At 65.2% G+C, this 56,980-nt stretch carries 52 protein-coding genes and 1 pseudogene (2 of these 53 cut by a window edge); 27 read left to right on the top strand and 26 right to left on the bottom strand.

Annotated elements, in window-relative coordinates:
• Positions 1-829: the 3' portion of a PRC and DUF2382 domain-containing protein gene (locus QF047_RS14815; protein ID WP_307278492.1), read on the top strand. 62 nt of this gene lie to the left of the window's left edge; only the last 829 of its 891 coding nucleotides appear in the window; its start codon lies beyond the left edge, outside the window; the stop codon is at positions 827-829.
• A gap of 268 nt (positions 830-1,097) precedes the next feature.
• Here the strand turns inward: QF047_RS14815 and QF047_RS14810 are convergent, their stop codons facing one another.
• Positions 1,098-1,559, bottom strand: a complete 462-nt coding sequence (locus QF047_RS14810) for a DUF4383 domain-containing protein (RefSeq protein WP_306638568.1) — start codon at positions 1,557-1,559, stop codon at positions 1,098-1,100.
• 149 nt (positions 1,560-1,708) lie between these two features.
• Between QF047_RS14810 and QF047_RS14805 the strand changes: the two genes are divergently transcribed.
• Entirely contained in the window at positions 1,709-3,022 is a 1,314-nt protein-coding gene (locus QF047_RS14805; protein ID WP_307278485.1) for a DUF6350 family protein, read from the top strand.
• 10 nt (positions 3,023-3,032) lie between these two features.
• Here the strand turns inward: QF047_RS14805 and QF047_RS14800 are convergent, their stop codons facing one another.
• Positions 3,033-3,464, bottom strand: a complete 432-nt coding sequence (locus QF047_RS14800; RefSeq protein ID WP_307278482.1) for a hypothetical protein — start codon at positions 3,462-3,464, stop codon at positions 3,033-3,035.
• 39 nt (positions 3,465-3,503) lie between these two features.
• Between QF047_RS14800 and purN the strand changes: the two genes are divergently transcribed.
• Both purN and QF047_RS14790 read left to right on the top strand, forming a co-directional pair.
• The gene (gene purN, locus QF047_RS14795) at positions 3,504-4,088 is read left to right on the top strand and encodes a phosphoribosylglycinamide formyltransferase (protein WP_307278479.1); all 585 of its coding nucleotides are present in this window, start codon (positions 3,504-3,506) and stop codon (positions 4,086-4,088) included.
• Positions 4,089-4,227: 139 nt separating this feature from the next.
• Positions 4,228-5,163, top strand: coding sequence for an endonuclease domain-containing protein (locus QF047_RS14790; protein ID WP_307278475.1), 936 nt, complete (start codon positions 4,228-4,230; stop codon positions 5,161-5,163).
• An 83-nt stretch (positions 5,164-5,246) separates the two neighbouring features.
• Here QF047_RS14790 and QF047_RS14785 read toward each other — a convergent pair whose 3' ends face one another.
• Positions 5,247-6,599, bottom strand: a complete 1,353-nt coding sequence (locus QF047_RS14785; RefSeq protein ID WP_307278472.1) for an MFS transporter — start codon at positions 6,597-6,599, stop codon at positions 5,247-5,249.
• 141 nt (positions 6,600-6,740) lie between these two features.
• Here QF047_RS14785 and purH point away from each other — a divergent pair, with 141 nt between their 5' ends.
• On the top strand, positions 6,741-8,441 hold the full coding sequence (purH, locus tag QF047_RS14780; protein ID WP_307278469.1) for a bifunctional phosphoribosylaminoimidazolecarboxamide formyltransferase/IMP cyclohydrolase: 1,701 nt from the start codon (positions 6,741-6,743) through the stop codon (positions 8,439-8,441).
• A gap of 147 nt (positions 8,442-8,588) precedes the next feature.
• Here purH and QF047_RS14775 read toward each other — a convergent pair whose 3' ends face one another.
• Positions 8,589-8,762, bottom strand: coding sequence for a hypothetical protein (locus tag QF047_RS14775; protein WP_307278466.1), 174 nt, complete (start codon positions 8,760-8,762; stop codon positions 8,589-8,591).
• Entirely contained in the window at positions 8,746-9,726 is a 981-nt protein-coding gene (locus QF047_RS14770; RefSeq protein ID WP_307278463.1) for a serine protease, read from the bottom strand. Before QF047_RS14770 ends, QF047_RS14775 begins: the two co-directional genes overlap by 17 nt.
• Positions 9,727-10,335: 609 nt before the next feature.
• Between QF047_RS14770 and QF047_RS14765 the strand changes: the two genes are divergently transcribed.
• Positions 10,336-12,555, top strand: a complete 2,220-nt coding sequence (locus tag QF047_RS14765) for an NADP-dependent isocitrate dehydrogenase (protein ID WP_307278458.1) — start codon at positions 10,336-10,338, stop codon at positions 12,553-12,555.
• Between the two features lie 162 nt (positions 12,556-12,717).
• Here the strand turns inward: QF047_RS14765 and QF047_RS14760 are convergent, their stop codons facing one another.
• The 11 genes from QF047_RS14760 to QF047_RS14710 all read right to left on the bottom strand — a co-directional run bounded on the left by QF047_RS14760 (position 12,718) and on the right by QF047_RS14710 (position 26,396).
• Complete coding sequence (locus tag QF047_RS14760; protein WP_307278456.1) at positions 12,718-13,227, bottom strand: hypothetical protein; 510 nt, start codon at positions 13,225-13,227, stop codon at positions 12,718-12,720.
• On the bottom strand, positions 13,224-14,447 hold the full coding sequence (locus tag QF047_RS14755; RefSeq protein WP_307278453.1) for a serine/threonine-protein kinase: 1,224 nt from the start codon (positions 14,445-14,447) through the stop codon (positions 13,224-13,226). Before QF047_RS14755 ends, QF047_RS14760 begins: the two co-directional genes overlap by 4 nt.
• A 290-nt stretch (positions 14,448-14,737) precedes the next feature.
• Positions 14,738-16,186 carry a hypothetical protein gene (locus tag QF047_RS14750; protein ID WP_307278450.1) on the bottom strand — a complete coding sequence of 483 codons (1,449 nt, stop codon included), beginning with the start codon at positions 16,184-16,186 and terminating at the stop codon, positions 14,738-14,740.
• A 179-nt stretch (positions 16,187-16,365) separates the two neighbouring features.
• Positions 16,366-17,211: a hypothetical protein gene (locus tag QF047_RS14745; protein ID WP_307278447.1), complete on the bottom strand. Its 846-nt coding sequence runs from the start codon at positions 17,209-17,211 to the stop codon at positions 16,366-16,368.
• A 172-nt stretch (positions 17,212-17,383) separates the two neighbouring features.
• Entirely contained in the window at positions 17,384-18,454 is a 1,071-nt protein-coding gene (locus tag QF047_RS14740; RefSeq protein ID WP_307278444.1) for a Gfo/Idh/MocA family protein, read from the bottom strand.
• Positions 18,455-18,697: 243 nt separating this feature from the next.
• Positions 18,698-19,408, bottom strand: coding sequence for an ABC transporter ATP-binding protein (locus tag QF047_RS14735; RefSeq protein ID WP_307278442.1), 711 nt, complete (start codon positions 19,406-19,408; stop codon positions 18,698-18,700).
• A gap of 2 nt (positions 19,409-19,410) precedes the next feature.
• Entirely contained in the window at positions 19,411-20,859 is a 1,449-nt protein-coding gene (locus tag QF047_RS14730; protein ID WP_307278439.1) for an ABC transporter permease, read from the bottom strand.
• A 182-nt stretch (positions 20,860-21,041) separates the two neighbouring features.
• Positions 21,042-22,142: a sugar-binding protein gene (locus QF047_RS14725; RefSeq protein WP_307278436.1), complete on the bottom strand. Its 1,101-nt coding sequence runs from the start codon at positions 22,140-22,142 to the stop codon at positions 21,042-21,044.
• 46 nt (positions 22,143-22,188) lie between these two features.
• Complete coding sequence (gene mmsB / locus QF047_RS14720) at positions 22,189-23,472, bottom strand: multiple monosaccharide ABC transporter permease (RefSeq protein ID WP_307278433.1); 1,284 nt, start codon at positions 23,470-23,472, stop codon at positions 22,189-22,191.
• A gap of 44 nt (positions 23,473-23,516) precedes the next feature.
• Positions 23,517-25,073 (bottom strand): multiple monosaccharide ABC transporter ATP-binding protein, encoded by a 1,557-nt coding sequence (mmsA, locus tag QF047_RS14715; RefSeq protein ID WP_307278430.1) that lies wholly within the window; start codon positions 25,071-25,073, stop codon positions 23,517-23,519.
• A 132-nt stretch (positions 25,074-25,205) separates the two neighbouring features.
• Entirely contained in the window at positions 25,206-26,396 is a 1,191-nt protein-coding gene (locus QF047_RS14710; RefSeq protein WP_307278427.1) for an ROK family transcriptional regulator, read from the bottom strand.
• 203 nt (positions 26,397-26,599) lie between these two features.
• On the opposite strand from QF047_RS14710, the gene QF047_RS14705 reads away from it, so the two are divergent.
• Entirely contained in the window at positions 26,600-27,394 is a 795-nt protein-coding gene (locus QF047_RS14705) for a nitrilase-related carbon-nitrogen hydrolase (protein WP_307278425.1), read from the top strand.
• On the opposite strand, the gene QF047_RS14700 is transcribed toward QF047_RS14705, so the two are convergent.
• The gene (locus tag QF047_RS14700) at positions 27,373-29,025 is read right to left on the bottom strand and encodes a PucR family transcriptional regulator (protein ID WP_307278421.1); all 1,653 of its coding nucleotides are present in this window, start codon (positions 29,023-29,025) and stop codon (positions 27,373-27,375) included. The genes QF047_RS14705 and QF047_RS14700 overlap by 22 nt on opposite strands.
• 109 nt (positions 29,026-29,134) lie before the next feature.
• Between QF047_RS14700 and QF047_RS14695 the strand changes: the two genes are divergently transcribed.
• Both QF047_RS14695 and QF047_RS14690 read left to right on the top strand, forming a co-directional pair.
• Positions 29,135-30,673 (top strand): amino acid permease, encoded by a 1,539-nt coding sequence (locus QF047_RS14695; protein WP_307278418.1) that lies wholly within the window; start codon positions 29,135-29,137, stop codon positions 30,671-30,673.
• Positions 30,670-32,409, top strand: a complete 1,740-nt coding sequence (locus QF047_RS14690; RefSeq protein WP_307278415.1) for an NAD(P)/FAD-dependent oxidoreductase — start codon at positions 30,670-30,672, stop codon at positions 32,407-32,409. The genes QF047_RS14695 and QF047_RS14690 overlap by 4 nt, the downstream gene beginning before the upstream one ends.
• 299 nt (positions 32,410-32,708) lie before the next feature.
• On the opposite strand, the gene QF047_RS14685 is transcribed toward QF047_RS14690, so the two are convergent.
• From QF047_RS14685 to purU, 4 genes are all read right to left on the bottom strand, one after another.
• Entirely contained in the window at positions 32,709-33,815 is a 1,107-nt protein-coding gene (locus QF047_RS14685; protein WP_307278412.1) for an IS110 family transposase, read from the bottom strand.
• A 281-nt stretch (positions 33,816-34,096) separates the two neighbouring features.
• The gene (locus QF047_RS14680; protein ID WP_307278409.1) at positions 34,097-34,615 is read right to left on the bottom strand and encodes a gamma carbonic anhydrase family protein; all 519 of its coding nucleotides are present in this window, start codon (positions 34,613-34,615) and stop codon (positions 34,097-34,099) included.
• Positions 34,616-34,700: 85 nt separating this feature from the next.
• The gene (locus QF047_RS14675; protein ID WP_307278406.1) at positions 34,701-35,378 is read right to left on the bottom strand and encodes a class I SAM-dependent methyltransferase; all 678 of its coding nucleotides are present in this window, start codon (positions 35,376-35,378) and stop codon (positions 34,701-34,703) included.
• Between the two features lie 69 nt (positions 35,379-35,447).
• On the bottom strand, positions 35,448-36,308 hold the full coding sequence (gene purU, locus QF047_RS14670) for a formyltetrahydrofolate deformylase (protein ID WP_307278403.1): 861 nt from the start codon (positions 36,306-36,308) through the stop codon (positions 35,448-35,450).
• A gap of 272 nt (positions 36,309-36,580) precedes the next feature.
• Here purU and glyA point away from each other — a divergent pair, with 272 nt between their 5' ends.
• The 13 genes from glyA (at position 36,581) to QF047_RS14605 (ending at position 48,412) form a co-directional block, all read left to right on the top strand.
• Positions 36,581-37,879, top strand: a complete 1,299-nt coding sequence (gene glyA, locus QF047_RS14665; protein ID WP_306638602.1) for a serine hydroxymethyltransferase — start codon at positions 36,581-36,583, stop codon at positions 37,877-37,879.
• 3 nt (positions 37,880-37,882) lie between these two features.
• Positions 37,883-38,785 carry a bifunctional methylenetetrahydrofolate dehydrogenase/methenyltetrahydrofolate cyclohydrolase gene (locus tag QF047_RS14660; RefSeq protein WP_307278399.1) on the top strand — a complete coding sequence of 301 codons (903 nt, stop codon included), beginning with the start codon at positions 37,883-37,885 and terminating at the stop codon, positions 38,783-38,785.
• Positions 38,786-38,900: 115 nt separating this feature from the next.
• The gene (locus QF047_RS14655) at positions 38,901-40,067 is read left to right on the top strand and encodes a sensor histidine kinase (RefSeq protein WP_307278396.1); all 1,167 of its coding nucleotides are present in this window, start codon (positions 38,901-38,903) and stop codon (positions 40,065-40,067) included.
• Positions 40,064-40,732, top strand: coding sequence for a response regulator transcription factor (locus QF047_RS14650; protein WP_307278393.1), 669 nt, complete (start codon positions 40,064-40,066; stop codon positions 40,730-40,732). Before QF047_RS14655 ends, QF047_RS14650 begins: the two co-directional genes overlap by 4 nt.
• Before the next feature lie 134 nt (positions 40,733-40,866).
• Positions 40,867-41,169, top strand: coding sequence for an SHOCT domain-containing protein (locus QF047_RS14645; protein WP_307278390.1), 303 nt, complete (start codon positions 40,867-40,869; stop codon positions 41,167-41,169).
• 191 nt (positions 41,170-41,360) lie between these two features.
• On the top strand, positions 41,361-42,290 hold the full coding sequence (locus QF047_RS14640) for an ABC transporter ATP-binding protein (protein ID WP_307281975.1): 930 nt from the start codon (positions 41,361-41,363) through the stop codon (positions 42,288-42,290).
• Between the two features lie 28 nt (positions 42,291-42,318).
• A complete protein-coding gene (locus QF047_RS14635) occupies positions 42,319-43,164 on the top strand; it encodes an ABC transporter permease (protein ID WP_307281972.1) in 846 nt (281 codons plus the stop codon).
• On the top strand, positions 43,161-43,994 hold the full coding sequence (locus tag QF047_RS14630) for an ABC transporter permease (RefSeq protein WP_307278387.1): 834 nt from the start codon (positions 43,161-43,163) through the stop codon (positions 43,992-43,994). Before QF047_RS14635 ends, QF047_RS14630 begins: the two co-directional genes overlap by 4 nt.
• A gap of 140 nt (positions 43,995-44,134) precedes the next feature.
• The gene (locus QF047_RS14625) at positions 44,135-44,692 is read left to right on the top strand and encodes a hypothetical protein (protein ID WP_306638614.1); all 558 of its coding nucleotides are present in this window, start codon (positions 44,135-44,137) and stop codon (positions 44,690-44,692) included.
• A gap of 10 nt (positions 44,693-44,702) precedes the next feature.
• Entirely contained in the window at positions 44,703-45,536 is an 834-nt protein-coding gene (locus tag QF047_RS14620) for an exodeoxyribonuclease III (RefSeq protein WP_307278381.1), read from the top strand.
• Between the two features lie 21 nt (positions 45,537-45,557).
• Entirely contained in the window at positions 45,558-46,601 is a 1,044-nt protein-coding gene (gene trpS, locus QF047_RS14615; protein WP_307278378.1) for a tryptophan--tRNA ligase, read from the top strand.
• Between the two features lie 4 nt (positions 46,602-46,605).
• On the top strand, positions 46,606-47,307 hold the full coding sequence (locus QF047_RS14610) for a 2'-5' RNA ligase family protein (RefSeq protein WP_307278373.1): 702 nt from the start codon (positions 46,606-46,608) through the stop codon (positions 47,305-47,307).
• 58 nt (positions 47,308-47,365) lie between these two features.
• The gene (locus tag QF047_RS14605) at positions 47,366-48,412 is read left to right on the top strand and encodes a YihY/virulence factor BrkB family protein (protein ID WP_306638622.1); all 1,047 of its coding nucleotides are present in this window, start codon (positions 47,366-47,368) and stop codon (positions 48,410-48,412) included.
• Positions 48,413-48,439: 27 nt separating this feature from the next.
• On the opposite strand, the gene QF047_RS14600 is transcribed toward QF047_RS14605, so the two are convergent.
• The 5 genes from QF047_RS14600 to sdhC form a co-directional block, all read right to left on the bottom strand.
• Positions 48,440-49,210: a S9 family peptidase gene (locus tag QF047_RS14600; RefSeq protein WP_307278368.1), complete on the bottom strand. Its 771-nt coding sequence runs from the start codon at positions 49,208-49,210 to the stop codon at positions 48,440-48,442.
• A 152-nt stretch (positions 49,211-49,362) separates the two neighbouring features.
• Positions 49,363-50,145 (bottom strand): succinate dehydrogenase iron-sulfur subunit, encoded by a 783-nt coding sequence (locus QF047_RS14595; RefSeq protein WP_306638626.1) that lies wholly within the window; start codon positions 50,143-50,145, stop codon positions 49,363-49,365.
• Between the two features lies 1 nt (position 50,146).
• A complete protein-coding gene (gene sdhA / locus QF047_RS14590; protein ID WP_307278363.1) occupies positions 50,147-51,946 on the bottom strand; it encodes a succinate dehydrogenase flavoprotein subunit in 1,800 nt (599 codons plus the stop codon).
• A gap of 108 nt (positions 51,947-52,054) precedes the next feature.
• Positions 52,055-52,516 (bottom strand): succinate dehydrogenase hydrophobic membrane anchor subunit, encoded by a 462-nt coding sequence (locus tag QF047_RS14585; protein WP_306638628.1) that lies wholly within the window; start codon positions 52,514-52,516, stop codon positions 52,055-52,057.
• Between the two features lie 3 nt (positions 52,517-52,519).
• Positions 52,520-52,900 carry a succinate dehydrogenase, cytochrome b556 subunit gene (sdhC, locus tag QF047_RS14580; protein WP_015936418.1) on the bottom strand — a complete coding sequence of 127 codons (381 nt, stop codon included), beginning with the start codon at positions 52,898-52,900 and terminating at the stop codon, positions 52,520-52,522.
• A 264-nt stretch (positions 52,901-53,164) separates the two neighbouring features.
• Here sdhC and QF047_RS14575 point away from each other — a divergent pair, with 264 nt between their 5' ends.
• The 5 genes and pseudogenes from QF047_RS14575 to QF047_RS14555 form a co-directional block, all read left to right on the top strand.
• Entirely contained in the window at positions 53,165-54,298 is a 1,134-nt protein-coding gene (locus QF047_RS14575) for a mannose-1-phosphate guanylyltransferase (RefSeq protein ID WP_307278358.1), read from the top strand.
• A gap of 73 nt (positions 54,299-54,371) precedes the next feature.
• Positions 54,372-55,573 (top strand): annotated as a pseudogene (locus QF047_RS14570) (amidohydrolase).
• Positions 55,574-55,674: 101 nt separating this feature from the next.
• Positions 55,675-56,109, top strand: a complete 435-nt coding sequence (locus QF047_RS14565) for a MarR family winged helix-turn-helix transcriptional regulator (protein WP_306638631.1) — start codon at positions 55,675-55,677, stop codon at positions 56,107-56,109.
• Between the two features lie 68 nt (positions 56,110-56,177).
• Positions 56,178-56,606 (top strand): organic hydroperoxide resistance protein, encoded by a 429-nt coding sequence (locus tag QF047_RS14560; RefSeq protein WP_306638632.1) that lies wholly within the window; start codon positions 56,178-56,180, stop codon positions 56,604-56,606.
• Positions 56,603-56,980, top strand: partial view of an NADP-dependent oxidoreductase gene (locus QF047_RS14555; RefSeq protein WP_307278351.1) — the start only. It continues 642 nt past the right edge of the window; the window shows 378 of its 1,020 coding nt (coding positions 1-378); the start codon lies at positions 56,603-56,605; its stop codon lies beyond the right edge, outside the window. The genes QF047_RS14560 and QF047_RS14555 overlap by 4 nt, the downstream gene beginning before the upstream one ends.

The raw sequence follows: 56,980 nt of genomic DNA, 5'->3' as shown, positions 1-56,980 counted from the left end.
CAGCGAGAAGATCGGCTCAATCGGGCAGCTCTACGCGGACGACGACACCGGCGAGCCCACCTGGGTTACCGTCAAGACCGGTCTCTTCGGCACCTCACAGTCTTTTGTTCCCGTAGAGGGCGCGCACGCCCAGGGCGACGACCTGGTGGTGCCCTACAGCAAGGACCACGTCAAGGACGCCCCCCGCGTGGACGTGGACGGGCACCTTACGCCGGAGGAAGAAGACCGGCTGTACACCTACTATGAGCGCGGCGCCCGGACCTACTCCGACGCCCGCAACGACGTGGACCTCCAGGGTGACGCCGACCTCAACGCCGGCACGCCGAATGCGGGAACTGACGGCTACGCAAGCGGCACTTCTGCCGGCGCCGCCGGGGGCACCTCTGCCGGCACCACCGCGGGCACCTCTGCCGGCGGCACTGTTGGCCACGACACCTCCGGCCCCACCACCGACGACGCCATGACCCGCTCGGAGGAGCGGCTTCACGTCGGCACCGAGCGCGAGGCCACCGGCCGGGCCAGGCTCCGCAAGTACGTCACCACCGAAAACGTCACCAAGACGGTTCCGGTCCAGCGCGAGGAAGTACGCCTGGAGCGGGAGCCCATCACTGATGCGAACCGGGGCGCTGCCTTGAACGGCCCGGACATCAGCGAGGAAGAGCATGAGGTGATCCTGCACGAGGAGCGCCCGGTGGTGGACAAGGAGACCGTTCCCGTGGAGCGGGTCCGCCTCGATAAGGACGTGGTCCAGGACGATGCCACGGTTAGCGAGGAAGTCCGCAAGGAGCACATCGACGCCGACGGCGTGGACGGCAACAGCCGCCGCTGACTTGCTGCCGCGCCGCTGAACGGACCGGTGCACAGGCAACCACGCAGCGAACGACGCCGGGAGTCCACTTGGGGCTCCCGGCGTCGTTGTGCATGCGGAACTGTTGTTCTGTTGCCGCGGCTGGTTCCCGCTGGTGGCGGTATGGCCGCGGAATGCCGGTGCAGCCGTGCCGGAGCGGCGACTGCACCAGCCAGTAGGACGAATATCTTCAGAACTTAGTGTTCTTCCCCATTCGCGGCTCCTGTTGTCCCGGGTTACGAATACCGGGCTATGCCCTGTCGGACGCCATGTTCCTGGAGAACAGCCAGCCGGCAGCAACCATCACGACGCCCAGTGCCAGGTGGGTCCAGTTGTCCATCATGTTCAGCGAGAGGAAATTGGCCGCCGAATCAACACCGACAATGAGCCCGAAGATGGCCAGGACGACATACAGTGCGCCTGCTCCGAGAAGGAAATTACGGGCGCCATGCTCGGTGCGTGACATGGCCAGACCCGTTGCACCAATGGCCAGCTGCACAATGTTGAGCAGCATGGATACCTGGAACAAGCCAAGGAACACGGCATGCGAAGCCGGTCCGAGGAACATTAGTTCGCTGTATTGGGTGGTGACGCCCGGGATAAAGCCCAGGACACCCACCAGCATCAAAACAATTCCCACTCCCATGCCGGCGTTTTGGACGTCTGCCCGCCCAAAGTGAACGCCGTGTGCATGTGGGGATGCGGTAGTCATTCTTGCCTCCTGCCACTCATGTGGACAGTTCAATTTTACGGCCGCCCCATGCGAAAAGCGCCGGTGCAAGGGGTCGTGGGGTGGTGCCACAGGCGGTTGTGCCTGTCGGTCACAGACCGGGCGGGGCCGCCGTGACACCATGGACAACGATGAAACTGCGCGCTGATCAGACCGGAGACCGTGGCCTTCCCATGCCCTTGTGGCTGCAGGGTGCCCTCGAAACGGCCCAGGCAGCCATTATTTCGGCATTGGTGGTGATCGCTCCGGTCCTGGCGGTGTGGGCTACGGCCGGATTCCACGACGGCGCCGTCGAGTTCCTGGCGCGCCTGGCCGGGCAGTCCTGGCTGCTGGTCCATGGGGTGCCGCTGGAACTCAAGGCCGCCGGCTCCACGGGCGGGGCCAGCTCCGGGTCCGGGCTGCTCACGCTGATTCCCCTTGGCCTTACCCTGATCCCGTTCCTGCTCGCCTGGCGGGCAGGGCGCCGGCTGGCCCGAGCCTCCTATACAGACCAGCTATGGCAGGCACTCCTCGGTTCCTGGCTGGTGTACGCGGCCTTCGGGGCGGCAACGGGCTTCGTCTGCCGCACGCCCGACGTCGTCATCAACCCCTGGCATGCCATGTTCATCCCACTCATTCCCTATGCCCTGGGCATGGTGATCGGCGCACGCCGCGAGGCAGGCTCCTGGAGCAGGCTGATCGGCGTCGACGCCGTGGACTGGCTCTCCCGCACCAGCCAGCATTCGCGGTGGGCGGGGTCCTACCTCGGCTCCGCCGCAAAGGCCGGTTTTGTGGCGGTGCTGTCAGCCCTGGCGCTCGCCGCGCTGCTGCTGGCCGTTGACCTGTTCATTCACTGGAACCTCGTGGTTGCGGTCTATGAAGCGCTCGACGCCGGGGCGGTGGGAGGTGCCGCCCTCACCATCGCGCAGCTGGGCTTCCTGCCCAATCTCGTGGTGTTTGCCCTGGCCTGGGCGTCGGGTTCAGGTTTTGCCATGGGCGTCGGATCCCAGGTGGGCCCGCTGGGCACCGCCGTGGGTCCGCTGCCTTCCATCCCGGTGCTGGCCGCCATCCCGGCCGGCCCCCTGGATTATGCCTTCGTTGCCTTGATCGTCCCGGTCCTCGCGGGTGTGCTGGCCGGCTGGTGGTTCCTCCGTGAAGGCGAAAACCACTTCGACGAGTGGCTCTCGATCAAAGTCCGGGTCCGCTGGTTCAGTGCCACGGTTTCCACCGTGGTGCTCGGGGTGCTGTGCGGGCTGGCTGCCGGGTTGCTGGCCGCCGGCCTGGCGTGGCTGGCACGCGGATCGGCAGGGATCGGACGCCTGACCGCGATTGGTCCTGACCCGCTGTGGACGGGAGTCTGGGTGGCTGCGGAAGTTGCTGCCGGCGTCGTGATTGGCTATGCGGCCGGGCCCTGGCTGGAACGTGAGCAAGCCGCGAAGGAAGAGGACGCGGAGCTGGTCCGGTAGGACCTCGTGCCTAAGGGAGCTGCGAGGGCAGCGAGCCTTGCAGCTGCACCCGGCACGCCGACTGTGCCTGGTCCGTCAAAGCCCGGCCGACGCACGCCTGGTACTCGCGGACTTCGTCGAAGAACAGGGCTGTGACCAGGATCAGCAGCACCATGATCGCGGACACCACCAGTCCCGAAATGGTCCCGATGAGGACCAGCCGGGACTCCTTCAACCGCGCCGCCCTGATCAGGAGCATCACGCCGAGGGCCAGGCTGGCCACCGTCAGGAGGGCCGTTAACCAGAGGTAGCTGACATCGAGCTGGTACACAAAGAAAGAGCCGAGCACGGAAACCACAAAGATCCGGAACAGGGTGTGGGTCTTGGCGAGCGAGGCCTTGGCTGCCTCGCTGAGCGGCGGTTTTGTGCGCTGCTGCCCAGCCGGTTGCGGTGTGGTGTTCATGTTTTCCAGCCTACGCGAGCGTGCCCATAAGCTAGAGCCATGCGCATCGTAGTCCTCGTTTCCGGAACCGGGTCCAACCTCCAGGCAGTTATTGACGCGGTGAAGGCGGGGGACCTCGACGTCGAAATCGCCGCGGTGGGGGCCGACCGGCCGGGGACCTACGGGGTGGAACGGTCTGCCGACGCCGGCATCCCAACCTTCGTTGTGGACTTCAAGGCTTTCGCTGACCGGGCTGACTGGAACGCTGCGCTGACTGAGGCCGTTGCCGCGTTTGAGCCGGATGTGGTGGTCTCCTCAGGTTTTATGCGGATCGTGAGCCCGGGATTCATCGACGCTTTCAACGGCAGGTACCTGAACACCCACCCCGCTTTGCTTCCGGCTTTCCCGGGCGCGAACGGTGTCCGGGATGCGATGGCGTATGGCGTGAAGGTCACCGGCTGCACTGTCCATTGGGCGGATGCCGGCGTGGACACCGGTCCCATCATCGCCCAGGAAGCCGTGGCTATCGAGGAGTCCGACACCGAGGAGACCCTGCACGAGCGCATCAAGGTGGTGGAGCGCCGGCTGCTGGTGTCCACCCTGGCATCCCTCGCCGCCGCCCACCGCGCGCAGCTCGCCACCTAACCCCACCCCCACCCAACTAGGTAGCGCCAAGTGTCGTTTTGACCCGCCAAAACGACACTTAGCGCTACTTAGTTGAGCGGATGGGGGCGGCCTGTGGATAACCCCAGCGGCGCTCACGCAGGCCTGCCACGATGGGCGGATGAAGGTTCCAAGCCGCCTACCCGAACAATTGGCTTCCCTGCCGTTCACCTTCCAGGAAGCGCTCGACGCCGGGATCAGCCGACGCCGGCTCCGTCACCAAGGCTTGCAGCGGCCAAGCAGGGGAGTGCGGGTGCCGGACGCGTGCAACCAGGACGATCTCGCCCCTAGCATCCGGCCCTACACCTTGGTCACCGATTTTGCCGCAGCTTCGCATGCATCCGCCTTTCTGCTGTGGCAGTTTCCCGGATTCCTGCCGGGCAGCAACGAACCGCTGCTTCACGTCTCCCGTCCTGACACCGTTTCCATCATGCGCCGACCCGGGGTGAAAGGACACCGCGGGCAGTTCTTCGACGACGAGATAGTCAGCCATCACGGCCTACTGGTCACTTCCCGGACCCGCACGTGGCTGGATTGTTCCCGCAAGATGAGCATCGAAGAGTTGACGGTCGTCGCGGATCATCTGCTACGGATTCCGCGGCCCGAATTCGAGGGAAGGTCCGAGCCCTACGCATCACGGGAGAACCTCGCCGAGATGCTCGACCGGCATAAGGGGACTCCCGGCATACAGAAGGCGCGCTTGGCCCTTGACCTGGCAAGAGTGGGATCGGACTCTGCTCCTGAAACCAGGCTGCGGCTTGCGCTGGAAGACGCCGGCCTGCCGGAACCTCTGCTGAACGTGCCCACCGAGCTGCGTCCCGGCGTCGTACGCCAACCTGATCTAAGCTATCCCGAACAGAAGGTAGCCGTGGAATACGATGGCGCGGGACACTCCGAGACGGAGCAGGTGGTTCGCGACATTGCCCGCGAAGAGGACTTCGGCCGCGCCGGATGGGTGCTGGTTCGAATCTCCAAACGGCACATGCAAAACAATGCCGGGCTCGCTGTAGCGAAAGTGAGACGGGCATTGCTGCTCCGAGGCTGGTCCCGGGAATGACGTATACGAAACTAGGTAGCGCTAAGTGTCCTTCTGAGGCTCCAAAACGACACTTCGCGCTACCTAGTTGGGTGGGGGGAGGGCTAGTCGAGGCGGCGCTGCCTGGTCTCGGGGGAGAAGAACGCCATCCACAGCACGGCAAGCAGCACCAGCCCTCCGGCCAGGGCGAAGGAGGTGGCCAGGCCCAGCTCGGGCCAGAAGTAGTTCGCGAAAATGAGCGGGCCGAAGCCGGCGCCCAGCCGGGAGAACGTGGACGCCCAGCCGAAACCGGTACCGCGCAGCTCGGTGGGGTAGAGCTCGGAAACGTAGGCGTAGAGGACCGGGATGGCCACCTGCACCACGAAGCCGAACACCAGAAGCCAGAACACCGCCGCCGTGGGGATGTCCACCACGATCGCAACGATCACCAGGGTCAGCGCTGACAGCGGACCGGTGATGGCGAGGATCCATTTGCGGCCCACCCGCTCCACCAGCAGGGCCGCAACAATAACGCCTAAAAGCCCGACGGCGGCCATGGACGCCGTAGTGACAAACGCCTTGTACTCCGCGAATCCTGCGCCGATCAGGATCCGTGGCATCCACGTCAGCGACAGGTAGTAGACCAGCAGGATGGTGAAGAACAGGGACCAGGCCGCGGCCGTGATCTTCCAGTTGAACTGCCACACCAGGCGTAGCTGATGCCAGGCACTGCCGGCTGAAAGCCTGGGCACTTCCCTGGCATCGGGCAGGCTGTAGGCGCGCGGTTCCGCCCCGGTTGCCGCCACCAGATCGTCAATGACCCTGGCTGCTTCCTCACGCCGGCCCTTGCGGATCAGGAACAGCGGCGACTCCGGAACGCTCCGGCGGACCCAGAAGACCAGCAGGGCAGGCAGCACCATCACCAGCATGGTCAGCCGCCAGTCTCCGTACAGCGCCACGAGCCCGGCGGAGACAAAACCGGCCAGGGCGGCACCCACCGGCCACCAGCCGTCCATTGCCGTCAGGACCTTGCCGCGCTGCTTGCGGGGAGTGAACTCACCCACCAGCGCGTAGTCCACAGGAATGCAGCCGCCCAGGCCGAAGCCGGCCATGAACCGGAACAGGCAGAACAAGATGAAGTCGGGGGAGAATGCGCCCAGCACGGTGAAGAGGGAGAAGATCAGCAGGGTGGCCGTGAAGGCCTTCCTGCGCCCGACGGTGTCCGCGATGGTTCCCCACACAAAAGCGCCGAGGGCCATGCCGATCAGGTTGGCCGTTCCCACCCACGCAACGTCGCCCGGGGACAGGGCCCAGTGCGTGGAGAGCAGCGGAATGAGGATGCCGTTCAGGGTCACATCCCAGGCATCGAACATAAAACCGAGGCCGCCGATCACGAAGATCCTGCCCTGGACTTTCCATCGCCATGGCAGTTCCTGGACCACCTGCTCGCCGCTCGGCACAGTGGTGTAAGTATTCATCGCAGCCTCCTGGAAGAACTTTATCCCGGGCCGCTGACGTTCACACTTCCGCCTGCACAGGGGGCAAAGTGCACTTCGCGATAAACTGGCCGTATCCCCACCAACCGCGGCACTGTTCCGCGACATAAGACGGAGACATTTGTGAGCTTCACGCAGCATGAGCGCGTATCCATTGACCGTGTTCCCATCCGCCGGGCCCTGATCTCGGTTTACGACAAGACCGGTCTGGAGGAGCTCGCCCAGGGCCTGCATGCAGCAGGAGTGAAGCTGGTGTCCACCGGGTCCACGGCCAAGAAGATCGCCGCGGCCGGCATTCCCGTCCAGGAGGTCGAGGAAGTCACCGGCTCGCCCGAGATGCTGGACGGCCGCGTCAAGACGCTGCACCCGCGCGTCCACGGCGGCATCCTGGCTGACCGCCGGGTCCCGGCGCACATGGAAACGCTGACCAGCATGGAGATCGAGCCCTTCGACCTGGTGGTGGTGAACCTCTACCCGTTCGTCGAGACCGTGAAGTCCGGTGCTGCCCAGGACGATGTTGTGGAGCAGATCGACATCGGAGGCCCCGCCATGGTGCGCTCCGCCGCGAAGAACCACGCCGCCGTCGCCATTGTGGTGGACCCCTCCTTCTACGGCCAGGTGGTCACCGCTGCCGCCGAGGGCGGTTTCGACCTGAAAACCCGACGCCGGCTGGCCGCCAAGGCGTTCGCCCACACCGCCTCCTATGACAACGCCGTGGCCACCTGGACCGCGAGCCAGTTCCTGGATGAAGACGGCGACGGCGTCATCGACTGGCCCGCCTACGCCGGCCTTTCCCTTGAGCGCTCCGAGGTGCTGCGCTACGGCGAAAACCCGCACCAGCAGGCAGCCCTCTACGTCGACAAGGCCGCCCCGGCGGGCATCGCCCAGGCCGACCAGCTGCACGGCAAGGCCATGAGCTACAACAACTTTGTGGACGCCGATGCAGCACTGCGTGCGGCCTACGACTTCAGCGAGCCTGCCGTCGCCATCATCAAGCACGCCAACCCCTGCGGCGTAGCAGTGGGCGCTGCAGATGCTGCGGACCCCATCGCCGACGCCCACACGAAGGCGCACGCCTGCGATCCCGTCTCAGCTTTCGGCGGCGTCATCGCCTCAAACCGCACGGTGACCGCCGGCATGGCCAACACGGTGAAGGACATCTTCACGGAGGTTGTCATCGCCCCGGGCTTCGAGCCCGAGGCCGTGGAGATCCTGTCCAAGAAGAAGAACATCCGCCTGCTTGCCCTTCCGGAGGGCTACGGCCGCTACCCGACGGAGCTCCGCCAGGTGTCCGGCGGCGTCCTGGTCCAGGTCAGCGACAAGGTTGATGCCGACGGCGACAACCCCGCCAACTGGACCCTGGCCGCCGGCGAGGCCGCGGACGGGAAGACGCTTGCGGACCTCGCCTTCGCCTGGACCGCCTGCCGCGCCGCCAAGTCCAACGCCATCCTGCTTGCCCAGGACGGCGCTGCCGTGGGGATCGGCATGGGGCAGGTCAACCGCCTGGATTCCTGCCGCCTGGCCGTGGAGCGGGCCAACACCCTTGGCGTGCAGGTGGAGTCCGACGTCGAAGGTGCTGGCGGTGCCAGCAACGTCGCGACGGCAGAAGCAGGTGCGAGCGGGGCGCCCCAGCGGGCCCGCGGTGCCGTGGCGGCTTCCGACGCGTTCTTCCCGTTCGCTGACGGCCTGCAGATCCTGATCGACGCCGGCGTCCGCGCCGTGGTCCAGCCCGGCGGCTCGGTCCGGGATGAGGAAGTCATCGCGGCCGCCAACGCGGCCGGCATCACCATGTACTTCACCGGTGCCCGGCACTTCTTCCACTAATCCCCACCGGCTCCCTAGCCTCCCGTGGGCCCAGACCGGTTCCCTAGCCTCCCGTGGGCCCATACCGGCTCCCTAGCCTCCCGTGGGGCCACAAACGACGGCGCCTGTCCCCTTGGTAGGGGACAGGCGCCGTCGTGATGTCCGGGCTTAGTCCTGGTCAGCTGGTGGCGGGCCGGGCTCCGGAAGCCGAAGCTCCCGGGGTCTGGCTTCCGCCATCCGCTCCTTTGTCCAGTACTCGAGGATCTCCTCGCGGGTCTGGTTCAGGTCCCTGCGGCTGACGGCATCCTCGCTGGAAGGAGGGTCCTTAGGATGCTGCTGCACTGTTGTAGGCCTGCTGGATGACAGCACCCCAGTAGGGGCCGTACATGACGGCGGAGCCGTTGTAGCCGTAGCTGTTGATGGAGTTCTGGGGTCCGTCTGCACCTGTCGTCCGGCTGGTCTGGATGAACCAGGGCCCACCCGAGGAGCCGCCGGTCATGTCGCAGGGAATTCCCTGGGTGCCGAACTGCGGGTTGTTCGTGTCCTTGCTTGCACGGCCATAGCAGCTTTTCAGTGTTTCACCGTTGAACGGCGAGGCTGCCGGGTAGCCGTAGGACTTGTAGGTCAGGCCATACGCTTGGTTGAACGCCACGCCCGACGCGCCAACGACGTCGGCCAGGTACTGCCCGCTGGTGTTCCTGCCTACCACGGCGAACCCGGTGTCGTAGGTCATGTCCCCGCCGCTGCTCCACTGGGTGGGTGTATGCAGGGAGGTGGCAGTCCACTTGCCGTATGGTGCTGCGCCGTTCTCGTATGCAGGAATAAAAACGAACTTGGTGGCAAAGGCTCCGGGTCCCTCATTTACACAGTGCCCCGCCGTGGACACCGTGCTCTTGTTCTTGGCGGACACAGAGTTGCCCGAGCATACGTAGTTGACTCCGGCAAGCGTAAAGAAGACCTTGCCGACGGTCTTCACCGGAGTTTCACTCTGCGCGAGGGTCTGCTTGCTCCGGGAGGCCTTGACCTCGGTGCTCTTGCTCTTTTCCACGAGCAGTGGGCTGGACCGGTTGCCCCGTTCCAGCGCCTTGCCGGCCAGGACGTCACCGGGGATGGCGGTCAGCATCCGGTCTGCCGTCCAGTAATCGGCTGCGCCGGCGTTCTCAACGGCCGCACTGGTCACGGAAGGATTCTTTTTGTCCTCGGAAGCGGCCGGGGCAGCGGTGGCTCCGCCGGCGGCAGTAAGTGCCAGAACGGCTGCGGCCGAGAGGCTCAGAAAGCCGGTAGCCAGGGACCTGGTGCGTGTCATTGTTGTCCTGTCGTAACGGGGATGAGCCGGGGAGGGCCGGGTGTGACGTCCCGAATTTATCGGGATATGACAGATTTGTAAATAGTAGTGACCTATAATGTAGCGGCCTCCGGCGGCTCAAGGATCGCCTGCGGAAACCCCTGCCCACCCACAGAGATCCCGCAGAACCAGGGAAAAGCAGCCGTGGTGCGTCAAACCCAAGTTACCTTGGGCATACCAAATGGCGCGTCCGACTGGGCTCCGGGCACCGAGAGAGGGTGAGTCCCTGATGTTTTCCTTCCGCAGATCAGCAAAGCCGGCCGGACCCGGTGACACCAGGAGACAGGAGGAAGAGCCGCAACCGGCCTCTTTCGATGCAGCGGCATCTGCTGATGCCGCGCGGCTGCGGGACTTGGACCCCGTGCACACGTTTACGGCGACGGCGGAGTTGCGCCGGCAGGATGCCCTGTACGGACAGGTTTGGCCAAGTGACATTCCCCACAGGAGGCGCAGGGGCGGCAAGTAATCCAACGCATCGGGTACGGTTCGGGCGCGGGTCCTCGGGTAAGTTAAAGGTTGGTGAATAGACCGGATTCACAACCAAGCCGACCCACAGGGAGACGCCCGCGCATGTCCAAGATTATCTACACCCACACCGACGAAGCGCCGATGCTGGCTACCTATTCGTTCCTGCCCATCATCGAGGCGTTCGCCTCGACAGCAGGTGTGGAGGTGGAGACCCGCGACATTTCGCTCGCCGGCCGCATCATCGCCGTCTTCGGTGACTACCTGACCCCCGAGCAGCAGATCGGTGACGCCCTTGCTGAACTCGGTGAGCTGGCGAAGACGCCGGAAGCCAACATCATCAAGCTGCCCAACATCAGCGCCTCCATCCCGCAGCTGAAGGCGGCCATTGCAGAGCTGCAGGCCCAGGGCTACGCGCTGCCGGACTACCCGGACAACCCCTCCTCGGACGAGGAGACGGCCATCCGCTCCCGCTACGACAAGATCAAGGGCTCCGCCGTGAACCCCGTCCTGCGTGAGGGCAACTCGGACCGCCGCGCACCCCTGTCCGTGAAGAACTACGCACGCCAGAACCCGCACTCCATGGGCGCCTGGACCCCCGAGTCCAAGACCAACGTGGCCACCATGGGCAAGGATGACTTCCGGTCGAACGAGAAGTCAGTGGTCATCGAGTCCGAGGGCACCATCGCCATCCAGCTGGTCCGCGAAGACGGTTCCGTGAAGGTTTTGAAGAAGGCCTTCCCCGTGCTTGCCGGCGAGGTCATCGACGGCACCGTGATGCGCGCCGCCGCACTTGATGAATTCCTGGCGGCCCAGGTTGCCCGCGCCAAGGAAGAGGGCGTGCTGTTCTCCGCCCACCTCAAGGCCACCATGATGAAGGTTTCGGACCCCATCATCTTCGGCCACGTGGTCAAGGCCTACTTCTCCGAACTTTTTGAGACCTACGGCAAGCAGCTCGCAGCTGCCGGCATCAGCCCCAACAACGGCCTCGCCGCTATCCTGAGCAGCCTCGAGGACCTGCCGGAGGACGTCCGCAACGGCGTCCAGAACCTCATCAAGAAGGGCCTCGAAGAGGGTCCCGCCCTGGCCATGGTGGACTCGGACAAGGGCATCACCACCCTGAACGTACCCAGTGACGTCATCGTGGATGCTTCCATGCCCGCTATGATCCGCAGCTCCGGCCACATGTGGGGCCCGGACGGCAAGGAAGCAGACACCCTGGCCGTGCTGCCGGACAGCTCCTACGCCGGCATCTACCAGGTGGTCCTCGACGACTGCCGCGCCAACGGCGCCTACGACCCCACCACCATGGGCACCGTGCCGAACGTCGGCCTCATGGCGCAGGCGGCGGAAGAATACGGCAGCCACGACAAGACCTTTGAAATCCAGGAAGCCGGCACTGTCCAGATTGTTGACGGCGCCGGGAACGTCCTGATCGAACACCAGGTTGCCGAGGGCGACATCTGGCGCGCCTGCCAGACCAAGGACCTGCCCATCCGCGACTGGGTCAAGCTGGCGGTCACCCGTGCCCGCGCCTCCCAGACCCCGGCCGTGTTCTGGCTGGACGAAGAACGCGCCCACGATGCCAACCTCATCGCCAAGGTAAACGAGTACCTGAAGGACCACGACACCGAGGGCCTGGACATCCGCATCATGTCCCCGGTCAAGGCGATCGCGTTCACCCTGGAGCGCATCCGCAAGGGCGAGGACACCATCTCGGTATCCGGCAACGTCCTGCGCGACTACCTCACGGACCTTTTCCCCATCCTCGAACTGGGCACCAGCGCCAAGATGCTCTCCGTCGTTCCGCTGATGAACGGCGGCGGGCTCTTCGAAACCGGCGCCGGCGGATCCGCCCCGAAGCACGTCCAGCAGCTGCTCAAGGAAAACCACCTGCGCTGGGACAGCCTGGGTGAATTCCTGGCCCTGGCCGTCAGCTTCGAGCACCTGGCCACCACCACGGGCAACGCACGAGCCCAGGTCCTGGCCGACACCCTGGACCGCGCCACCGGCACCTTCCTGCTCGAGAACAAGTCGCCGAGCCGCCGTGCCGGTGAACTGGACAACCGCGGCAGCCACTACTTCCTGGCCCGCTACTGGGCCGAGGAACTGGCCAAACAGACGGACGACGCCGACCTCGCCGCCGCATTCAGCTCCGTCGCCAACGAGCTTTCCTCCAAGGAGGAGACCATCGTGGGTGAGCTGGCAGAGGTCCAGGGCTCGCCGGTGGACATCGGAGGCTACTACCGCCCGGATGACGCGAAGGCTTCCTCCGTGATGCGGCCGTCCGCCACGCTGAACAAGGTGCTCTCCACCCTGAGCTAGCACAGATTTGCTTGTCTTCTAAAACAGGCAACGCAAGAGGCGGTGTCCCGGATGTCCGGGGCACCGCCTCTTCATCGTTTGGCTGGGACTCGCGGGCCCACATTGCCGGCGTCCCGCCGTCGTTGGCCTTTGTCTCCGTCAGCGGGACCCAGGGGCCAAGTCTTAGTCCTTGCCTTTGCCTTTGTCCTGGTTGCCCTTCTTATCGTCGCCGTTGCCGGTAGCCGGCGGAGCTGGTGCCTGGGCGGGAGCCGGAGTATTGGCAGCGTCCTGTGCAGCCTTTTGGGAGGCCCGGGCGGCAGCAGCCGCCTGCTCAGTGATCCGCGCATCTTCCGCTGCCTTGGCCGCCGCCGCAGCTGCCTCGTCAAGGTCGGCGCGCACGGCCGCGGCGATAGTGGTGATGGTCTGCCGCCGTTCCTCGGAAACCTGGCCCTTGCTTTGCGCAGCCGCCAGATCAGCGTCAAGGTTTTCCAGGGCTTTCAGTGCCGCGGCGGGATCATTCCGCGACGAGGCCTCGCTCACCTCAAGGACGCGTGCCTGGAGTTGCCGGGCAGCGCTTGGCTGCAGACCCGCGTCATTGGTGCCGCAGCCAGCCATCAGCCCGGCGGCCAGCACAGCCGCCGTCCAGGCCATGGCCCGCGAGTGCGGCCAACCATGGATGTGCCTCAGGCTCATGGCTGCACGCTCTTCTGGAGTTCCTCCAGATGGTCGCCCAAGACGCCGGTTACCGTTGGGTAAGGCACGATGTCGGGGGTGGACTGGGCGGAGAGGCTCACCAGCACCACTGAAACAGCAGCTGCCAACACAACGATCCCCAGAAGCACCAACAGCCAGATCCGCCTGCGCCCGGACTTTGCGGGCAGCTTCTTTCCGGACTGTTTGCCCTTGTTCCCCAGCCCCGGGGCCACAGAAGAGGTTCCGGCCGCAGGACCCGCGGCTTCACGAAGTTCTTCCACCGATTCCTCGGCAGTGATGGAAGGAGGGTGGAACGGCATGGCCGGCAGGACCCGCGTGGTTTCGGGAACGAGTTCTCCCGGCGTGGATGCGGGCGAAACCAGTGCCTGCCGCAGGGCAGTCTCGATGTCCGCTGCGGCGGGACGTTCCAGCGGTTCAATCGTCGTCATGGAGCGGATCAGATCGGCCCATTCCTTGGGCAGATCCTCGGGAATCTCGGGTGCTCGGTGCAGGCGGGCGACTGCAGATTCCACGGCACCGCCCGGGTATTCAACGGTGCCCTTGATGCATTCGAGCAGCACGAGTCCCAGGGAATAGATGTCCGAGGCGGGGGCGAGGGGCTTGCCCAGGGCCTGCTCCGGGCTGAGGTAAGCGGCCGTGCCCACCATGGTTCCTGTAGCGGTGAGCCGGGTTGCATCCGCGATCCTGGCGATGCCGAAGTCCGTGAGTTTAGGGCGCAGGGGCTCGCCCGGCCGGATCTGGACCAGCAGGATGTTGGCGGGCTTGATGTCCCGGTGGATGATTCCCAGGCCGTGAACGTAAGCCAGGGCGTCGGCGACGCCAGCCCCGATTACCGAGAGTTCCTCCAGGGGAACGCGGCTGTGCCTGATCCGGGTCCGCAGGTCCTGGCCCTCCACCAGTTCCATGGTGAGGAAGGGCCTGGGCTCGTCCGGAATCCGGTTGTCGATGCCGGCGTCAAAGAGGGTCACCAAGCCGGGATGGTTCAGGGTGGCCAGAAGCTGGATTTCCGCTTCCTGGCGTTTCAGTTCGTCTGCGTCCGGTGCCTGGGGGGCGAAGAGCTTCAGGGCAACATCGCGGCCCAGTTTCTCGTCCCGGGCACAATAGACCGATGACATCCCGCCGCGGCCAATGACCTCACCCAACCGATAACGTCCGCCGACCACTTCATTCTTGATGGAGCTAGGCGATTCCGCCACCATACCGTTCCTCCCGGTGCGCTGCGGCACTGTCGTACCTCAAATTATACGGGGGTGGAGTACGAGGACTAGGCGGCTTTGCCCTACATTCCCGGGACATGCCGAGGGCCCGGCGGTGAACCTCTAGCTTTCACCGCCGGACCACCGGCCCCAAGGACATGTGTGCTGATGACATGTTTGCGTGTACTTGAATGATTGCGTGTTGTGTTTTGCGGGGTCCTCCTCTCGCTCAGCCTGCTTGCTGCTGCCGCTTCAGGCGCTAGGTGCAGGCACGGTCAACAAGTGCCCGGCGTCTAGGACACCGTGCGCTTGCGGAGGAGGACCAGGAGTCCGGCCGCCAGGAGCAGCAGGGCGAGCGGAACCAGTGAAGCATCCATGCCAGTGTTGGCCAGGGCAGTGCTGCCGTTTGCCGTCCCGCGCTGGGTGGCGGTGCTCCCCGCGCTGGTGTCGATGTCGATAGCGCCGCTCACTGCGGAGGAACCTGCCGGTGCTGCAGAGAAGCCGCCGGTACCGGCCGTGCCGGCGTCATTACCATTGTCGCCTCCGGTGTTGGCGCTGTTGCCGGGGGTGTTTGTACCCGGAGCGGTGGTACCGGGGTCGACGGTGCCGGTGTCCCCGGTGTTGCCGTCACCCGGGTCAACCGTGCCGGGGTTTTCAGTGCCCGGCGTCCCGGTGCCCGGGTTCTCCGTGCCATTGCCGTCGCTGCCCAGACCGAGGCCGAGGTCAATGCCCAGGTCGATCCCGGCACCGAGCCCACCGGTGTTGCCAGTGCCAAGGTCCACCACTGTGTCTACGGCGGCGTCGAGCCCGCCGGTGGTGAGTCCGTCGGTGGTGCTGTTGCCGAGGTTGAGGTTGACGACTGCGTCTACGGCGGCGTCGAGCCCGCCGGTGGTGAGTCCGTCGGTAGTGCCGTTGCCGAGGTTGAGGTTGACGACTGCGTCTACGGCGGCGTCGAGCCCGCCGGAGGTGAGTCCGTCGGTGGTGCTGTTGCCGAGGTTGAGGTTGACGACTGCATCTACGACGGCGTCGAGCCCGCCGGTGGTGAGTCCGTCAGTGGTGGCGTTGCCGAGGTCTACAGCGACGTCTGCTGCGACGGCCAGGTCGGCCGCTGACGTGTCGGTTCCGTTGGTGACGGTGTTGCCGAGGCCGAGGTCAACAACGGCTCCTGCTGCCAGATCAGGGCTGGTGGTTTGGCCGGTGCCTGTGGTGTTGCCGAGGTCTACAGCGACGTCTGCTGCGACGGCCAGGTCGGCCGCGGAGGTGTCGGTTGCGTTGGTAACGGCGTTGCCGAGGCCGAGGTCAACAACGGCTGCTGCTTCCAGATCGGGGCTGGTGGTTTGGCCGGTGCCTGTGGTGTTGCCGAGGTCTACAGCGACGTCTGCTGCGACGGCCAGGTCGGCCGCGGAGGTGTCGGTTGCGTTGGTGACGGTGTTGCCGAGGCCGAGGTCAACAACGGCTGCTGCTGCGAGGTCAGGGCTGGTGGTTTGGCCTGTGCCTGTGGCGGTGCCGAGGTTAACCGCGGCATCCACTACGGCGGCGACGGCCGTTGAACCGGACGGCGTTGGGTCACCCAGCAGGCCCAACGACGCCGAGTCAGCGGACGCCGCCGCCGAGATGAGGGCGGATGCGGACAGATCCGATCCGCTGGTGGTGTCCGCGGCATTTGCCGCGGTGCAGCCGAGGGCTAAAAGCCCGCCAGCAAAGAGGGTGCCAAGCAGCCCCCTGCGAAGGTTGGAACTCATGGTGATGTCTCCTGAGAAAGTTGATTAGGGGTGCGTGACAGCAACCCGAAATGGCCGCGTTCTGCCGCAAAAGGCAGACGGGCCTCAACTAGTCAGGAGAAGAACCGGGGTCGAATGACACCGGTGCAGGGGCATGCTCAGGGGATTCACCGGCGCAGACAGCACCGGAAAGAGGCAGATCAAAGTTGAAGGGGCTCAGGAATGCAGCCGAACCGCGGGGAACCGCCTGAAGCCGCTCCGCTTCCTGCGCCGGAGCCAGGGGCAGCAGGAGCCTGGGCAGGGGCGGGCGAAGGGTCCGCCGTGCTTGGCTGCTCATCACTGAAGTCAGATACGCTCGCGGCCACCCAAAGTGTGGCGGAAGTTCCCGCGAGGGCAACCGAACCATAAGGGAAAGTAGCGGTATCCGGAGCGGCAGTAAGGGACCAACCCGAAAGTGCCGAGGTGTCTGCGGGTGCCGGTTCCGCGGCCGCTTCCGTGGGGGCTACGGCGCCAGGCACAGGAGCGTCCTCGTGGACCGCCCGGACAGGCAGTTCGGGAAGCTCAACCGGCAGCGGTGCCGTGCCTGTCACCAAATCGGAAACAGGTTGGAGGACGGGTTCGAGTCCGGGAAGGGATCCGGCTACCGGTGGAACAACAGCTTCCACAACTGCTGCGGTTGCTCCGTCCGCAACGTAAGCGATCGGAGCAGCGACAGCCGTGACGGTACCGGCGGGAACCACCTGGTTCACCACAGGGACGACTGAAACGATGTTGTCAGCGATGCCCGAAACCTGACCCACAAAGGGCTGAAGCAGCCCCACAGGCGGCGTGGCAGGAGGAGGTGGGGCAGGAACAGTTAGTGCGGGGCCGGCCAGCCTGTCCGTTACCGAGGACACCGAGCTGGTGACACCGCCAAGCAGCGATGATGTGTCCGAAAGTACGTCAGCAGAAGCTGCCGGCGATGAAAAAGTCAGCCAGGTAAGGGTCGCAGCACCCGCAAGGAGCACCGGCCGCAGGGCACGCCATGGAGAAACAGCGTTAACCATGCGTACCACCCCCAGTACCGTTGCATTCGACAATGCCTACAGCGTAAGACCGGATGTTGCGGGAAGTCTAGGGTCTGCTAAAACAAATCGACAAAAGCGGAAACTCTTGTGCCGGGCGCATGACAAGGCGTCTTCTGCCAGTCATTGCATTGACGGCGGCTGCTGAAGTGTTCTAGTGGCCGTCATTCGGGTAGCTGACGCCCAGCTGCGCCCGTACGCCGTCGAAAAGCCGCATGATGTTCAGAGTGTCCTCCAGCGGCATCACGGGGCTTTCCGTGAGGCCCTGCTGGATACACCGTGTCACCTCACGCAGTTCATAGGTGTAGCCGCGGCCCACAACGTCAAAGGACTCAACACGTCGTTCGTCCCATCCGGATCCAACAACCAGCTCACGCGGATTATTGATCGACCCGATGCTCTGCAGAAAGCCTTTGCTGCCGGCCACGCTGGCCGTGCGCGGACCATGTGCGAGCAAGGAGGAAGTGAGCTGGGCCTGGGCTCCATGGTTGTATCCGAGCGTCATGGCATTCTGCGCATCGACGCCGTCGTCATTAACAAATCCCGTGGCGCTGACCGTTTGCGGGAATCCAAGGGTGCCCAATGCCCACAGCAGCGGGTAGACCGAAAGATCCAATAATGCACCGCCGCCGTCCTTCCTGGCCCAAAGCCTCGCCGTCGGTGAATACGGAGCAGGAAACCCAAGATCGGCGGTGACCCAGTGGACGTCGCCAATCTCTCCGGAAGCAGCAATCTCGAAAGCCCTCTGCATGCTTGGCAGGAAGCGGCTCCAGACTGCTTCCATCAGGAACAGGTTGCGGCTGCGGGCCAGGTCAATCAGTTCGGATGCTTCCCGGGCGTTGATGGTGAACGCCTTCTCGCAGAGAACGTGTTTGCCCGCTTTGAGGGCAGCGAGCACAATCTCATGGTGCTGGGCGTGGGGCGTCGCCACATAGACAACGTCCACCGCCTCATCGGCGAGCAGCCGCTGGTAGCCGGCCACTCCGCCGTCGTCTCCATACCCCCTGGCGAAGTCGTAGGCGACAGCAAACGCGTCCGCAGTGTCCTGCCCGCGGGAACTGACGGCATACAGTTCGGCATCAACCAGGAGTGCAAGGTCCTCCGAGACGGAGCGGGCGATTCCCCCGGTGGCGATGACTCCCCACCGAAGGGGAGTCCCGGTGGCGGAGCGGGGATCCGGGTCGGATTGGCTGGAAAGCCACGGCTGGGCGATAGGCGCACTCATGGGGACCATCCTCTCACCGCAGTGCTGGAGCGGCTGGTAGTACTCGCGGGAAGTGATGGAGGGTCGAAGGAAATGCGACGAAAAGTGATGGAGGGTCGAAGGAAACGCGACGAAAAGTGATGGAGGGTCGAAGGGAACGCGACGAAAAGTGATGGAGGGTGGGAGCAGCGGGCGGACGGCGGGGGAGGGCCGCGCTGCTGGACCCTCCCCATACTTGTCAGTGCTGAATGCCCGCTCGTGCGTCTAAACGGCTGGAGAGGCGGACGCCACAGGCCTGCGCACCGGTTCCTCCGTCAGTTTGCCCTGCTGCAGGCGGAAGCGGCGGTCCGTTTTGTTGGCGAGAGCGCGGTCGTGCGTGACAACGAGGATGGTGGTGTCGTGGTCCCGGCTGAGCGAGCTGAGGAGTTCGATGATGTGGTCGCCGGTTTGCTCGTCAAGGTTTCCGGTGGGCTCATCGGCGAGGATCAGTTTGGGCTCGTTGGCGAGGGCCCGGGCAATCGCCACCCGCTGCTGCTCACCGCCGGAAAGCCTGTTGATGCGCCGGTCATGCTTCTCGGGATCCAGCTGTACCTGCACCAGCAGGTCCTTGGCGCGCTGCAGCCGGGCGGCCTTGCGCATCCCCGCGAACTCCATGGGCAGCATCACGTTGTCCACTGCGGAGAGGTTGGGAATCAGGTTGAACTGCTGGAAGACAAAGCCGATGTCCCGCCTGCGGTACTCCGTGAGCTTCGAGTCGGGCATCCTGGCCAGGCTCACGCCGTTGACGACGACGTCCCCGCTGGTGGGTTTGTCCAGCGCACCCAGGAGGGACAACAGCGTGCTCTTTCCACTGCCGCTCTTACCGACGATGGAGGCGAGGGTTCCCTGCTCGAGCTCGAAGCTGACGTCGTTGACGGGTTTGATGGTGCGGTCACCGGAGTTGAAGGTGCGGACCAGGTTCTTGACTTCAATCATGGTTATTCTCCTCGCAGGACTTCGATGGGACGGATGCGTGCCGTGAGCAGCGCCGGGACGAGCGCGCCGATGATGGCCACGCCAAAGACAGCGCCGATGCCCGCCGCGATCACGCCGGGGGATGCACTGGCGGTGACACTGCTCATCAGCTGGGCTGCCCCGCCGAACGGTCCTCCCTGGCCGCCGGGGAAACCGGCTCCGCCTGGCAGGCCGGCACCTCCAGCAGCCCCGGCCATGGCGGCCCCGCGGCCAGTGGTGAGAACCGCCGTCGTGCTGGTGCTGTTGGTGCTGATCAGCGCCGAAGCGATCCCGCCGCTGGCGAAGGAGGCGATGGCGGCGCCCGCGGCGCTGCCCAGGGCCGCCAGGACCAGGGCTTCGAGGACAAACTGCAGGCCGATGGTGCGGTTGGGTGCCCCGATGGCCTTCAGTACACCGATTTCCCGGCGGCGTTCGCGGACCAGCATCACCATGATCAGGAGGATGATCAGGCCGGCCGTGCCGAGGGCTGCGATGAAGGCGATGAAGGAAATGTTCTTGACGCTGCCCAGTGAGCTCAGCGCGGTTTCCAGGTTCTGCCCCTGCGTGACATCGGCCTTGTCGGTACCAAGCGCCGCCTCCAGGGCAGTCTTGGCGGATGCGACGTTTTCCAGTGAGTCCACGGTAACGATCATGCTGGCAAGCTCACCCGGAAGTCCGGCGAGGGTCTGGGCTGTGGGAAGCGTGACGTAGACGGCGTTGTTGCCGAAGGTGGTGCCGGCGTCGAACAGGCCAGCCACGGTGTAGGTCTGGTCGTTGACCGTGAAAGTGGACCCGACGGTGAGGCTGTTCTTCCCGGCCAGTGTGGTTCCGAGCAGGGCGCTGGCGGACTCCGCGGTGTAGTCGCCGAGGCCCGTGCCTTCGGTGATGTTCAGTGCCTTGCCGGTGGCGTCCACCTCAGCGCCGATGCCGGTTGCGGTGATGGGCAGCGACCGAACGGGCTGGGTGGTGGTGCCGTTGGCGGCCTGGTTGCGTCCGCCCAGGGTTCCGGCGTCGACGGCGGCGGTGAGGCTGGTGGTGAGGGTGGCCGAGGCCTGGCCGCCGGGACCGCCCTGCCCGCCGCCGGGGCCTGCCCCGGTTCCGGAGGCCGCCTGGGCGGCAGCTTCGGTGGCGTTGCGGAGGCGGAGGGACTGGGTCCCGACGACGGCGCTGACGTTGGGAACGGCCGCGGCGGTTGCTGCCTGCTCGGCTGTGAGAGGTTCGCCGCCGCCTTCGAAGCCCTGCCCGCCGGCGGGGTTCACCGTCAGCACGGTGCCGACGGAGGCGTTCAGTTCCTGGACTTTGGCTGCGACAGCCTGGTTGGCCACCAGCATGGCCAAAGCCAGGCCGATCGCAACAGCCAGCACGGCAACAACGGCTGCCGTGCGGACTTTGTTTCTGAAGGCATTGCCTACACTGCGGGCAAGGACGCTCACGTTACTCCTATGGTTCCGGTGCCGGCCTGAAAGGCTGGCTTCGGGTCCACTCTTGTGCCGCATCCTGTGCGGGCCGCGGTGCGAAGCTGTGTTTGGGCTGTGAAGGGTAACAGGCACGGAAAAGCCCGGTCCCCAAGGTGGGGGACCGGGCTGTTCCGGACCAATTGCTACTTGGTGATCATCTACTTGGTGATCGGGCCGAGTACCGGATCGTCGGTGTAAGCGGTCTTCACATTCGCGGACGTGACGATGACCGGCGGCAGGAGGTATGCCGGGACGGTCTTGACTCCGTTCTTGTAGGAGTCCTTGTCGTTGATTTCAGGCGTCTTGCCGGCCTGGAGATCCTTGACCATGACGATCGCATGCTCAACGAGCTTGCGGGTGTCCTTGTTGATGGTGGAGTACTGCTCGCCGGCAAGGATGGACTTGACAGACGCCTCCTCGGAATCCTGGCCCGTGACGACAGGCAGGGGCTTGCCGGCCGCCTTGACAGACGTAATGACGGCGCGGGCAAGGGTGTCGTTCGGTGAAAGGACGCCGTCCAGGGACTCAGTCCCATAGGACCCCGTCAGGAGCGTATCCATCCGGCGCTGGGCGTTCTCAGCCTTCCAGTCCTGGGTAACGGCCTTTTCGAAAGTCGTCTGTCCGGAGAGCACCTTGAGCGTTCCGTCATCGATCTTCGGCTTCAGGACCTTCATTGCGCCGTCGAAAAACACCTTTGCATTTGCGTCATCCGGCGAGCCGGCAAGGAGCTCAACGTTGTACGGACCGGCGGGCTTTTTGGCCTTCATGCCGTCCAGCAGGGCCTGGCCCTGGAGCTCGCCGACCTTGAAGTTGTCGTAGGCCACGTAGTAGTCCACGTTCTCGGTGTTCAGCAGCAGCCGGTCATAGGCAATGATCGTCGCGCCGGAGTCCTTGGCCTGCTGGAGCTGGGTACCCAGCTGCGAGCCATCGAGGGCACCCACAATAACGACCTTCGCGCCTTTGGCAATCATGGCGCTGATTTGGTTCTGCTGCTCAGCCACGCCGTTGTTGGCGAACTGGACTGTTGGTTTGAACCCGGCGCCCGTGAGGCCGTTGTTGAACAGCTTTTCGGCCAGGACCCAGTTCTCACTGGTCTTCTTGGGAAGTGCGACGCCGATGGCGGAGTCCTGCGCGAAGCCGGCGGGAGCCGCGCTTGTACCGCTTGAGGTGCCGGGCTCCGCCCGTCCGCAGGCCGTCAGCGCCAGTGCCGCGATCGCAGCTATCGCTGCTGCCTTTCCTGCTTTACCGATCATTCGCATAACTTGGTTCACTTTCTTTTGGGGTGTTGGCTCCGGAACCTGGATCTCAGGCTTCCCTGGAGATGGTTTCTTTTGTTGAGGTGACTTCGTCCGGCTGCAGTGGGGTACCAGGTCCCCCGGATGGGCGGCTGAAGTTCTTCATCATCAGCCCAATGATCGAGGCCCGGCCCTGTGACTTGTTGTAGACGTCGATGGCCACGGCTACCAGCAGCACCAGGCCCTTGATCATCGACTGCCAGTCCGCACCGACGCTAAGGAGCTGCAGGCCGTTGTTCAGGACAGCCATGACCAGGCCGCCAACGATGGAGCCGATGACGGTGCCGACGCCGCCCGTCACTGCTGCGCCGCCGATGAAGACTGCTGCGATGGCGTCCAGTTCCCAACCGGTTCCGTCTGACGGACCTGCGGACGTTGAACGGGCAACGAAGATCATCCCGGCCAGGCCGGCAATGATGGACATGTTCATCATCACCAGGAAGTTAATCTTCTTTGACTTCACGCCGGACAGTTCAGCTGCGTGGCGGTTGCCGCCGACGGCGTAGACATGGCGGCCCACCACGGTCTTCGAGGAGATAAAGCCATAGACCAGAACGAGAATGGCCAGGATCAGGCCTGGAACGGGGAACGACGTGCCCGGGCGGCCGGTGGCGAACAAGTAGGTGGCGTAAAGGATGGCGCCGCAAATCAGGACAAGCTTGACTACCATCACCCAGCTTTCAGGCACTTCAGCGCCCAGCGCCTTGGCGGTGCTCCGCCGGCGGACTTCGCTGTAGATCACGAAAGCGACGGCCGCGAGACCGATAAGAAGGGTCAGGTTGTTGTAGCCGGTGCTCGGTCCAACCTCCGGCAGATAGCCGGCGCCGATGTACTGGAACTCCCGCGGGACGGGAATCGAGTTGGACTGGCCAACAAACTGCTGGGCTCCGCGGAAGATCAGCATGCCCGCCAGGGTCACGATGAAGGCCGGGATGCCCACATAAGCTGTCCACCAGCCATGCCAGGCTCCAATCAGTGCACCCAGGCCGAGTCCAAGCAGGATGGCCAGAAACCAGGGAATGTCCCAGTCCCGCATGGCGATCGCCACCACCATGCCCACGAAGGCAGCCACCGAACCCACCGAGAGATCGATGTGGCCGGCGATGATCACCAGCACCATGCCGATGGCGAGGATGAGGATGTAGGAGTTGCCGTTGAAGAGGTTGATGACATTGCCAGGTGTGAGGGTGATGCCGCCGGTAAGCCACTGGAAGAGAACTATCAGAGCTACCAAGGCAAATATCATGCCGAATTGTCGGGTGTCGCCACCGAAGAGTTTCTTGAGCGCGTTCATTGTTTTCGGTCCTTGTGAATGGAAGGTTCTGGAGGCTGCAAGGGTTATGCGGCTTTGCGGGAGGAGGTCATCAGCTTCATCAGGCTTTCCTGGCTGGCCTCGTCTTTGTTCAGGACTCCGGTGATGGCACCTTCGAAAATGGTGTAGATACGGTCGGACAGGCCCAGGAGTTCGGGGAGCTCCGAGGAAATGACGATCACTCCCTTGCCCTGGTTTGCAAGCTGCTGGATGATGCCGTAGATCTCATACTTGGCGCCGACATCAATGCCACGGGTGGGTTCGTCCAGGATCAGCAGCTCCGGATCCGTGAACATCCACTTCGCGAGGACTACCTTCTGCTGATTGCCGCCCGAAAGCTTCGCCACGCCTTCCTGCACTGAAGGAGCCTTGGTCCGCAACGACCTCCGGTACTGTTCCGCAACTGCGAACTCCTGGCTCGTGTCCACTACGCTGTTCTTGCTGATTTTTTCAAGATTGGCTGAAACAGTGGTGGTTTTGATGTCGTCCAGGAGGTTCAGTCCCAACGACTTCCGGTCCTCCGTGACGTAGCCGAGGCCGGCATCAATCGCCTGGTGCACACTTTTGAGTGTCACTTCTTTGCCGTTCACATACACCCGGCCTGAGACGAAGTGGCCGTAGGACCGGCCGAAAATTGACCGGGCCAGCTCGGTCCGGCCGGCCCCCATGAGTCCGGCGAAACCTACGATCTCTCCGCGGCGGACGTAGAAGCTGGAGTTCTTGCAGACCATCCGGTCCTGGATCTGCGGGTGCGCCACGTTCCAGTCCCTGACTTCGAAGAACACTTCGCCGATTTTCGGGGTGTGGTCCGGGAAACGGGATTCCAGCGTGCGGCCCACCATGCCCTTGATGATGCGGTCTTCGTCCACACCGTCGGCCTTGACGTCCAGGGTCTCAATGGACTTGCCGTCACGGATGATCGTGATGGAGTCGGCGATCTGCTCGATTTCGTTGAGCTTGTGGGAAATGATGATGCACGTAATGCCCTTGGCCTTCAGGCCGAGCATCAGGTCCAGCAGGTGCTGGGAATCGGATTCGTTCAGCGCGGCCGTGGGTTCGTCCAGGATAAGGATTTTCACCGACTTGTTCAGGGCTTTGGCGATCTCCACCAGCTGCTGCTTGCCGACGCCGATTTCCTTGATGGGCGTGTCGGGGTCGTCGCGCAGGCCCACGCGGGCCAGCAGGTCCAGGGAACGCAGCCGGGCTTCAGCCCAGTCGATGACACCCCGCTTGGTGGGCTCGTTGCCCAGGAAGATGTTCTCCGTGATGGAGAGCTCCGGGATCAGCGCCAGTTCCTGGTGGATGATCACAATGCCGGCGTGTTCGCTGGCCCGGATATCCCTGAACTGCTGGACCTGCCCCTGGTAGACGATGTCCCCGTCGTAGGTTCCGTACGGGTAAACGCCGGAGAGAACTTTCATCAAGGTGGACTTGCCGGCGCCGTTTTCGCCGCAGATCGCGTGGATCTCACCGGCCTTGACCCGCAGGCTTACGTTATCCAACGCTTTAACGCCGGGAAATTCCTTGGTGATGGACCGCATCTCGAGAATGATCGGGTCGGTCTGCGTGGTTTGGGACGTCATATTGCCCTAACCCTCCAATGCAATGACTTCTTTGTCCGGCCGGCAAAGCGCAGGGCCGTCTGATGAAAAAGTAAACTGGATCACGCCGGTTGTCGTCAAGTCTTTAACGCAAATCCGGGATAACGAAACGGTCTAGGTTTTGCGGATCCCGGCGTGCTGGAACACCAGTGCGGCTGCTCCCAGTGCCTCGGCGCGGTCCCCAAGCGAGGACATGGTGATGGTGGTGGTCTCGCCAATGACGGGGACCGCATGCCGCACCAGCCCCCTCTTGATCGGGTCCAGGAGGAGGTCGCCAAGACCTGCCAGTGGCCCGCCCACCACGATGACCTCGGGGTTGATCAGGTTGGCGACGTTGCCCAGCGCGCGCCCGACGGCCAGCCCTGCGTCATCGAGCACCCGGAGCGTGGCCGAGTCGCGGGCCAGGGCCTTCCGGACGATATCGGCTGGGGTCAACGGCCGGTCTTCGCCCCGGCTCAGGAGCTCGATCATGGTTGTGGTGGAAGCGATCGTTTCAAGGCAGCCGCGGTTTCCGCAGCGGCATACCAGCCCTTGTTCGTGGATGGTGGCATGACCGATCTCACCGGTAATTCCCACGTTGCCGTAATAGGGCGCGCCGTTCAGGATGAGGCCCGCTCCGATGCCCGATCCGATTTTCAGGAACATCAGGTTGCTGACCCCGGTGTGCTGGCCCCAGGTGACCTCCGACCAGGCGCCAAGATTGGCGTCATTGTCAATAAACACGGGGATATTGAGCCGCTCCTCCAGATGCTGAAGGATGTTGATGCCCACCCATTCGGGCAGGATCGCCCCTTGGGCCACGGTGCCGGAACGCCGGTCAATGGGGCCGGGAATCCCGACGCCGGCGCCCACCACTGCGGTGCGCGCTATACCGCTTTCCTGCAAGAGTTTCTCGAGCAGGACCACGGCGGCCTGGATGCCTTCCTCGGCCTGGTGGCCGAGCGGCAGGGCAACCGATTCCTCAGCGATGACGTGGTAGCTGAGCGAGGCCAGGACCACCCGGAGATGCCTTCGGCCGAAGTCGATTCCAACCGCCACCGCCCCGTTGCTGTTGAGCCTGACATTCAGCGCGCGCCGGCCCGAACTCGTGATGGGTTCGGTGGATGCCATGCCGGAATCGAGCATGATCTTGACGATGTTCGAAACTGTTGCCGTGGACAACCCGGTCTGCCGGGCCAGTTCCGCCTGCGTGGAAGGGCCCCCCATCAGCGACTCGATGATGCGTTGCTGGTTCAGTTGCCTCAGGGCCGATTGGGAGCCGGGATTCTTAGGCTTGCTCCTCGTTGAGCGCGATGTTGCGGGCATGCTTAGAAGATTGCCCCATCCGCAGTCTTGTAGTCAAGAAGTTAACGCAATGAGGCTCGGAGGCGCCGATGCTGACAACAGGATGATCTGCCCCCTCGAGGGGAAGAATCGGTGCAAATGGCCCGAAGAACGTCCACGTACGCTGGTTAGTCTGAAGTCAGGCCTCTTAACGTTGGCCGTTCCGACGAAGGAAGGTGGCCGCAGTGTTGCTGGCACTCCTGCAGGCAAACGCTGTTGTGATGGATGAGGATGCCAACCTGGCCGCCATCGATGCGGCCGCAGGGGCGGCTGCCGCAGCCGGTGCGGCGATTTTGCTGACCCCGGAACTCTTTCCCACCGGCTATGCCCCCCGTCGGGTCCGTGCGGAACTAGACCCCGCCGGCCTGCCGGAGCTTCGCGCGAAGCTCGCGGGCATCGCCCGGCGCCATCGGATTGGCCTGGTGTACAGCCTTCCCCGGATCACCCCGGAGGGGGAGTGGCATATCAGTGCCACGCTGCTTGATGCCGGGGGGACCAGCGTGCTCACCTATGACAAGGTGCATCTCTTTGGCCCCGAGGAACGGGCCGCTTTCAGTCCCGCCGCCCGACCTCCCGCCGTCGTGGATTTCAATGGAATCCCCACCTCCATGGTGATCTGCTATGACGTCGAATTCCCTGAGGCGGTCAGGGCCGCTGCCGTCGCCGGTGCCGAACTGCTCCTGGTTCCCACCGCGCTGGCCCATGGGTTCGACGACGTTCCCCAGGTGCTGCTGCGGGCCCGGGCGCTGGAAAGCCAGGTGACCATTGCCTACGCCAACCACTCCGGCGTCGAAGAGGGGTGCCGGTTCCTCGGCGGCAGCGTGATTGCAGGGCCGGACGGCAAATTGCTGGCAGCGGCCGGGGAGGAACTCCAACTCCTGTATGCCGAGGTGGATGAAGGGTCCGCTGCACGGGCCCGCAATGAAGTGCCCTACCTCGCCGAACGGCGGCCGGAGATCTACCGTTCCTGGGACTCCTGAGCATTCCCGGCCAGCAGGGCCTCTTCGTACTGGAGTGCGATCCATAGCTCGGCACGGGACTGGGCCTGGCCCAGGTCCATGTCCAGCAATTCAGCGATGGCATTGATTTGCCGGCGCACGCTGTTCCGGTGCAGGCCCAGCTCCTTCGCCGTGGCGTCCCAGCTTCCGTTCGCCGCCAGCCAGGACCGGAGGACCCGGAGCTGTCCGTCGCGGCGTTCGGGCTCCAGCTCAAGCACGGGCGCCAGGAGCCTTGCTGCCAGCATGGTGCCGGCTTCCCTGCCGAGCAGGCCGGTGACGGACCATGTCACCTCCGCCTCGCGCACGCTTTTGCCCGCGGCGATGACCCGGGGCCGCAGCGACGAGGCGCTGCGGTAGGCCTCCGCCAGGCCCGGGAGCTCCGCCGGCTCACCCACCACCAGGCGCCACCCCAGCTGTTCCACCTCGGCCACCAGCTGGTCATCCACCTTCAGCCGGGTCACGGCCGTGAAGCCGTAGTCGGTCAGCTCCACCATCTTGCTGTCGAACAGCCGCCGCCACTGCAGCAGTTCCCGGACCGGCCCGTCGTCGGCAGCAGGGGCATCCGCTGCCCGCATTCCCTGCACCACCCGGACGTGGCCGGAACGCGTTCCCGCTACGCTTTGCGCCAACAGATCCTTCAGCCCGTTCAGCTGCCTGGTGTTGCCCCCCGCCAGTGTTTCGGGGTGGAGCAACAGGGCGGTGGCGAGCTGGCTCGGGGCGAGCGACCCGCTGGTGCGCTGGCGGACCAGCAGTTCCAGGAGTCCCACCACGGAAGAGACCACACTGTTCTGCGCCGGCGTCAGTGACTTGTCCGCGCCCAGCACCAGGCTGCCCAGGGTTGCGTCCTTGCTGCTCCGCAGGGGGTGGCCGAATACCTGTGCCGAGCCGGGGGCATCGAACGTTTCGGTTTCCACCCGGGGTCCGCTGCCGGTAACGAGTTTCTTCAGGAGGGGCTGCAGCTGGGCCGGTTCGACGGCGGCACCCGCCCGGGCGCGCACGCGCCCGTCCGCGCCGAAAAGGACCGCCCACACCGGCACCTGCTGCGTCAGTGCCGCCAGCAGTTCATGCTCCGGCCGGGCCGAGAGGACCGCCCGCATCAGGTGGCGGTTGGTCTCCGCGAGTTGCCGGAAGACCTGCGCATTCCCGGACTCGAGCAGTTTGGAGAACTCCAGCCCCAGCGCGGCAAAGGGCACGCTGGCCGGGACCTCCACCAGGGTGAGTCCCTGCTGCCGGCAAGCTGCCAGCACGTGCTCCGGCACGCCGTCGTAATAGGGCTGAAGGCCGAAGCCCAGCGCGGCCACTCCTGCGTTGACGAGCCGGCGGACATACTCCTCGGCCCGGGCCTTACCGCCGCTCTTGTCCATGCCTCCGTTGCCGTCACCTTTCCCATCCCCACGGAACGGCAGGCCCGCGGTGAGGACAAATTCACCGTCGAGCAGGTAGGGGGTGGGGTCCTCCAACTCGCTTGGCTCCACCCAGCGTAGGGGCACATGGCGGTTGCCGGCGTCGTGGACTAATGTCACCGCTGCCGGGAGCGCGTCGAGGAACTGTCCCAGCGTGACAGCGTCAAACTGATCCGGGCTGCCGTCCGCGGCTGGTGCATTACGTCTCATGGATGATCACTATAGGTCACTTTGCACTGCATGAGATGCGGCTCACAGCCCTACTGTGGTTGAGGGGAAAACCAGTTCAAGCAGCCAACGAAAAGAACGGACGTCAACGATGACTGTGCCTACACTCTCCGGACGGACCACGGCCGGGCCGGCCGCCCGTCCCGCTCTGGGCGCCCAACTCCTGCGCCGGAAGCCCATCGCGCAAATGGTCAGCGAGGCGGAGAGCGCCAGCGGCGGCCCGCGGCTGGTCCGCAGCTTCGGTGTCCTCCAGCTGACCATGATCTCCGTGGGCGCCACCCTGGGAACGGGCATCCTGGTGATTCTGGGCGAATCCGTACCGCTGGCCGGCCCGGCCATCTGGATTTCCTTCGCCATCGCCGGCCTGGCCGCGCTCCTGTCCGCGGTGTCCTACGCGGAGATGGCGGGGCTGGTACCCGTGGCCGGCTCCAGCTACTCCTACACGTACGCCACCATGGGCGAAGGAATGGCATGGATCTGCGGCTGGTGCCTGGTATTGGAATATGCGGTGTCCGTGGCCGCAGTCGCGGTGGGGGCGGGGCAGTACGTGAATGAAGCCCTGGCGGTGTTCGGGGCGGTCCTTCCCGACGCCGTCTCACAGCCGCCCGGCGACGGCGGCGTGGTCAACATTCCTGCCATGGTGATCGTGGTACTCGCTATGATCCTCCTGGTCCGCGGCGCCAAGGAGAGCGCCTGGATCAACACCGCCATCGTGGTTGTGAAGGTGGGCATCCTGTTGTTCTTCTGCGCGGTGGCCTTCACCGCGTTCAATGCTGGGAACTTCGAACCGCTGCTGCCCATGGGCGCCGCCGGTGTCTCGGCCGCCGCCTCCCGGGTGTTCTTCTCCTACATCGGTTTTGACGCCGCCTCCACAGCGGGCGAAGAGGCCCGCAACCCCAAGCGCGACCTGCCCAAGGCCATCCTGCTGTCCATGCTGATCGTCACCACCATCTACGTCCTGGTTGCAGTGGCCGCCATTGGAGCCCGGCCGTGGGGCTGGTTCGACGGTACCGAGGCTGCCCTGGTGAAGATCCTCGAGGAGACCACGGGCCAGCCGTGGATCGCCCTGGTCTTCGCGGTGGGCGCAGTGCTGGCCATCGCGAGCATCGTCCTCACTGTGCTCTACGGGCAAACCCGCATCCTTCTGTCCATGTCCCGTGACGGGCTCATTCCCCAGGTCTTTGGCCGCGTCTCCCGCCGGACCGGCACCCCGGTGGCCGGTACGCTCCTGGTGGGAACCGCCGTCGCGCTTACCGCCGGGCTGGTGCCGCTGGGCGCCCTCGCGGACGCCACCAGCATCGGCACGCTTTTTGCGTTCGCCCTGGTGAACGTCGCCGTGATCTACCTCCGTCGCACCAGGCCTGAGCTGGACCGCACCTTCCGGGTGCCCCTGTTCCCGCTGACCCCCATCCTCGGCGCTGCGATGTGCGCCTACCTGATGGCGAACCTCAGTGCTGATACCTGGGTGGTCTTCGCCCTCTGGATGCTGGTGGGCGTTGCCGCGTACTTTGGCTATGGACGCCGCAACTCCCGGGTAGCGGCCCTGAGCAATGAGGAATACCGCGGGCTGTCCGGACCGAAACTTTCAACTATGCAAACCCCAGAACCGACGAAGGCAGAACTTCCATGACCATAGCCACCGAACTGCCGGCCTCCGACCCGTCCAGCATCTCAGCCGCCCCGGCCGCGCCCGCGGTCCCGGCTGCCGGGGGAGCCGCAGCGGGCCCCATCACCATGCTGAACCCGGACTTCCCGTTCAGCTACGACCATTACCTCGCCCACCCCGACGGACTGGGGTCCGTGCCGCCCGAACTGCTGGGTACGGGGGTTGCCGTCATCGGGGCAGGTCTTTCGGGCCTGGTAACGGCTTATGAGCTGATGAAGCTGGGGCTGCGCCCGGTGGTGTACGAAGCGGACCGGATCGGCGGACGCTTGCGCACTGCCTCGTTCCCTGCCGCGCCGGGCGTCGTCGCCGACCTCGGCGGCATGCGCTTCCCGGAATCCGGCAAGGCGTTCTACCACTACGTTGATCTCCTGGGCCTGGAAACCGAGGAGTTTCCCAACCCGCTGTCCCCGGCAACGTCCAGCACCGTGATTGAGCTGGCGGGCCAAAAACACTACGCGGAGAAGCCCAGCGACCTGCCGCCGTTTTTCCGCGAAGTGGCGGATGCCTGGAAGGCGGCGGTTAATGACGGGGCCAAGTTCGTCGAGATGCAGCAGGCCATCCGTGCCAGGGACACCGCCCGGATCAAGGAACTATGGAACGACCTGCTGCCGCTGATGGACGAGCAGACCTTCTACGGTTTCATCGCCGCCAGCGACTCCTTCAAGAAGGCGGGGTTCGCCCACCGGGAAGCCTTCGGCCAGGTGGGCTTCGGCACCGGCGGCTGGGACACCGACTTCCCCAACTCCATCCTGGAAATCCTTCGTGTGGTGTACACGGACGCCGACGACCAGCACCGGCTCATCAGCGGGGGAGCGCAGCGACTGCCCGAGGCACTGTGGCAGCACGCGCCGTCGGGCATGGCCCACTGGCCGGAAGGAACCTCACTGGCATCGCTGCACTCCGGCTCGCCCCGCGGCGCAGTGGGCAGGATCAGCCGCGACCCGGACGGAAACCTGCGGATCCGCGAACGCTGGGGCCGCGAGGCCAGCTACCCGGCCGTGGTGACCACCTGCCAGTCCTGGCTCCTGTCCACTCGGATCCATACCGAGGAGGCCCTGTTCCCGGCGGAGCTCTGGACGGCCATTGAGCGCTCGCACTACATGCAGTCCTCGAAGACTTTTGTGATGGTGGACCGGCCGTTCTGGAAGGACATCGACCCGGACACCGGCAACGAGGTGCTCTCGATGACCCTCACGGACCGCCTCAACCGCGCCACCTACCTGCTGGACAACGGACCGGACCAGCCCGCCGTCATCCTGCTCTCCTACACCTGGAACGACGACGCGCTGAAGTGGCTGGCGCTGGACGCGGACGAACGCGTGGAGCTGATGCTGCATTCGCTGGAGCAGATCTATCCCGGGGTGGACATCGCCGGCCACATCGTGGGCCAGCCCATCACGGTCTCCTGGGAGGCGGACCCCAACTTCATGGGCGCCTTCAAGGCCAATCTTCCGGGGCACTACCGCTATCAGCAGCGGCTGTTCACCCACTTCAAGCAGGACAAGCTGCCCGCATCACAACGAGGCATCTTCCTGGCCGGCGACGACGTTTCCTTCACCGCCGGCTGGGCCGAAGGTGCCGTGACCACGGGCCTCAACGCGGTCTGGGGCGTGCTGAACCACCTGGGCGGTGCCTCGGCTCCCGACAACCCGGGACCCGGCGAGCTGCTGGACGAGATGGGGCCGATCAGCCTCGACTAATATGTAGGTTCTGGTGTCAAGAGGGCATAGATGAGCGGCTCCTGGGTTTGTTCCGGGGGGCCGCTCATCGTGTGCCGGTCGGGTGTGGCGGGGGGTAGTGCTGGCGAGTCGTTGTCGACGGCAGTGTCAGACTGATATGCGCGGGTTGGCTACCGCATGACGATGTTCGGCTGGAGCGTTGATCGGTGTCTAAGGTCGAGCGTCGACGGGGGTGATCCGTCTGCTCATAGTCGAGTCCCGGGTTAGCTCCGCGTGCTGCCACGTCACTTCCCACCACGTTCGAGGGGCACGTTCGGGGGTTAGGCCGCGGTCATGCTTTCTCCTCGCTGGAGCGGTGCGGCCAGTGACCAGCACCAGCCCGCGAGCTCGCGGGCGATCGCGGTGTTGGCCTTGACGGACGTTTTGTGGCGTTCATCGAAAACTTCCCATTTGTGGTGGAGACGGTGGTTTCCTTCCAGGGCGCGGATCCGGGTTGCCGGCGCGACGAGATCGAGTTGGCGCAGCAGCCGTTCCCCGGGCCGGGAGTAGGGGCGCCGGTGTTGCCAAGCGGCCTCGATGAGGAGCTTGCGGGCGTAGGTGTTCCCGGCCTTCGTGATCGCGCCCAAGTGCCGGGACTGGCCCGAGGAGTTCTCGCTGGGCACGAGCCCGAGGTAAGAGCCGATGGACGAGCCGGTGAAGCGCGTCCAGTCCCCGATTTCCACGGCCAGCCCGAACGCGGTCGTGATCTGGATTCCGCGCATGCACATCAATGCGTCGATGACCGGGCCGTAGCGGCATGCCCTTGCGGTGGCTTCGACGTGTTTGTCGATCCGGGCAAGGTGCCCGGCGAGCAGTTCGGCCTGCTCCACATCTGCTTCGTAGGTGAACTGCAGTGCCGGTTGCTCAAAGCGTTGGCGATGCAGCCATAGGCTGTGTTCCTTCGTCCATCGGGTGTCGTTGGGGTAGCGGATGCCGTGACGCAGCAGGATGGCGTTGACGTGCTGACGGGCGTGCGCGAGGTCCTTAGCCGTGCCCGAGCGCAGCCGGGACAGATCCCGGAGCGCTTCTTCGTCCGGGTCCGGAATCCGCACCTCGGTAATGGAGCCGACCGCGAGCATCTCGGCCAACACCCTGGCGTCCCGCCGGTCGGTTTTGACCCGGTCGCCGGGAGCCCGCAACAGTTTCGAGGCCGCCGCGACTACACAGTTGATGCCTGCCGCGCGAAGGTACCGGGCAAGGACGAACCCGGTCGGGCCCGATTCGTAAACGACCTTGACGGGCGGCTCGAACCGGTGGACCCATTCCAAAACCATAGGCGGCTCAGAGGCCATGGTGTGGGTGCTGATTTCGCCGGTGGCCGGGTTCAGTGCATGGCCCACGATGTTTACCGCGTGAACATCCAGCCCGATGAAAGTATGCTCAAACATAGCCGGGACCTCCCAAGCTTCACATGTGGCACTACCATTGCACCCCCGATGAGCCGTCAGGCCCAAAGGGCGCCGTTAGTGGTAACCCACGGGACCTGTGACACAGAAGGCCCCGGCCCGTCCGGACAAAGGACATTCCGCCAGGGTTGCAGGCCCGGCAGCGCCGCCGCTCCACCAGAGGCAACTGATCCGGTCAAGCCGGCGCTGGCCGGACCGCCCCGGCGACAATGGCCGGGCCCGGACGGGCAGTCATCCAAGCAACGCGCCCCACTTCATATCGTCTAAGCGTGCAATTCCCGGTGCGCCCGGGCGAGCTCCACGTAGCGCGTCGCGTTGGCCCGGACGCCGTCGTACTCCTCGTCGGTGAGTTCGCGGCGCACCTTGCCCGGGACGCCCGCCACCAGCGAGCGGGGCGGGACGACCGTGCCCTCCAGCACCACGGCGCCGGCTGCCACAAGCGAGCCGGCGCCGATCACCGCGCCGTTAAGTACTGTTGCCCCCATGCCGATCAGGCAGTCGTCCTCCACCGTGCAGCCATGGACGACGGCGGCGTGACCCACACTGACGCGTTCACCCACTGTGCAGGGGAACCCGGGGTCCGCGTGCAGCACCACGTTGTCCTGCAGGTTGCTGCCGGCACCCACCGAAATGGCCGCGGTATCAGCGCGGACGGAGACGCCATAGAAGGCGCTGGCGTCCGCGGCCAGGGTGGCGTTGCCGATGATCGAGGCTGTGGGGGCAACAAAGGCGGAATCGTGGACGGCCGGGGCGATCCCGGCGAAAGGGTAGAGAGGAGCCATGGCCCAAGCTTAGGACATCCCTGTCCGGGCCAACCAGGTAGCGCTAAGTGTCGTTTTGACCCTCCAAAGCGACACTTAGCGCTACCTAGTTGGGTTCAGGAAGCGCCGGGATGCGCAGGACCAGGAACTGGTAGTGCTGGGTCCAGTGCCCGGCTCCCGGGCCCGACTCGGCACCGGTTCCCTCCGGCCACGTCTGGAAGTGCTCGACTTGGCCGTGCAGGCCGAAAATCCGCTGGAGGGCGTCGTCGCTGCGCCTGCTGAAGAACCGGCGGGGCTCCTCGCGGTCTTCAGGGTTCAGGACTTCCTCATCGTTCCCGGACCAGAGTCCGACGGCGATAGGCGCTCCGGGTGCACTGACCCGCACCATCTCGCTGACGATGTCGTGGATCCGGCTGTTGGGCACGTGCAGGAGGGTGCTCATGGACCACGCTGCGGAGAACGAATGCTCCGGGAAGGGCAGGCTCCGGCCGCTGGCCACACTGACGTCAAGGCCTTTGGCCCGCGCCAGCCGGACGCTTTCGCCGGACAGGTCCACGCCGCAGTAATGAAGGCCCGCGCGGACGAACTCCAGGCCCTCTTCACCGGTGCCGCACCCGAGTTCGAACACAGAGTGCCGGTGTTCATCCTTCAGCAGCCGGATAAACCATTCGCGGCAGTCGACGCGGTGGTGCGTGGCGGGCCGGATGTTGGGCAATGAGGCGTGGCGGTCATAGAACACGGCAAGGTCGGCCTCGTGATCCGCGGACTCCGGAATGCCCTGCATAGCACCAGCGTAGGGCCAGGGCAGGCCGGGCCCAAGGGCAGGACGTCTCCTGAGTTGAAGACAGCCGTATTAGTTAAAGACGACAGTGCGGTTGCCATCCAGCAGCACCCGGTGCTCCGCGTGCCACTGCACCGCCTGGACCAGCGTGCGGCCTTCCACGTCGCGGCCCATCTGCACGAACTGCTCCGGGGTGCGGGCATGGTCCACGCGGATGACTTCCTGCTCGATGATGGGGCCCTCGTCCAGGGCCGCCGTCACGTAGTGGGCCGTGGCCCCAATCAGCTTCACGCCGCGGGCGTGGGCCTGGTGGTACGGCTTGGCTCCCTTGAAGGAGGGCAGGAACGAGTGGTGGATGTTGATGGCCTTGCCGGTGAGATCCGTGCAGAGTTCGTCGGAAAGGATCTGCATGTAACGGGCCAGGACAGTCAGTTCGATGCTGTGTTCGGCGATGATGGCGCGGAGCTTGTCCTCAGCCTGGTCCTTCGTGTCTTTGGTGACGGGGATGTAGTGGAACGGGATGCCGTAGAACTCGGCCAGCCCGGCAAGGTCCTGGTGGTTGGACACGATGGCGGGGATGTCAATGGGGAGGGTGCCTGAGCGTTGCTGGAACAGCAGGTCGTTGAGGCAATGGGCGGAGGTGCTGGCCATCACCAGAGTGCGGACCTTCTGTCCCACCGCGTTGAGGCTCCACTCCATCCCGAAGGCGCCGGCCACCGGTTCCAAAGCGGCCCGAAGCGCGGAGGCAGGGGCCGCCGTGGTGACCTCTACGCGCATAAAGAAGTTGCCCGTGGCGGGGCTGCCGTACTGCTGCGAATCCGTAATATTGCACCCCGCCTCCAGCAGGGCGCCGGCCACTGCGTGGACGATTCCCGGGCGGTCCGGGCAGGACAGGGTTACTACGTACGCTTGGTTCAGCTGCTCTTCACTCACGCGTACAAGCCTACCCGCGCAGCGGGGCCGGGATTTGGTACGCTGGGGAGGTCGCAACTGGCGTTGGGTGGCTAACCACCAGGGAGCGGCAATCACGAAGACCACGGATCGTACGCCTGGGCCGAGGGTCATGTCTTGCCGGAATTGGGGCTGCCCCGTCAGTACAGCAGCGCCATGCCTGCACTGTCATGCCTGTCATCAAGAGGGTATGAAGGTGCGCCAGCCGGTAGCCTGACCTAAGCAGTGCCCGTATCCCTAGCCAGGAGTTCTTCGTGACTACTACAGCCACCTCAACCATCGCCGTCAGCAACCAGCCGCTGGCTGAGCTTGACCCTGAAATCGCAGCAGTCCTGGACCAGGAGCTCGGCCGCCAGCGCGGCACCCTGGAAATGATTGCCTCCGAAAACTTCGCCCCCCGCGCCGTGATGGAGGCGCAGGGCTCCGTCCTCACCAACAAGTACGCCGAGGGTTACCCGGGCCGCCGCTACTACGGCGGCTGCGAATACGTTGACGTTGCCGAGCAGCTGGCCATCGACAGGGTCAAGGCCCTCTTCGGCGCCGAGTACGCCAACGTCCAGCCGCACTCCGGTGCCCAGGCCAACGCCGCCGCACTGTCCGCCATGATTACCCCGGGCGACAAGATCCTGGGCCTCTCCCTGGCGCACGGCGGCCACCTGACTCACGGCATGAAACTGAACTTCTCCGGCAAGCTCTACAACGTGGCCGCCTACCAGGTGGAAGAAGACAACTTCCGCGTCGACATGGACAAGCTCCGCGAGCAGGCCATCGCCGAAAAGCCGCAGGTCATCATCGCCGGCTGGTCCGCCTACCCGCGCCACCTGGACTTCGCCGCCTTCCGCTCCATCGCGGACGAGGTGGGCGCACTGCTGTGGACCGACATGGCGCACTTCGCAGGCCTGGTGGCCGCCGGCCTGCACCCGAGCCCGGTGCCGTACTCCGACGTCGTCACCTCCACCGTGCATAAGACCCTCGCCGGTCCGCGCTCCGGCGTGATCCTGGCCAAGCAGGAGTGGGCCAAGAAGCTGAACTCCAACGTGTTCCCGGGCCAGCAGGGCGGCCCGCTCATGCACGTGATCGCAGCCAAGGCCGTGGCCTTCAAGATCGCCGGCACCGAGGAATTCAAGGAGCGCCAGGAGCGCGTCCTGGAAGGTGCCAAGATCATCGCTGACCGCCTCAACCAGGCCGACGTCGCCGAAGCCGGCGTCTCCGTCCTGACCGGCGGTACCGATGTGCACCTGGTCCTGGTTGACCTGCGCAACTCCCAGCTGGACGGCCAGCAGGCGGAAGACCTCCTGCACTCCGTGGGCATCACCGTCAACCGCAACGCCGTTCCGTTTGACCCCCGCCCCCCGATGGTCACCTCCGGCCTGCGCATCGGCACCCCGGCCCTGGCCACCCGCGGCTTCGGTGCCGCCGAGTTCACCGAGGTGGCGGAGATCATCGCCACCGCGCTGAAGGCCGGCACCAGCGCGGACGTCGAGTCCCTGCAGGCCCGCGTGGACAAGCTCGCCGCCGACTTCCCGCTGTACCCGCAGCACGAGCAGTGGTGATCCATGACTGAAGCAACCAAGACTGCCCGGATCCTGGACGGACGGGCAGCAGCTGCGGCCATCAAGGCCGAACTGACCGAGCGGGTGGCGGCCTTGAAGGCCCGGGGAATCACCCCCGGCATCGCCACGGTGCTGGTGGGCGCGGACCCCGCCTCCCAACTGTATGTGTCCATGAAGCACAGGCAGTCCGAGGAGATCGGGATGAACTCGATCCAGCGTGAGCTTCCCGGCGATGCCACCCAGGAACAGGTGGAGGACCTCATTGACGAACTCAATGCGGACCCCACCTGCCACGGCTATATTGTGCAGCTGCCGCTCCCCAAGCACCTGGACACCGACGCCATCCTGGAACGGATCAACCCCGACAAGGACGCCGACGGCCTGCACCCCACCAACCTTGGCCGGTTGGTGCTCAACGTCAACGGCAAGATCACCTCCCCGCTGCCGTGCACACCGCGTGGCGTCATCGAGTTGCTCCTGCGCAACAACTACGACCTCAGGGGCAAGCACGTGGTGGTGGTTGGGCGCGGTGTGACCATCGGCCGGTCCATCGGGCTGCTGCTGACCCGGCGCGAAATCAACGCTACGGTGACGTTGACCCACACCGGCACCACCAACATGTCCGAGCTGCTGCGGCAGGCGGACGTCATCGTGGGCGCCGCGGGTGTCAAGCACATCGTCAAGGCCGCGGACGTGAAGCCGGGCGCGGCCCTGCTCGATGTCGGTGTAACCCGCGAGACGGACCCCGAGACGGGCAAGAGCAAGGTTCACGGCGACATCGAGCCTGCCGCCGCCGAGGTGGCCGGCTGGATCTCGCCGAATCCCGGTGGCGTGGGTCCGATGACCGTGGCACTGCTGATGACCAACGTGGTGGAAGCCGCGGAGCGCCAGGCGGCACAGGCGTAAGAGGCAGCCATGTAGCCAAGGGCAGGGCGCGTACTCCAGCCGGAGTAGGTGCCCTGCCCCTTTAAGCAGCCTTTAAGCCGACGACGGTGAAGGCGCCCGCGGCTAGGCTCGAACTATGCAGCGCCGTTTCCGGGGACCGCCCACCGCCTTCATTGTGGTCGCCGTGGCCGTCTTCCAGATTGTCGGCACCGTTTTCGCATCGGCGCGGCAGCCGGACCACCGTCCTTTGGATGCCCTCGCGGTCGCCCTGCTGCTTCTGGGGCCTGCGGCATTGTCCCTCCGTCGGCGGGCCCCGCTGGTCATGCTTCCCGTGACAGCGGCGGCCGTGGGCGCCTACCTGGCAATGGCGTACGCCTGGGGCCCGATTTTCCTGTCACTGGCCCTCGCCATTGTGTTCTCGGCCGCGGCGGGCAAGCGCTGGCAGACGTGGGGCGTGGCCGGCGCGTGTGCGGCCGTGCTGGTGGCTGTGTCGCTTCAGCAGGGGGACGAAGCCTCACTCGTCCGGGCCTTTGCCGCAACGTCGTGGCTGGCAATCCTCGTGCTGCTGGGGGAGGGAGTCCGGCTTCGCACTGAGCGGGTGGCAGAAAGGAGGCGGCAGCACGAAGCCCGGGAGCAGGCAGCCCGCGACGAGTACCGGCTCACGCTGGCGCGGGACATACACGACGTCGTGGCGCATTCGCTCTCGCTCATCAACGTCCGTTCCTCCGTGGCCCTGCATCTCGGTGAGAAGGACCCGGAGCAGTTCCGCCCGGCCCTGCAGGCGATCAAGGCAGCAAGCAAGGAATCCCTGGCTGAGATCCGGCAGCTCCTGGGAGTCCTCCGCGACGACGCCCCGCTGAGTCCTTCGCCGCTCACCATCGGCCGGGTCCAGGAGCTCCTGGACCACGCACGCCGGGCCGGCATCGACGTCCGGCTGGACCTGGACCTTCCGGCGCAGGCGCAGCTTCCCGGGCCCGTCCAGGAAGCTGCTTACCGGATCGTGCAGGAGTCCCTCACGAATGTGGTGCGCCACTCCGGGGCGCGGAAGGCCGCCGTCGTCCTGGCCCTGGAGCCTGCCGGCGCGGCAGGCGCGGGCAATGCCGGCGGTCTGCTTTCCGTGACAATTGACGACGACGGGGCTGGCGCCACCGGGGTGCCCGAAGGGAACGGCGTGACGGGGATGCGGGAACGGGCGGCCGGCTTGGGCGGGACCCTTGAAGTCACGGCGCTCCATCCTGGCTGGCGGGTCCGGTCTGTCCTGCCGGTGCCCGCCGGACCTTGGGAAACGGCGGCCCGCCCATGATCCGCATCCTGCTGGCTGACGACCAGACCCTCATCAGGGCGGGTTTCCGGGCTCTGCTGAGCGCCGAGCCGGACATGGCTGTGGTGGCCGAGTGCGGAACCGGCCGGGACGCCGTGCAGCTTGCACGGCTGGAGCATCCCGACGTGGCGCTGATGGACATCCGGATGCCGGACGGGGACGGCCTGGAGGCCACCAGGCAGATCATGGCCGCGAAGGATCTGGCGGGAACCCGGGTGATTATCCTGACCACCTTCGAACTGGACGAGTACATTGCGGAGGCGGTGCGAGCCGGTGCCGCGGGGTTTTTGGTCAAGGACACGGAACCGGAAGAGCTGCTCCGGGCGGTGCGCGTGGTGCACGACGGCGATGCTTTGCTGTCACCGTCCGTCACCCGCCGCATCATGGCCCAGCTGGCCATGCAGCCGACGGCCGCGGCACCATCGGATGTCCGGTTGGAGCAGATCACAGAGCGGGAACGCGAGGTCCTGCAGTTGGTGGGTGAAGGCCTGAACAACGCAGAGATCGCCCAGCGGCTGTTCATCACGCCGCTCACCGCCAAGACGCATGTTTCGCGCATCATGACCAAGCTCCTGGTCCGTGACCGGGCCCAGTTGGTGGTCCTCGCCTACGAATCAGGCCTGGTGCGGCCGGGCTGGAGTAGTTGACGGGCCGGGGCCGTCTCCCGGGGGAGTAGGCAGGCATGCCCGAAGAGCCTCCCGGCGTCGGACGAAACTTTTGCGGGCCCGAACCAGACTGGAAGCAGAGCCGAGATACGGCTTGTCGAGAGTTTGGAAGTGACATGTTGACATCATTGAGCACCGTCATCGGTACCGCAGCCGCGCAAGTGCCGGCCGGCGTCGTCGCGCATGGACCGTGGGGCGACGGCGGCTACTGGCCGCTGTTCCTGCTGTTTCCGCTGTTCTGGATCCTGGTCATCGGGCTGTTGATTTTCGTAGGTCGTCGTACGTGGCGGGGGAACCGCCGATGGGCCGCCGCCCAGGGCGGTGAAGGCGTCCTCCGGGAGCGCTATGCCCGCGGCGAGATCGACGAGACGGAATATAGGGCGCGGTTGGAAGTCTTGCGCTCTGATCAGCCGCGTTAGGCGGCATCACCGCCGGGTGGGGCTGCTTCACGGGTTGAAGCGGTTGCCACTGGACGGGGGAGGGTCGCCCCACGGGGAGCACATGTTGTGAGCGTTCACGCCCGCATCTTCCGCATTCCCTGGTGCTCCACTAGTCTGCTGAAGTGCACAATGAAGCCATCCTGTCCTCCAGTGCGTCAGCCGGCAGCCCGATGAAGCAGCAGGCAGTGATAACGGCGGAAGGCCTGACCAAAAAGTACGGCGACGTGGCGGCCGTGGACGGAATTTCGTTCAGCGTCGCCGCGGGGGAATCCTTTGGCCTGCTGGGCCCCAACGGCGCCGGCAAGTCCACCACCATGAAGATGATCGGCGGGGTCACCAGCCGCACCTCCGGCAACCTCCACATCATGGGCCTTGACCCGGATTCGCACGGACCGGAAGTGCGCGCCCACCTGGGAGTGGTGCCACAGCAGGACAACCTGGACGAGGAACTCCGGGTCCGCGACAACCTCCTGGTGTACGGCCGGTACTTCGGCCTGCCCATGAGCTACCTCAAACCAAAGGCCGACGAACTGCTCGAATTCGCGCAGCTGACCGACAACGCGAAGTCCAAGGTGGACGCACTGTCGGGCGGCATGAAGCGCCGGCTTACCATCGCCCGGTCGCTCATCAACGAACCGCGGATCCTGCTGCTGGACGAACCCACCACCGGCCTGGATCCGCAGGCCCGGCACATCCTCTGGGACCGCCTCTTCCGGCTCAAGGAGCAGGGCGTCACGCTGATCCTCACCACCCATTACATGGATGAAGCTGAGCAGCTCTGCGACCGGCTCATCATAGTGGACAAGGGCCGCATCATGGCCGAGGGGTCACCGGCGCAGTTGATCCGGGAGCACTCCACGCGGGAGGTGGTGGAGCTGCGCTTCGGTTCCGAGCGGAACACCACCATCGCCGGCGAGCTGGACGGCATCGGGGAGCGTCTGGAGGTCCTGCCGGACCGTGTGCTGATCTACGCGCACGACGGCGAGTCCGCCCTGGAGCAGGTGGCGTCCCGCGGCCTGAGGCCACTGACATCGCTGGTCCGCAGGTCCTCGCTGGAAGACGTGTTCCTCCGCCTGACGGGCAGGAGCCTCGTTGACTGAGAAGACCGGGTCGGCTCAGCAGGCGGGGTTGACGGGCGCACCCGCCCGCAGGCTTCCCGTCGCCCATGGCCCTGCCGTAGCAGCGGCGAAGGCGCGGCGGTGGGGCTCTTTCTACTACGCGGAGCATGTGCTCCGGGTGATGAAGGGGTACAGCTGGTCCCTGGTGATGTACAGCGTGGGCCACCCCGTGGCGTACCTGTTCGCCATGGGCGTTGGCCTTGCCACCCTCGTTGATGCGCACGGCGCGGGAGCCTTCGGGGGAGTGGGGTACGTGACGTTCGTGGCGCCCGCCCTGCTGGTTTCCGCGGCGGTGATGACCGCAGCTAACGAATTCACGTTCCCGGTGATGGGCGGCTTCAAATGGCGCCGGACCTACTACGGCCCGCACGCCTCGCCGCTGACGCCCCAACAGATCGCGGCCGGGCACATCATGGCGGTGACCCTGCGGTTCCTGCTGCAGTCGGCCATCTATTTTGCTGCTGTGGCCCTTTTTGGTGCCGCGCCCGGCGGGTTGGGGTGGGTGACCATCCTGGTGGCCACGCTGGCGGCGCTTTCCTTTGGTTTGCCGCTGATGGCCTATTCGGCTTCGATCACCGAGGACAAGGGCCAGTTCGCGCTGGTGATGCGGTTCATCGTGATGCCGCTGTTCCTGTTCTCGGGAACCTTCTTTCCGCTGGACTCGCTGCCGCTGGCGGTCCGGTGGATTGGCTGGATTTCCCCGATCTGGCACGGCACTGAACTGGGGCGCGTCTTCAGCTACGGGTACCAGGAACCGGCGTTGCTGACCCTCCTGCATGCCGCAGTGCTGGTGGGCCTGGCGGTGGTGGGCTGGTTCCTCACCCGCCGCCAGTTTGCGTTGAGGATGGGCCGGTGAGTACCGGGGTGCCCGTGAAGAGCGCCGCTGACGAGGCCCGCGCCAGGACTTTCGGGGCGTTGTATTCGGGCAACGCCAGGGCTGTGATTTCGCGCGGACTGCTGGCGACGAAGAGCACCAACTGGCTGGTAATGCTCTCCGGATTCTTTGAACCCGTCCTGTTTTTGATCTCCATGGGAGTGGGGCTTGGGGCGATCGTGGGTCCGGTGCAGGGCCCCGGCGGCGGCGTCGTCAGCTATGCCGCCTACATCGCCCCGGCCCTGCTGGCCGTCTCCGCCATGAATGGTGCTGTCTACGACTCCACCTGGAACGTGTTCTTCAAGATGAACTTCGCGAAGCTCTACCAGGGCATGCTGTACACCTCGCTCGGCCCGCTCGATGTGGCACTGGGCGAGATCTTCCTGGCCCTGCTGCGCGGGCTCCTCTACGCCCTGGGCTTCACCGCAGTGATGGGTGTGATGGGGCTGATCACCACCCCATGGGCTCTCCTGATGATCCCCGCCTCGGTGCTGATCGCGTTCGGGTTTGCCAGCATCGGGATGGGCATCACCAGCTTCCTGAAGACGTTCCAGCAGATGGACTGGATCAACTTCATCATGCTGCCCATGTTCCTGTTCAGTGCCACGTTCTACCCGCTGAGCGTGTACCCGCAGGCCATCCAGTGGCTCATCCAGGCCATGCCGCTGTGGCACGGCGTGGAACTGCTGCGGCAGATCAGCGTGGGCACGTTCACGGCGGCCACGCCCATCCACATCGGCTACTACCTGGTGATGACGGCGGCCGGCACGCTGCTCACCACCCTGCGGCTGCGCCAGCTCTTCCTCAAGTGAGCCCCCACCCAACTAAGTAGCGCTAAGTGTCCTTTTGAGGCTCCAAAACGACACTTCGCGCTACCTACTTGGGAGGAGTGGGAGTTCGCCGCGGGTGGAAGGCGGCGGGAGCATCCACGGGCGTTTGAGAGAATGGGTGCATGCAATCTCTGGGCAGCTCCAAATCATCCTCCAAACCCGCCAGGGGCGGATTTTCCATGTTCCGCATCAGCGGGCCGGGACTGATGGTCCTCGTCACCGCGTTCGTGGTGGCCGTGATCTTTGCAGCGAACCAGAACGACGTCGTGGGCTGGGTAGTTGCCGTCATCGCCTTCTTCTGGCTGGCCCTTGCGTCCTTCGTGGTCTTCAGCATCCAGAAGGCGGCCAAGAAAGCCGGAGCAAAGCTGACGGAAGCCCAGAACGCCTTCACCACCGCTGCGGGGCGGGGCCCGTACGCCGCAGCCGACCAGGGCGGTACCAGGGTTGTTGCCGAGCGCAGCCAGGCGGAGGAGGTCCGCGACCTCAAGCTGGACCACTCCTTCAAGATCGTCCAGGTGCAGATCCGGGTAGTGGAAGAAGAGCGCGCCAAGGGTGCTGCCGCCAACCAGGACACCATCAACCGGGCCCTGGAAACCATCGAGATCACCGCCACGAACGCCCGGGACATGATCAAGTCCTCCGGCGGCGGAGAGCCGGTTGCCGGAACCATCATCGACTAGAGTGGAGCGGGTGAGCTCGGCATTGAAGAAGGACCACCTTCGCATCGCATCCGTTAACGTCAACGGCCTTCGGGCTGCCTTCAAGAACGGTATGGCGGCGTGGCTGGAGCCGCGCGAAGTGGACATCCTCTGCCTCCAGGAAGTCCGCGCTCCCGACGCCGTCGTCCGGCAGCTGCTGGGCGAAGGCTGGCACATCCTGCACGCCGAGGCAGAAGCCAAAGGCCGGGCCGGCGTCGCCATCGCTTCACGCGAGGAACCGCTGGACACCCGGAACGGCATCGGCGACGACTACTTCGCCACGGCGGGCCGCTGGGTGGAAGCCGATTTCCGCTTCGCCGATGCAGCCGGACACCCTGTCCAGCTCACCGTCGCCAGCGCCTACGTCCACTCCGGCGAGGTAGGCACCCCCAAGCAGGATGACAAGTTCCGGTTCCTGGACGTGATGAGCACCCGCCTGCCTGAATTGACCAAGCACAGCGACCATGCCCTGGTCGTCGGCGACCTCAACGTGGCCCACAAACCCCGGGACATCCGGAACTCGAAGGCCAACGTCAGGAAGGCGGGCCACCTTCCGGAGGAACGGGCGTATTTCGACCACTTCCTCGGCGAGGAGATCGGCTGGCAGGACGTCCACCGCAACCTTGCCGGCGACGTTGACGGGCCCTACACCTGGTGGTCGCAGCGCGGAAAGGCGTTCGACAACGACACCGGCTGGCGGATCGACTACCACCTGGCCACCCCGGAACTGGCTTCCGCCGCGATCTCGGCGGTGGTTGACCGGGCAGCCTCGTGGGACACCCGTTTCTCCGACCATGCCCCGCTCGTAGTGGACTACCAGCTCTAACCCCCGAAGGTTTCCTCCCCCATGACTAGCCAGACTTTTCCTGCCCCCAAGAAGCGCATCCTCTCCGGTGCCAAGCCCACCGCGGACTCCCTGCACCTGGGTAACTACATCGGCGCCGTCCGCAACTGGGTGGACATGCAGGCCGAGTACGATGCTGTGTTCTTCATTCCGGACCTGCACGCCATCACCGTGGACTTTGACCCTGCCGAACTCGCAAAGCGGACGCGCATTGTGGCAGCCCAGTACATCGCAGCTGGCATCGACCCTGACAAGAGCATCTTCTTTGTCCAGTCCCACGTGCCCGAACACGCGCAGCTGGCCTGGGCGCTGAACTGCATCACCGGCTTCGGTGAAGCGTCCCGGATGACGCAGTTCAAGGACAAGAGCCAGAAGTCCGGCGCCGACGCCGCCACCCTGGGACTGTTCGCGTACCCCACCCTGATGGCGGCGGACATCCTGCTGTACCAGACCGACCTCGTGCCCGTGGGGGAGGACCAGCGCCAGCACCTGGAGCTGACCCGGAACCTGGCCCAGCGGTTCAACGCGAAGTTCGGAGCCACCTTCACGGTCCCGGAAGCCACCATCGTGAAGGAAAGCGCCAAGATCTACGATCTCCAGAATCCCAGCGCCAAGATGTCCAAGACCGGCGAGTCTCCCAACGGGGCCATCCAGCTGCTCGAAGACCCCAAGATTGCGGCCAAGCGCATCAAGTCCGCCGTGACCGATGCCGGCACGGACATCCGGTTCGACCAGGAGGAAAAGCCGGGCATCTCGAACCTGCTGACCATCTACTCCTCCCTCACCGGCAAGTCGGTAGCGGAGCTCGAAGCCGAGTACCAGGGCAAGATGTACGGCCACCTCAAGGTGGACCTGGCGGAGGTGGTGGTGGAGTTCGTCACGCCGCTGCGCGACCGCACCAACGAGCTGATGGCGGACCCCGCGGAACTGGACCGGCTGCTGGCCCACGGCGCCGAGCGTGCCCGGGACATCGCATCCGTGACCCTTGGCCAGGTGTATGAGCGCATGGGCTTCCTCCCGTCCTTCTCCCTCGCAGGAGTCCGCTAGCGCCATGCCATCCAGCAAAGTCACCGCAAGGGAAGGCTCCCGCTCCACTCAGGCAGCGGGAAGGCCCGGTAAGCCCCAAGGCGACCCAGCGGAGGACTCAGGTGCGGCCGGACACGGGCCGTCCCGGACGGAAGACATCAGCGTAGGGGTCATCCTGGGCTTCCCGCCGGAGGTGGCTGAGGAGCTGCAGCGCTGGCGTGCTTCCTTCGGTGATCCCCTTGCAGATCTGGTGCCGGCACACATCACGCTGGTGACCACCACGCCTACGCAGGACTGGGAGGCCACCCTGGAACACGTGCGGGACGTCGCGCGCCGGCAAAGCCCTTTTATGGTCACCATCGCCGGCACCGGAACGTTCCGACCCGTGTCGCCGGTGGTCTTCATCAACGTGGAGGAAGGCTTCGAGGCCTGCGTGGACCTGCACGAAAAGCTCCAGCAGGGTCCCCTCCAGCGGGAACTGCCCTTCGCCTACCACCCGCACGTCACCATCGCCCACGACGTCGCCCCGGAAAGCCTCGATGAAGCCGAAACGGTACTGAAAAGCTACAGAGCCACTTTCCCCGTGGTTAGCATGGGACTCTACGAGCACGATGCGGACGGCATCTGGCAGCTACGGGAAGAGCTGGACTTTGGGACCGAAACTGACAACGACGCCGGCACCCGATTCACGGACGCCGCCGCGGACACAGCATCCGAAACAGGCTGAACAACAGCCCCTTCCCACCGAACAGGCCCAGCTGAAGCTTGCCGTTATCCAGAAGCGGATGGAGCTGGGGAAGACCCGCCGCTCGGGCGGGAGCTTCTTCGCCACGGTGATGGGCACCTTCCAGTGGCTGCTGGCACGCCTTAACGTGTTCCGTCCCATGCGTGCCTTCCGGCACTACACGCTCCAGCACGGCCCGCTCATGAGCGCAGGCATCGGCTTCAACATGTTCTTCTCCATTACGGGCCTGCTGGCCACCGGCTTTTCCATCGCGGGCCTGGTGCTGCGCGGTCAGCCGGCGCTGCTGGACACTATCATCGCCAGCGTGGCCCAAAGCGCCCCGGGGCTCCTGAAGGTAAACGGCGGCGAAGGCCTGGTGGACCCGCAGGACCTGCTCAATCCGGAGGGGCTGGGCCTGACGGCCCTCATTGGCGCCGTGGTCACGGTCATCACGTCGCTGGGCTGGATCGCCGGCCTGCGCGACGGCGTCCGCGGCGTGATGCAGCTGCCGCCACTGGTGGTCAACCCGGTCCTGATGAAGCTGCGCGACGCCGGCACCCTGCTCCTGTTGGGCATCGCCCTGGTGATCAGCGCCGGAGCTTCACTGGTTTTTGGCACCGCCGCCGGCTGGGTCACGGACTTCCTGCGCCTCGACGACGCCGTGGCGGGTCCGCTGACCACGTCCATTAAGATTGCCGTCCCCCTGGTACTGAGCTGGGTCACGGCGCTCATTATGTTCCGGCTCGCCGCCGGACTCAAGCTCTCCCGGCGGGCCCTCCTCGAGGGCACCATCCTGGCTGCATTCGGCACCACCATCCTGCAGGTCTTCAGCACCGAGCTGCTGGCCGGCGCCAGCCGCAATCCCATCCTGGCGCCGTTCGCCATCATCATCGGCCTGCTGATCTGGTTCAACCTGGTCAGCCAGGTCTACCTCGTCTCAGCGGGCTGGGCCGCTGTCCGGGAGGCGGACCTGGCGGAACAGCCCACAGGGCACGAGAAGGGCACCTGGGGAGCGAGGCAGGTCCAGCCGGGCAAGGTACCTGTCCACGCGGAGCAGGGCGCTGTTGCTGCCCGGCGTCGAGGTACTGCCCGGCCAAAGCAGCGCTGATCCGGGCAGCCCGTGCCGGCTGACAGGCTACTGGGCTGCGTCGAGGTACTGGTCGGCCCAGGCAGCGATGATCCGGGCGGCCCGTGCCGCCTGGCCCTTGCCGGTCAGGAGGTGATCGCTGCCTTCGAGGGAGACGAAGTTCCGCGGATGCCGGGCGGTCTGGAAAATGGTGCTGGCATTTTCGATTCCCACGGTGTTGTCCGTGGGGGAGTGGAGGACCATCAGCGGCTTGTGCAGCTGCTGGATGCAGTCAGTCAGGTCGGCGTTTTCCAGGTCCTCCACAAAATGCTTGCGGATCTCCACCCGCTTCCCGCCCAGGTCCACCTCCGCGCTGCCTTCGCTCAGGATCTTGTCCAGCGCGGCGTCGAAGACATGTGCCACGTGCTTGGGTGAGAAAGGCGCGCCAACGGTGGCGACGGCGTCGAGCTCGGGGATCTCCCGCGCGGCCGCCAGGACGGCCGCACCGCCGAAGGAATGGCCCACCAGCAGCGAAATCTGTTTCCCTTCGCCGCGCATGAACTCGGCGGCCTTCACCGTGTCCGCCACCTTGTGGCTGAAGGAACCCGCCGACCACTCGCCGGCGGAGCCGCCCAGGCCCAGGTTGTCGAACCGGAGCATACCCACACCGCTGTCCGCCAGCGCCTTGCACATCCTCGACGCGGAGGGCGCGTCCTTGCCCAGCGTGAACCCGTGGGAGAAGACACCCCAGCCCTTGACCGGGCCTTCCGGAATGTCGATGATCCCAGAGAGCATCTCGCCGGTGGAACCGGTAAAGGACACTTTTTCAGAGCGGGACACAACGTCCCCTTTCGTTTGGTACGCATGGCTGTGGGCCCACGCCCGCCGGGTTCCCTGGCCGAGCTTGCGAGGTCAGGGGGCGGGTGGGGGGAAACAACGACGGCGCCGATCCCCTGAAGTGGGGACGGCGCCGTCGTTCGCTTGATCCTTTGTCAGATCTTGCGGGAGAGAATGGCCTGCTTGACCTCTTGGATCGCCTGCGTCACCTGAATGCCGCGGGGGCATGCTTCGGAGCAGTTGAAGGTGGTGCGGCAGCGCCACACACCTTCCTTGTCGTTGAGGATCTCCAGGCGCATGTCGCCGGCGTCATCACGTGAATCGAAGATGAAACGGTGCGCGTTGACGATCGCCGCCGGCCCGAAGTACTGGCCGTCGGTCCAGAACACGGGGCAGGAGGACGTGCAGGCAGCGCACAGGATGCACTTGGTGGTGTCATCGAAGCGCTCACGGTCCTCGGCGGACTGAAGACGTTCCTTGGTGGGCTCGTGGCCCTTGTTGATGAGGAAGGGCATCACTTCGCGGTAGGACTGGAAGAACGGTTCCATGTCCACGATGAGGTCCTTCTCCACCGGCAGGCCCTTGATGGGTTCCACCGTGATGGGCTTGGAGGTGTCCAGGTCCTTCAGGAGGGTCTTGCAGGCGAGGCGGTTGCGGCCGTTGATGCGCATGGCGTCGGAGCCGCAGACGCCGTGGGCGCAGGAGCGGCGGAAGGAGAGGCTGCCGTCGATTTCCCACTTGACCTTGTGCAGGGCATCCAGGACACGGTCCGTGCCGTACATGGTGAGGTGGTAGTCATCCCAGGTAGCCTCGCCGGAAACCTCCGGGTTGTACCGGCGCACGCGCATGTGCACATCGAACGTGGGGATTTCGCCGCCACCGCCGACGCCGGCAGGCAGTTCAATCTTTGAGGCTGGCTCAGCGGTTTCAGCGGTCATCTTAGTACTTCCTCACCATCGGCTCGTAGCGGGTAAAGACAACCGGCTTTGTGGCCAGGCGGATACCGGCGATTGCTTCTGCCGATCCGTCCGCCGGCGCGTGGTCATCCTTGTACGCCATGGAGTGCTTCATGAATTTGTCGTCGTCGCGGTCCGGGAAGTCCTCGCGGAAGTGTCCGCCGCGGGATTCCTCACGGTGCAGGGCTGCCACGGTCATCACCTTGGCCAGCTCCAGCAGGAAGCCGAGTTCAACGGCCTCGAGCAGGTCAAGGTTGAAGCGCTTCCCCTTGTCCTGGACGTTGATGCGCGTGTACCGCTCCTCGAAGGAGGCGATGTCGCGCAGGACCTGGTTCAGGGTATCCGCGGTGCGGAACACCTGCATGTTGGCATCCATGGTGTCCTGCAGTTCCTTGCGGATCTGGGCCACCTTTTCGTCGCCGGTGCCGTTGCGGGCAATGTCCAGCAGTTCAGTGGTGTAGGCCAGAGGGTTCTCCGGCAGCTCCACGAACTGGGCCGTCTTGGAATACTCGGCGGCCGCAATGCCGGCGCGCTTGCCGAACACGTTGATGTCCAGCAGCGAGTTGGTGCCCAGGCGGTTGGATCCGTGGACGGACACACAGGCCACTTCACCGGCTGCGTAAAGACCCGGAATAACGGTGTCGTTGTCCTGCAGGACCTCGGTGGTGATGTTGGTGGGGATGCCGCCCATGGCGTAGTGCGCCGTCGGGAACACCGGAACCGGCTCCGTGTACGGCTCAACACCCAGGTAGGTGCGGGCGAATTCGGTGATGTCCGGCAGCTTGGCGTCGATGTGCGCCGGCTCCAGGTGCGTGAGGTCCAGGAGGACGTAGTCCTTGTTCGGGCCGCAGCCGCGGCCTTCACGGACCTCGTTGGCCATGGAACGGGCCACGATGTCACGGGGCGCCAGGTCCTTGATGGTGGGGGCGTAGCGTTCCATGAAGCGCTCACCCTCGGAGTTGCGGAGGATGGCGCCTTCACCGCGGGCGGCTTCGGAAAGCAGGATGCCCAGGCCGGCCAGGCCGGTCGGGTGGAACTGGAAGAACTCCATGTCCTCCAGGGGGATGCCGCGGCGGAAGGCGATGCCCATGCCGTCACCGGTGAGGGTGTGGGCGTTGGAGGTGGTCTTGAAGACCTTGCCGGCGCCGCCGGAGGCGAACACCACGGACTTGGCCTGGAAGACGTGCAGCTCACCCGAAGCGAGGTCATAGGAGACCACGCCGGCAACCCGCTTCTGCTTGTACGGTGTGCCGTCTTCGCGTACTGCGTCCTCTTCGACCGTCAGCAGGTCCAGGACGTAGTACTCGTTGTAGAACTCAACGTTGTGCTTGACGCAGTTTTGGTACAGCGTCTGCAGGATCATGTGGCCGGTGCGGTCGGCGGCGTAGCAGGCGCGGCGGACGGGGGCCTTGCCGTGGTCGCGGGTGTGGCCGCCGAAGCGGCGCTGGTCAATCCGGCCTTCGGGCGTGCGGTTGAAGGGCAGGCCCATCTTTTCCAGGTCGAGCACGGCGTCGATGGCTTCCTTCGCCATGACCTCCGCGGCGTCCTGGTCAACGAGGTAGTCACCGCCCTTGACGGTGTCGAACGTGTGCCACTCCCAGTTGTCTTCCTCGACATTGGCAAGGGCTGCACACATGCCACCCTGCGCCGCACCGGTGTGCGAGCGGGTGGGGTAGAGCTTGGTCAGTACTGCTGTGCGGGCGCGTTGACCGGATTCGATCGCCGCGCGCATGCCAGCGCCACCGGCACCGACGATGACGACGTCGTACTTATGGACCTGCATACCAGACGCTCTTTCTCTCAAAATTCGCAATAAAACAACGGGCGGGCGTTGCCTGCTCCGCAAAACAAGGCCCGCGGTTATACCCGCGGGCCCGGGGTGTTGCCGGTGCTAGGCAGGGCAGAATCCGCCAGGCAGGGGCACGCCGTTGACGACGGGGCAAGGGTTGAAGGTGAAGATCACCAGGGTGCCCAGGACAATGATGACCACGGTGGCTGAGTAGAGGACCGTCTTCAGCCAGCGGCGGGTGGAGTCCTTCTCGGCGTAGTCATTGATGATGGTGCGCACGCCGTTGGTGCCGTGCAACATGGCCAGCCACAGCATCGTGAGGTCCCAGACCTGCCAGAACGGGTCGGCCCACTTGCCGGCCACGAAACCGAAATCGATCGCGTGGATGCCCTCGCCCACCATGAGGTTCACAAAGAGGTGGCCGAAGATCAGGACCACCAGCACCACGCCGGACAACCGCATGAACAGCCAGGCGATCATTTCAAAGTTGCCCCGGCTTCCGCCGGTGCGGCGGTACTGGGGCGCGATGCGCCCGCTGCGCGGGCTCTCAATGGTTGCAGACATGGCTTAGTGACCTCCGAGCGCGAGGGACAGGTGGCGGATGGAGAAAGCGACCATGGTGACCACCCAGAGGCCCAGGACGGCCCAGAGCATCTGGCGCTGGTACTTGGCGCCCTTCTTCCAGAAGTCCACCGCAATAATGCGCAGGCCGTTAAAGGCGTGGAACACGATGGCCGCAACAAGGCCGGTCTCGCCCAGGGCCATGAGGGGGTTCTTGTAAGCACCGATCACCGCGGTGTAGGCCTCTGGCGACACACGCACCAAGGAGGTGTCCAAAACGTGGACCAACAAGAAGAAAAAGATCACTACACCGGTAATACGGTGTCCTACCCAGGACCACATGCCTTCACGGCCGCGGTACAAGGTGCCAGCTGGTTTTGTCGGCACTGATAAACCTCCCTGCAACACAGCGGCGCTGGCATGAGATCCACGCGGGGGGAACGCCTGCTGCGAGAGCACTCGTAGCTCAGGCCTAAATCTAGGCTCCGCTAACAGCTTATTCAATTTAGGAACTCCTTGGTGCCCAGCAACTGCAAGGATTTCGCTGATTAATGAGACAAACGCCACAATCACGCGTCCTCATGAAGTCCGGTAGGGTCCGGCCGGGGTCCGGAAGGGGCCACAGCAGGCGGTCGGCTAAAGTAGGCCTTGATGAGTACAGACAAAGTGACAAGCCCGGTTTCACCCCTTGACCGCTTCATTGCAGTGATCCCGGCGGGCGGCGTGGGGACCCGCCTTTGGCCCCTGTCGCGAGCCGCAGCTCCCAAGTTCCTTCACGACCTCACCGGCTCGGGCAGTACATTGCTGCGCGCCACCTATGACCGTCTGCACCCGCTGGCCGGCACCCGGATGCTGGTGGTCACCGGGAAGGCACACCGCGACGCAGTGTGCCGGCAGCTTCCGGAACTCCACGACGCGAACCTGGTCCTTGAGTCCGAGCCGAAGGATTCCGGCGCGGCCATCGGCCTCGCCGCTGCCATCCTGCACGAGCGCGATCCGGACACCATCATGGGTTCCTTCGCCGCGGACCAGGTGATCAGCCCGGACAGTCTCTTCCAGGAGGCAGTCCGCGAAGCAATCCACACGGCTGCCGCCGGCAAGATTGTCACTATCGGCATCAAGCCCACGCACCCGTCCACCGGGTTCGGGTACATCCGTTCCGGCCAGGACCTGCACATCGACGGCGCCCCCAGCGCCCAGGACGTGGTGGAGTTCGTCGAAAAGCCGAACGAGGAAGTTGCCCAGCAGTACGTTGAAAGCGGCAACTACGTGTGGAACGCCGGCATGTTCGTCGCCCCCGTTGGCCTCCTGCTTAAGCACCTTGAGGCCAACCAGCCGGAGCTGTTCGAGGGGCTGCAGGAAATCGCCCGCGCCTGGGACACCCCCGCCCGCGACGAGGTCACCGCACGTGTCTGGCCCACCCTGCCCAAGATCGCCATCGACTATGCGGTGGCCGAACCTGCCGCCGAAGCCGGGGACGTCGCCGTCGTGCCCGGCTCCTTCCGCTGGGACGACGTCGGTGACTTCGCTTCCGTGGGCCGGCTCAACAGTGCCAAGGAAGTAGATGACGTCACCGTGCTCGGCGAGGGCGCGCGCGTGTTCACCGAGAACTCCAGCGGCGTGGTGGTGACGGACACCAAACGCGTGATCGCCCTCATCGGGATCCAGGACGTTGTCATCGTGGACACCCCGGATGCCCTGCTGGTGACCACCATGGCCAATTCGCAGCGTGTCAAAGCCGCCGTCGACGCCCTGAAAGCCAGCGGGGACACGGACGTTCTCTAGGCCGGCGCGGCCCCGCATGTAACGCGGGGACCGCGATGGCCCGTAATCCGGTGACCCTCGCTAGAGTGAAACAGTGCGCAATTACACTACGGAAGCCGAGCCGCCACCGCGCTGGTGGCACCCTGGCTAGAGCCGCTCCTGCCGGAACTGATCGATTTCCGCCGGGACCTGCATGCGCACCCGGAACTGTCCTTCAAGGAATTCCGCACCACAGACAAGCTGGCCGAGCGGCTTGAAGCCGCAGGCCTCAGCCCGCGGCGGCTGGACGGCACGGGGCTCACCGTGGACGTGGGGGAGGGCCCCATCGCTACGGCCCTGCGCGGGGATATCGATGCGCTGCCCATCATCGAGGAGACGGGCCTGCCCTTCGCCTCAAAGAACCACGGCGTGACGCACGCCTGCGGCCACGACGTCCACACCACCACCATGCTGGGCATCGCCCTGGTGCTGCACCGGATGCACCAGGAGGTGCCGCTGGGTGCCACCGTCCGCATCATCTTCCAGCCCGCCGAGGAAACCATGCCCGGCGGCGCCCACTCCTGCATCGAGCAGGGCGTCCTGGACGGGGTTCCCCGGATCCTTGCGCTGCACTGTGATCCGCGCATCGAAGTGGGCAAGATCGGAACCCGCATCGGCGCCATCACGTCGGCCTCGGACACCATCCGGATCGAGCTTTCCGGCCGCGGCGGCCACACCTCGCGCCCTCACCTGACCGAGGACCTGGTGTTCGCCCTGGCCCAGATTGCCGTCAATGTACCGGCCGTCCTGTCCCGCCGGGTGGATGTGCGGAGCGGGGTTTCGGTGGTGTGGGGCCAGATCTCGGCCGGCTCGGCTCCGAACGCGATTCCCGGAAGCGGCTACATGGCCGGAACCATGCGCTGCCTGGACCGCGAGGCGTGGCATGCGGCGGGCGAACTGCTGGATGAAGTGGTGCACCAGGTGGCAGCCCCGTACGGCGTGGACGTGCGCCTGGAGCACACTCGGGGAGTGCCGCCGGTGGTGAACTCTGAACACGAGACGGCCCTCATCGAGGCATCCGCCCGGGCGGAAATCGGCGAAAGCGCCGTGGTGCTGACCCCGCAGTCCATGGGCGGGGAGGACTTCGCCTGGTTCCTCGCAGAACTGCCGGGCGCCATGATGAGGCTTGGCACTAAAACTCCCGGCGGCGAGGAATACGATCTCCACCGGGGCGACTACATTCTCGACGAACGGGCCTTGGGCCTTGGCATCCGGGTGCTCACCGCTGCGGCGCTGCGCACCATCCGCGACCGTTAGTAACGGCGCCGCGCCCCGCCGTCGTACTCCCATGCGCCTCTCGGCTCGTTGAGACTCGCAATTAAGTTGTGCACAACTTAGTTGCAGGCTATGGTTGTGGCATGACTGATGCTCCACGGCTGAACCGCCAGGTGTGCTTTGCCCTCTACTCGGCATCGCGTGCCGCCACTGCGGTCTACCGGCCTGTCCTTGAGGAGCTGGGCCTCACGTATCCCCAGTACCTGGTGATGCTGGTGCTGTGGGAAAGCGAGCCGCGCGGCGTGAAGGAACTGGGCGAAGAGCTCGGCCTTGATTCGGGCACCCTGTCGCCCCTGCTGAAGCGAGTTGAATCTCTGGGGCTGGTGGAGCGCCGCCGGTCCGGAGAGGACGAACGCCGCGTTGCCATCCACCTGACACCTGCCGGGCGGGAGTTGAGCGGGAAAGCCGGCGCCATTCCGCAGCGCCTCGCGGACGCCGCGGGGCTTACAGCCAAAGAACTTGACCAGCTGCGCGACACCCTGGGCCGCCTGACCGCTGCCCTGCACAGCGCGGTCTGAACCGCAGCGCTCGGACACCACCGCGCTCTGACACCACAGATTTCAACCGACAACAGGACGGAAACACCGTGAAACCCCTTTACACTGCCCACGCGCTTGCCTCGGGCGAAGGCCGCGACGGCACCGCACGGACCAACGACGGCAAACTCGACGTGACACTGTCCAGCCCCGTGGAGCTCGGCGGGAGCGGTCAGGGCACCAATCCCGAACAGCTCTTCGCTGCCGGCTATGCCGCCTGCTTCCACTCCGCCCTCCGCCTGGTGGGCCGCAAAGAACGTGCCGACCTAACCGATTCGGCAGTCGCCGCCAAGGTCCATCTCGGCCAGCTGGACAGCGCCGCTTTCGGGCTGGCCGCGGAACTCGAGATCGCCCTGCCGGCACTGGACCTGGCCACCGCGGAGGCGCTGGTGGCCAGGGCCCACGAAATCTGCCCCTATTCCAACGCCACCCGCGGCAACATCACCGTGGACATCAAGATCCTGGAGTACGCCGCATGAGCCAGACGCCCCTTCCCATCACCACCCGCGAGATCCAGTTGGCGTCCCGCCCGAAGGGCCGTCCCGTCCCGGAGAACTTCCGGCTGGCCGAGTCCCGGCTGCCGGAACTCCAGGATGGCCAGATCCTGGTCCGCAACCTCTTTATGTCCGTGGATCCCTATATGCGCGGGCGCATGAATGACGTTAAGTCCTATTCCGCGCCTTTTGCGCTGGACAAAGCGCTCGACGGCGGCGCTGTGGGGGAAGTGCTCGCGTCGCGTTCCGGGCGGCATCAGGAAGGTGACGTGGTGGTGCACGCACAGGGCTGGCGGGAATACGCAGTGCTGGACGCTGCGGCAGCCACGCCTGCGCGCACCGACCTCGCGCCCGCATCC

Source organism: Arthrobacter sp. W4I7 (assembly GCF_030816215.1).
In the GTDB taxonomy this organism is placed as follows: Bacteria; Actinomycetota; Actinomycetes; order Actinomycetales; family Micrococcaceae; genus Arthrobacter; species Arthrobacter siccitolerans_A.
This window is presented reverse-complemented; position numbering and strand designations above follow the sequence as displayed.

Excerpts from the sequence above, each read along its gene's own strand:
- QF047_RS14755 (WP_307278453.1), bottom strand. The coding sequence starts at position 14,447 with ATGGTGGCGGAATCGCCTAGCTCCATCAAGAATGAAGTGGTCGGCGGA.
- QF047_RS14785 (WP_307278472.1), bottom strand. The coding sequence starts at position 6,599 with ATGAATACTTACACCACTGTGCCGAGCGGCGAGCAGGTGGTCCAGGAA.
- sdhA (WP_307278363.1), bottom strand. The coding sequence starts at position 51,946 with ATGCAGGTCCATAAGTACGACGTCGTCATCGTCGGTGCCGGTGGCGCT.
- QF047_RS14650 (WP_307278393.1), top strand. The coding sequence starts at position 40,064 with ATGATCCGCATCCTGCTGGCTGACGACCAGACCCTCATCAGGGCGGGT.
- QF047_RS14685 (WP_307278412.1), bottom strand. The coding sequence starts at position 33,815 with ATGTTTGAGCATACTTTCATCGGGCTGGATGTTCACGCGGTAAACATC.
- QF047_RS14690 (WP_307278415.1), top strand. The coding sequence starts at position 30,670 with ATGACCATAGCCACCGAACTGCCGGCCTCCGACCCGTCCAGCATCTCA.
- QF047_RS14700 (WP_307278421.1), bottom strand. The coding sequence starts at position 29,025 with ATGAGACGTAATGCACCAGCCGCGGACGGCAGCCCGGATCAGTTTGAC.
- QF047_RS14765 (WP_307278458.1), top strand. The coding sequence starts at position 10,336 with ATGTCCAAGATTATCTACACCCACACCGACGAAGCGCCGATGCTGGCT.
- QF047_RS14565 (WP_306638631.1), top strand. The coding sequence starts at position 55,675 with ATGACTGATGCTCCACGGCTGAACCGCCAGGTGTGCTTTGCCCTCTAC.
- QF047_RS14640 (WP_307281975.1), top strand. The coding sequence starts at position 41,361 with ATGAAGCAGCAGGCAGTGATAACGGCGGAAGGCCTGACCAAAAAGTAC.
- QF047_RS14810 (WP_306638568.1), bottom strand. The coding sequence starts at position 1,559 with ATGACTACCGCATCCCCACATGCACACGGCGTTCACTTTGGGCGGGCA.
- QF047_RS14710 (WP_307278427.1), bottom strand. The coding sequence starts at position 26,396 with ATGCCCGCAACATCGCGCTCAACGAGGAGCAAGCCTAAGAATCCCGGC.
- QF047_RS14805 (WP_307278485.1), top strand. The coding sequence starts at position 1,709 with ATGAAACTGCGCGCTGATCAGACCGGAGACCGTGGCCTTCCCATGCCC.
- mmsB (WP_307278433.1), bottom strand. The coding sequence starts at position 23,472 with ATGAACGCGCTCAAGAAACTCTTCGGTGGCGACACCCGACAATTCGGC.
- QF047_RS14760 (WP_307278456.1), bottom strand. The coding sequence starts at position 13,227 with ATGAGCCTGAGGCACATCCATGGTTGGCCGCACTCGCGGGCCATGGCC.
- QF047_RS14575 (WP_307278358.1), top strand. The coding sequence starts at position 53,165 with ATGAGTACAGACAAAGTGACAAGCCCGGTTTCACCCCTTGACCGCTTC.
- QF047_RS14625 (WP_306638614.1), top strand. The coding sequence starts at position 44,135 with ATGCAATCTCTGGGCAGCTCCAAATCATCCTCCAAACCCGCCAGGGGC.
- QF047_RS14790 (WP_307278475.1), top strand. The coding sequence starts at position 4,228 with ATGAAGGTTCCAAGCCGCCTACCCGAACAATTGGCTTCCCTGCCGTTC.
- QF047_RS14675 (WP_307278406.1), bottom strand. The coding sequence starts at position 35,378 with ATGCAGGGCATTCCGGAGTCCGCGGATCACGAGGCCGACCTTGCCGTG.
- purN (WP_307278479.1), top strand. The coding sequence starts at position 3,504 with ATGCGCATCGTAGTCCTCGTTTCCGGAACCGGGTCCAACCTCCAGGCA.
- QF047_RS14655 (WP_307278396.1), top strand. The coding sequence starts at position 38,901 with ATGCAGCGCCGTTTCCGGGGACCGCCCACCGCCTTCATTGTGGTCGCC.
- QF047_RS14595 (WP_306638626.1), bottom strand. The coding sequence starts at position 50,145 with ATGACCGCTGAAACCGCTGAGCCAGCCTCAAAGATTGAACTGCCTGCC.
- QF047_RS14735 (WP_307278442.1), bottom strand. The coding sequence starts at position 19,408 with ATGATTGAAGTCAAGAACCTGGTCCGCACCTTCAACTCCGGTGACCGC.
- QF047_RS14725 (WP_307278436.1), bottom strand. The coding sequence starts at position 22,142 with ATGCGAATGATCGGTAAAGCAGGAAAGGCAGCAGCGATAGCTGCGATC.
- QF047_RS14695 (WP_307278418.1), top strand. The coding sequence starts at position 29,135 with ATGACTGTGCCTACACTCTCCGGACGGACCACGGCCGGGCCGGCCGCC.
- QF047_RS14740 (WP_307278444.1), bottom strand. The coding sequence starts at position 18,454 with ATGAGTGCGCCTATCGCCCAGCCGTGGCTTTCCAGCCAATCCGACCCG.
- QF047_RS14585 (WP_306638628.1), bottom strand. The coding sequence starts at position 52,516 with ATGTCTGCAACCATTGAGAGCCCGCGCAGCGGGCGCATCGCGCCCCAG.
- QF047_RS14680 (WP_307278409.1), bottom strand. The coding sequence starts at position 34,615 with ATGGCTCCTCTCTACCCTTTCGCCGGGATCGCCCCGGCCGTCCACGAT.
- trpS (WP_307278378.1), top strand. The coding sequence starts at position 45,558 with ATGACTAGCCAGACTTTTCCTGCCCCCAAGAAGCGCATCCTCTCCGGT.
- QF047_RS14605 (WP_306638622.1), top strand. The coding sequence starts at position 47,366 with ATGGAGCTGGGGAAGACCCGCCGCTCGGGCGGGAGCTTCTTCGCCACG.
- QF047_RS14800 (WP_307278482.1), bottom strand. The coding sequence starts at position 3,464 with ATGAACACCACACCGCAACCGGCTGGGCAGCAGCGCACAAAACCGCCG.
- QF047_RS14745 (WP_307278447.1), bottom strand. The coding sequence starts at position 17,211 with ATGGTTAACGCTGTTTCTCCATGGCGTGCCCTGCGGCCGGTGCTCCTT.
- QF047_RS14645 (WP_307278390.1), top strand. The coding sequence starts at position 40,867 with ATGTTGACATCATTGAGCACCGTCATCGGTACCGCAGCCGCGCAAGTG.
- QF047_RS14660 (WP_307278399.1), top strand. The coding sequence starts at position 37,883 with ATGACTGAAGCAACCAAGACTGCCCGGATCCTGGACGGACGGGCAGCA.
- QF047_RS14770 (WP_307278463.1), bottom strand. The coding sequence starts at position 9,726 with ATGACACGCACCAGGTCCCTGGCTACCGGCTTTCTGAGCCTCTCGGCC.
- QF047_RS14610 (WP_307278373.1), top strand. The coding sequence starts at position 46,606 with ATGCCATCCAGCAAAGTCACCGCAAGGGAAGGCTCCCGCTCCACTCAG.
- QF047_RS14750 (WP_307278450.1), bottom strand. The coding sequence starts at position 16,186 with ATGAGTTCCAACCTTCGCAGGGGGCTGCTTGGCACCCTCTTTGCTGGC.
- mmsA (WP_307278430.1), bottom strand. The coding sequence starts at position 25,073 with ATGACGTCCCAAACCACGCAGACCGACCCGATCATTCTCGAGATGCGG.